This is a genomic window from Streptomyces sp. P1-3 (genome assembly GCF_050613155.1).
Taxonomy (GTDB): Bacteria; Actinomycetota; Actinomycetes; order Streptomycetales; family Streptomycetaceae; genus Streptomyces.
This window is the reverse complement of the sequence record NZ_CP192512.1, coordinates 5,065,263-5,122,933: the sequence shown is the minus strand read 5'-3', so window position 1 is coordinate 5,122,933 and position 57,671 is coordinate 5,065,263. Positions and strand designations below refer to the sequence as shown.

General features: G+C 73.8%; 5 protein-coding genes (2 of these 5 cut by a window edge). All 5 read right to left on the bottom strand.

Annotated features, from left to right (window positions below):
• Positions 1-1,811: the start of a type I polyketide synthase gene (locus ACQUSR_RS21805; RefSeq protein WP_431044274.1), read on the bottom strand. The gene continues 7,924 nt to the left of window position 1, outside the view; only the first 1,811 of its 9,735 coding nucleotides appear in the window; it begins with the start codon at positions 1,809-1,811; its stop codon lies off the left edge, out of view.
• 78 nt (positions 1,812-1,889) lie between these two features.
• Complete coding sequence (locus tag ACQUSR_RS21800) at positions 1,890-23,597, bottom strand: type I polyketide synthase (RefSeq protein ID WP_431044273.1); 21,708 nt, start codon at positions 23,595-23,597, stop codon at positions 1,890-1,892.
• A gap of 58 nt (positions 23,598-23,655) precedes the next feature.
• Complete coding sequence (locus tag ACQUSR_RS21795) at positions 23,656-39,636, bottom strand: type I polyketide synthase (RefSeq protein ID WP_431044272.1); 15,981 nt, start codon at positions 39,634-39,636, stop codon at positions 23,656-23,658.
• Positions 39,637-39,842: 206 nt separating this feature from the next.
• The gene (locus tag ACQUSR_RS21790; RefSeq protein ID WP_431044271.1) at positions 39,843-44,867 is read right to left on the bottom strand and encodes a type I polyketide synthase; all 5,025 of its coding nucleotides are present in this window, start codon (positions 44,865-44,867) and stop codon (positions 39,843-39,845) included.
• Between the two features lie 59 nt (positions 44,868-44,926).
• A protein-coding gene (locus ACQUSR_RS21785; RefSeq protein WP_431044270.1) for a type I polyketide synthase crosses the window boundary here: on the bottom strand, positions 44,927-57,671 show its final stretch. Its footprint extends 13,091 nt past the window's final position; 12,745 of the gene's 25,836 nt are visible here — the last part of the coding sequence; its start codon lies beyond the right edge, outside the window; it ends in the stop codon at positions 44,927-44,929.

Genomic DNA, 57,671 nt, shown 5'->3' with positions numbered 1-57,671 from the left:
GCAGCGCCACACTCCTCAATACGGGCGGCGAACACCGGCGAGGCATCCAGCAGCCCCACCGCCATCCCCACCCACTGCGAACCCTGACCAGGGAACACGAACGCGGTCTGACCGGCGGCGACAGCGCCCTGCACGACGCCCGCGGCCATCGCCCCGTCCGCCAGCGCGCCCAACCCCGCCAGCAGCTCACCGCGGTCCCGGCCCACGACCACCGCACGGTGGTCCAGCGCCGCCCGCGTCGTGGCGAGCGACAGGCCCACGTCCAGTGGCCGCGGCTCCGGCTCGGCCGTCACGTACGCCAACAGCCGTTCGGCCTGCGCCCGTAGCGCCGCAGCGCTCTTGCCGGACAGCGTCCACGGCAGTACGCCCAGTTCGCGCGGCGCCGCCGGAGCGGTCTCGGCCGCGTCCTCCTCAGGTTCGTCGGCAGGAGCCTGTTCGAGGATGGTGTGGGCGTTGGTACCGCTGAAGCCGAAGGAGGAGACGGCGGCGCGGCGCGGACGCCCCGTCTCCGGCCACGCCACCGCCTCCGTCAGCAGCGACACGGCGCCCGCCGACCAGTCCACGTGCGGCGTCGGCTCGTCCACGTGCAGGGTCTGCGGCAGCACGCCGTGCTCGATGGCCTTGACCATCTTGATGATCCCGGCAACACCGGCCGCGGCCTGGGTGTGCCCGATGTTGGACTTGATGGAGCCGAGCAGCAGCGGCCGGTCCTCGGGACGGTCCTGGCCGTACGCCGCCAGCAGCGCCTGCGCCTCGATCGGGTCGCCCAGCGTCGTGCCCGTGCCGTGCGCCTCGACCGCGTCCACGTCGGCGGCGGACAGGCGCCCGTTGGTGAGGGCCTGGTGGATGACGCGCTGCTGGGACGGGCCGTTGGGGGCGGTCAGGCCGTTGCTCGCGCCGTCCTGGTTGACGGCGGAGCCCCGCACGACCGCCAGCACCGGGTGCCCGTTCTTCCGCGCGTCCGACAGGCGCTCCACGAGCAGCATGCCGACGCCCTCACCCCAGCCCGTGCCGTCGGCGGCGGCCGCGAACGGCTTGCAGCGGCCGTCCGCGGCGAGGCCGCGCTGGCGGCTGAACTCGGTGAAGGTGGACGGGGTCGCCATGACGGTCACCCCGCCGGCCAGGGCCAGCGAGCACTCGCCGTTGCGCAGCGCCTGCACGGCCATGTGCAGCGTCACCAGCGACGACGAGCAGGCCGTGTCGACCGTGACCGCCGGGCCCTCCAGACCGAAGGTGTACGAGACCCGGCCGGAGGCGATGCTGCCGGAGCTGCCGGTGCCGAGGAAGCCCTCGACGCCCTCGGGTACGGAGTCCAGCCGCGAGGTGTAGTCGTGGTACATCACGCCCGCGAAGACGCCGGTCCGGTGGCCGCGCAGCGACGTGGGGTCGATGCCCGCCCGCTCGAACGCCTCCCATGAGGTCTCCAGCAGCAGCCGCTGCTGCGGATCCATCGCCAGCGCCTCACGCGGCGAGATCCCGAAGAGGGCGGGGTCGAAGGCGCCCGCGTCGTAGAGGAAGCCGCCCTCGCTGACGTAGCTGGCGCCCGCCTGGTCGGGGTCGGCGTCGTAGAGGGTCTCGATGTCCCAGCCGCGGTCGGTCGGGAAGCCGGAGATGGCGTCCCGGCCGTCGAGTACGAGCCGCCACAGGTCCTCGGGGGTACGGACGCCGCCGGGGTAGCGGCAGCTCATCGCGACGATGGCGATGGGCTCCTGGTGCCGCTCCTCGACCTCGCGCAGCCGTCGGCGGGCCTGACGCAGATCGGCGGTCGCCCGCTTGAGGTAGTCGCGCAGCTTGTCCTCGTTGTTCACCATTGCGTCGTCGGCTCCTTGCGAATTCCTGCGGAAGAGGCGGAAGGGGAGGTCGTGCTCATCTGGTCGGTGCGCTCCCGTTCAGGAGGAGCCGAGCTCGTCGTCGAGCAGGTCGAAGAGTTCGTCGTCGGTCGCCGATGCGAGGTCTTCGTCCTCGCCGGCACCATCGGCCGTCGCGTCCTGGGCGTCGTTCCACTTCGCCATGAGGGCTTGCAGGCGCATCGTGATCCGCGACCGGGTGACGCTGTCGCCGGTGGCCGCGGCCAGGGCGGCTTCGAGACGGTCGAGTTCGCCGAACACGGACGGACCGCCGCCGTGCGCGTCCTGCGGAAGCGCCGCGCGCAGGTGGTCGGCCAGGGCACCGGGAGTCGGATAGTCGAAGATCAGCGTGGCGGGCAGCCGGAGCCCGGTGGCCGCGCCCAGCCGGTTGCGGAGCTCGACCGCCGTGAGCGAGTCGAAGCCCAGTTCCTTGAAGGCCGCGCCGGGTTCGACGGCCGCCGCGCCGCTGTGTCCGAGGACGGTGGCCACCTGGGCGCAGACCAGGTTGAGCAGGTAGCGGTCGCGCTCGGCCGGGGACAGGCCCGCGAGCCGGTCCACCAGGCTCGCCGCCTCGTCGCCGCCCGTACCGCCGCCACCGGCCGCGGTGCGCCGCGCCGGGGTACGGATCAGCCCGCGCAGCAGCGGCGGCACCACGGCACCGGGCGCCCCGGCCTGGGTGCGCAGCGCGGCGATGTCCAGCGCGGCGGGGATCAGCACGGCCCGGTCGGCAAGGCCCGCGGCGTCGAACAGGGCCAGGCCCTGGGCGGCGCCGAGCGCGGCCATGCTGCCGCGGTTCATGCGGTGCCGGTCGGCGGTGCCGAGGGTGGCCGCCATGCCGCCCTCGTCGTCGTCCCACAGGCCCCAGGCCAGCGATACGGCGGGCAGGCCCTGGGCGCGGCGGTGCTGGGCGAGCGCGTCGAGGAAGGTGTTCGCCGCCGCGTAGTTGCCCTGCCCCGGGTTGCCGAAGACGCCGGCCGCGGAGGAGAACAGCACGAACGCGGACAGGTCCATGCCCTTGGTGAGCTCGTGCAGGTGCCACGCCGCGTCCACCTTCGGCCGCAGAACCCGGCTCAGCCGCTCCGGAGTCAGCGCGTCGATGACGCCGTCGTCCAGCACTCCGGCGGAGTGGATCACGGCGGTCAGCGGATGGGCTGCCGGTACGGCGGCCAGCAGCGCGGCGAGCGCGTCACGGTCGGCCGCGTCGCAGGCGGCGATGGTCACCTGGGCGCCGAGCGCGGAGAGTTCGTCGCTCAGGGCGGCGGCGCCGGGGGCATCGGCTCCCCGGCGGCTGGTCAGCAGCAGATGCCGCGCGCCGCGCTCGGTCACCAGGTGCCGGGCCAGCAGCCCGCCGAGGGTGCCGGAGGCGCCCGTGACCAGCACGGTGCCGTCGGGGTCGAACGCGGGGGCGGTCGCGCCGACGGTCGCGGTGGTCGTCTCAGCGGTCGCGTCGGCCGTCACACTGGCGGTCGCGTCGACGGTCGTCTCAACGTTCGCGTCGGCGGTCACGTCGGGGAGTGACGGCACCCGTGCCAGACGGGGCGCGTACACCGCCCCGGCGCGTACGGCCAGTTGCGGCTCCGCGTCGGAGGCCAGCGCCGCCGGGAGCGCCTGGAGGGAGCCGTGGGCCCCGTCGATGTCGACGAGCACGAAACGGCCGGGGTGTTCGGCCTGCGCCGAGCGGACCAGGCCCCAGGCGGCGGCGTGCGTCAGATCGTCCACCGTCTGGTCGGCGCCTACGGCCACCGCACCGCGCGTGAGCAGCACCAGCCTGGAGTCGGCGAACCGCTCGTCGGCGATCCACTCCCGGACGACGGCCAGCACACGGCCGGTGGCCGCGTGCACGGCGGCGGGCGTGTGGGCGAGCGCGGTCAAGTCCGGTACGCATGGCAGGAGGACCACCTCCGGCGCGACGCCGTACGTGTCCACCTCCTCGGCGAGCGCGGCCAGGTCCGCGTACGTCTCGGCCTCGACACCCGCGCCCGACAGGACGTCCGCCAGCTTGAGTTCGCTGCCGCCGCCGAGGACGGCCCACGTGCCGGAGTCGGCCGGGGGCGCCGGCTCCGTGGCGGGGGCGGGCAGGGGCAGGGCGGCCCAGTCGAGGGCGAACAGCGCCTCGTGGTGCCCGCCGCGCGCGGCGGTGAACTGGTCGGCGTCGAGCGGCCGGAGCGCGAGCGAATCGACCGAGGCGACCGGCGCACCGGCCTCGTCGGCGATCGCCAGCGACACCGCGCCGTGCCCGGCCGGGGAGACCCGCACCCGCAGCGCGGCCGCGCCGACCGCGTGCAGCCGCACCCCGTCCCACACGAACGGCAGCCGGGCCCGCCCGGCGGCCTCGTCGTCGCGCGGGAAGAAGCCTCCCCCAGCGCGGCCGCTGGGAGGTGCCCCCAGGCTGACGGCGTGCAGGGCGGCGTCCAGCAGCGCCGGGTGCAGCCCATACGCGCGGGCGTCGCCCTGCTGCTGCTCGCCGAGGGCGACCTCCGCGTACACGTCGTCGCCGTGCCGCCAGGCGGCCCGCAGGCCCTGGAACACGGGCCCGTAGCCGAGTCCGAGGGCGGCGAGGCGGTCGTAGAGACCGTCGACGTCGACCGGCTCCGCACCTGCCGGAGGCCAGACCTCCAGCCCGGTCTGAGCGGCCGCCGCACTCCCGGCGGCGGCGAGCACCCCGGCGGCGTGTCGGAGCCACGGCTCTTCGGCCGCCGCGTCCTCGGGCCGGGTGTAGACGGTGAACCCGCGTCGGCCGGACGCGTCGGGCTCTCCCCCAGCGCGGCCTCCCCCAGGAGGTGCCCCCACGACGACCCGCAGCTGCACCGCGCCCCGCTCCGGCAGGATGAGCGGCGCTTCGAGGGTCAGTTCCTCCAGCACGTCGCAGCCGACCTGGTCACCGGCGCGGATCGCCAGCTCGACCAGGGCCGTTCCGGGCAGCAGCACGGTGTCCATGACGGCGTGGTCGGCCAGCCAGGAGTGGCTCTGCAGGGACAGCCGCCCGGTGAACAGGACACCGTCCGAGTCCGGCAGGTCCACCGCCGCACCCAGCAGCGGATGGTCCGTGGCCCCGAGCCCGGCCGAGGCCACGTCCCCGACGGCTCCGGCGGGAGCCTCCAGCCAGTAGCGGCGGCGCTGGAAGGCGTACGTGGGCAAGTCGGTCAGGTCGACGCGTTGGGCGCCGGTCCCGGCGAAGTACGCCGCCCAGTCCACGGTCACGCCATGGACGTGCGCCCGGGCGAGGGCAGTGGTCGCCGTCTCCGCCTCGGGCCGGTCCTTGCGCAGGACGGGTACGAAGGCGGCGTCCTCGCCGGTGACGCATTCCTGCGCCATCGCGGACAGCACCCCGTCCGGACCCAACTCGACGAAGGTGGTGACCTTCTGGGCTTCGAGGGTCCGTACGCCGTCGAGGAAGCGGACCGCGTCCCGCACGTGCCGCACCCAGAAGTCGGCGGTCGTGATCTCCTCTGCGGAGACCACCTCGCCGGTCAGGTTCGACACGATCGGGATGCGCGGGGCCTCGTACGACAGCCCCTCCGCGACCGCACGGAACGCCTCCAACATGCCGTCCATGCGAGGTGAGTGGAACGCGTGGCTGACGGCGAGCCGCTTGGTCTTCCGGCCCTCGGCCTCGAACCGCGCCGCGACCTCCAGCGCCGCGTCCTCGTCACCGGCGACGACCACGGAGGTCGGGCCGTTGAGGGCGGCGATGCTCACCCGCTCGTCGAGGAGCGGCAGGACCTCCGCCTCCGACGCCTGGACCGCGATCATCGCGCCACCGGCCGGGAGTTCCTGCATCAGACGCCCACGGGCGGCGACCAAGGTGCACGCGTCCGCCAGGGACAGCACCCCGGCGACATGGGCGGCGGCCAGCTCACCGATCGAGTGCCCGGACAGGAAGTCCGCCTTCAGACCCCACGCCTCGACCAGCCGGAACAGCGCCACCTCAACAGCGAACAACGCAGGCTGCGTATACCCCGTCTGATCCAACAGCCCGGCATCCTCGCCGAACAGAACATCCCGCAACGGCCGCTCAAGGTGCCCGTCCAACTCCGCGCACACCGCGTCCAGCGCCTCCGCGAACACCGGATACGCGTCGTACAGCTCACGGCCCATCCCCAACCGCTGACTCCCCTGGCCGGTGAACAAGAACGCCGTCCTGCCCTCGGCCACCGAGCCCTCGACCAGGCCCGGGACGGGCTCACCAGCGGCCAGTGCCGCCAGGCCCGCCGCGAGCCCGCCCCGGTCCCCCGCGATCAGTACCGCGCGGCGGTCCAGCGACGTGCGCGTGGTCGCCAGCGAGTAGCCGAGGTCGGAGAGCGCGATGTCCGGACGGTCGTCCAGGTACGCGTGCAGTCGGGCGGCCTGGGCACGCAGTGCGTCGGCGGTCTTCGCCGACAGCGGCCACGGCGTCACGGGCGGGGCGACCGGCGCCGTATCGCGCGAGGTGGCGTCGTCCGCGTCCGAGGCCTCCGGGGCTTGTTCGATGATCGTGTGGGCGTTGGTGCCGCTGAACCCGAACGACGAGACCGCCGCGCGACGCGGACGCCCCGTCTCCGGCCACGCCACCGACTCCGTCAGCAGCTCGACATCACCCGCCGACCAGTCGACGTGCGGCGACGGCTCATCAACATGCAACGTCTTCGGCAGCACGCCATGGCGCATCGCCATGACCATCTTGATGATGCCGCCGACACCGGCCGCGGCCTGCGTGTGACCGACGTTCGACTTGAAGGAGCCCAGCCGCAGCGGCCTGCCCTCCGGCCGCTCCTGGCCGTAGGTGGCCAGGAGCGCCTGCGCCTCGATCGGGTCGCCCAACGTCGTACCCGTACCGTGCGCCTCCACCACGTCGATGTCGGCCATGGAAAGCTGTGCGTTGGCGAGGGCCTGCCGGATGACGCGCTGCTGGGAGGGACCATTCGGCGCGGTCAGCCCGTTGCTCGCACCGTCCTGGTTGATGGCACTGCCGCGCACCACCGCCAACACAGGATGGCCGTTACGCCGGGCGTCCGACAGCCGCTCCACCAGCAGCATGCCCGCACCCTCAGACCACCCCGTACCGTCCGCGTCGGCCGAGAACGCCTTGCACCGCCCATCAGCCGCCAACCCACGCTGACGACTGAACTCCACAAACGCCGCCGGAGTCGCCATCACCGTCACACCACCGGCCAACGCCAACTCACACTCGCCATTACGCAACGCCTGCACCGCCATATGCAGCGCCACCAACGACGACGAACACGCCGTATCCACCGTCACCGCCGGACCCTCAAGCCCAAACGTGTACGACAAACGACCCGAAATCACACTCGCCGCATTACCCGTACCGACGAACCCCTCGACGCCTTCCGGCAGTGTCGGCAGCGAGGAGGCGTAGTCGTGGTACATGACGCCCGCGAAGACACCGGTCCTGCTCCCCCGCAGCGCGACCGGATCGATTCCCGCGCGCTCGAACGCCTCCCACGACGTCTCCAGCAGCAACCGCTGCTGCGGATCCATGGCAAGGGCCTCACGCGGCGAAATCCCGAAGAAGGCCGCGTCGAAGAATCCCGCGCCGTCCACGAATCCGCCTTCGCGGGTGTATGAGGTGCCGGAGTGCTCCGGGTCCTCGTGGTAGAGCGCGTCCAGGTCCCAGCCACGGTCGGTCGGGAACTCCGAAATCGCGTCCCGGCCCTCCATCACGAGCCGCCACAGATCCTCCGGCGACTGGACACCACCCGGATAACGACAACCCAGACCCACGATCGCGATCGGCTCTCCCCCAGCGCTGCCGCTGGGAGGTGCCCCCACCAGAGCCCGGACCGCCATCGGCCCGGCGGCCTCCGCCACCGACCCCACGATCTCCGAGCGCAAGAACTCCGCCAGCACCACCGGCGTCGGATAGTCGAAAACCAACGTCGCGGGCAGCCGCAACTCACACGCCCCACCCACCAGATTCCGCAACTCCACCGCGGTCAGCGAGTCAAAGCCCAGCTCACGGAAGGAGTGGTGCGGCTGCACGGAGTCGGCGGAGTCATGGCCGAGGACGGCGGCGACCTGGGTACGGACCAGTTCCAGCAGGATCTCCAGCTGCCCGGCCTCGCCGAGGCCGCCCAGCCGCCGCACCAACGCACCGGTGGTGCCCGAAGTCTGCGCCGTACGCCGTCCCGGTACGCGGATCAGACCGCGCATGAGCGGCGCGACCGCGCCCGTGGCGCCTGCCTGGGCCCGTACCGCCGCGAGATCGATACGGACCGGAATCAGCAGGGCCTCGTCCGTACGGCACGAGGCGTCGAAGAGTTCCAGGCCCTCGGCGGCGGACAGCGCGGCGACACCACCCCGGCTCATCCGGGACAGATCAGCCTCGTCCAACTCACCGGCCATACCGTCGCCGTCGGCCCACAGCCCCCACGCCAGCGACGAACCCGCCAGACCCCGCGCCCTGCGGTGCTGCGCCAACGCGTCCAGGAAGGCGTTCGCCGCCGCGTAGCTGCCCTGACCCGCGTTACCGAACACACCGGCGGCAGACGAGAACAGCACAAACTCGGCAAGATCGGCATCACGCGTCAGCTCATGGAGATTCCACGCCGCGTCCACCTTCGGCCGCAGCACCGCGGCCAGCCGCTCCGGCGTCAGCGAACCGATCACGCCGTCGTCCAGCACACCGGCGGTGTGCACCACAGCCGTCAGCGGGTGCTCGACCGGGATCGCGGCCAGCACTCCGGCCAGCGCCTCCCGATCCGCCACGTCACAGGCGGCCCACGTCACCTCGGCGCCCAACGCGGCCAGTTCAGCGGAGAGTTCAGTGGTGCCGGGGGCGTTGGCGCCCCTGCGGCTGACCAGCAGCAGCCGTCGCGCGCCACGCTCCGCCACCAGGTGGCGGGCGAACAGACGGCCCAGCTGCCCGCTCGCACCCGTCACCAGCACCGTGCCCTCGGCAGCGGGCTCGGGCAGCTCCCGCCCGCTGTCCGTGGCGGCGCGCGCCAGACGCGGCGCGCGCACCGATCCGGCGCGTAGGGCGACCTGCGGCTCGTCGGCCGTCAGGGCGGCGGGCAGCGCACGCAGCGACGCCGCGTCATCGGCGTCGTCCAGATCCACCAGGACGAAACGGCCCGGGTTCTCCGCCTGCGCCGAGCGCAGCAGACCCCACACCGCCGCGTGCACCAGGTCGGTCACGGGTTCGCCCGCGCTCGCGGCCACCGCACCCGACGTCAGCACGACGAGCCGGGCATCCGCCCACCGCTCATCGGTCAACCACGCCTGCACCAGCGCCAGAGCCTCAGTCGTGGCTCGGTGCACCGCGTCCGCGCCCGTGCCCGCGTCGGTCACCGGGGCGAAGGCGACGAGGACGTCGTCCGGCACCTCACCGCTGGACTCGACCGCCTCGGCGAGCGTCGCGAGGTCCGCGTACACCGCCACATCGGAGCCGAAGCCGCCGATCGTGGCGAGCCCGAAGACGTCCGCCCCGAGGACGGCCCGGCGGGCGACGTCCTGGACCACGTTCGATGCGTCGGCAGCCACGTCGGTCCAGTCGAGGCGGAACAGGGAATCCTGCCGTCCGCCCCGCGCCCCGTCGATCTGCTCCACCGACACCGGACGCAGAACGAGCGAGTCCACCGACAGCACCGCACGACCGGCACCATCGGCAACCGCCAACGACACCGCATCCGCACCGGCCCGCGACAACCGCACCCGCAGCACCGACGCACCCACCGCATGCAGCGACACACCAGCCCACGAGAACGGCAGACGCGCACCCGCGCCACCATCCCCGACCAGACCACCCAGCCCCACCGCATGCAACGCCGAATCCAACAACGCCGGATGCAACCCGAACCGACCCGCATCGGTCCCCTCGGGCAACGCCAGCTCCGCGAACACGTCGCCATCCAGGCGCCAGGCAGACCTCAGCCCCCGGAACACCGGCCCGTAGGCGAGACCGAGCTCCGCCAGCCCCTCATACAGACCATCGGTACCAACCTGCTCCGCCCCCGCCGGAGGCCACACCCCCAGGTCGAAGGCGGCCGACGGCGCGCCGTCCACCAGGGCGCCGGTGGCGTGGCGCAGCCACATCACGTCCGCGACGGCGTCCTCGCGCCGCGAGTAGACCTCGAAAACGCGGCGCCCGGACGCATCCGGCGCGCCCAACGACAGCTGGAGCTGGACGCCGCCCGTCTCAGGAAGCACCAAGGGCGCCTCCAGGGTCAGCTCTTCCAGGTGGTCGCAGCCGACCTGGTCACCGGCGCGGATCGCCAGCTCCACGAAGGCCGTGCCCGGAAGCAGCACCGAGCCCATCACCGCGTGGTCGACCAGCCACGGGTGCGACTGCACCGACAGGCGACCGGTCAGCAGCAGCCCCTCACCACCGGCGAGCGGCACCGCCGCACCGACCAGCGGGTGGTCCACGGACGCCAGTCCCAGACCCTCGGTGCCGCCCGTGCCGAAGGAGGACACCTCCGGCCAGTAGCGGCGGCGCTGGAAGGCGTAGGTGGGCAAGTCGGTCAGGTCGACGCGCTGGGCGCCGGTCCCGGCGAAGTACGCCGCCCAGTCGACCGGCACGCCACGGACGTGCGCACGGGCGAGGGCCGTGGTCAGCGCCTCGGCCTCGGCCCGGTCCCTGCGCAGGGCGGGTACGAACGCGGCGGCCTCACCGGTCACGCACTCCTGCGCCATCGCGGACAGCACCCCGTCCGGGCCCAGTTCGACGAAGGTGGTCACGCCCTGGGCTTCGAGCGTCCGTACACCATCGAGGAAGCGGACCGCGTCCCGCACGTGCCGCACCCAGAAGTCGGCGGTGGCGATCTCCTCTGCGGAGACCACGCCACCGGTCAGGTTCGACACGATCGGGATACGCGGCGCCTCGTACGACAGCCCCTCGGCCACCGCACGGAACGCGTCCAACATGCCGTCCATACGAGGCGAATGGAACGCGTGGCTGACGGCGAGCCGCTTGGTCTTCCGGCCCTCCGCCTCGAACCGCGCCGCGACCTCCAGCGCCGCGTCCTCGTCACCGGCGATGACGACAGAGGCCGGACCATTGAGGGCGGCGATGCTCACCCGGTCGGAGAGCAGCGGGAGCACCTCCGCCTCGGACGCCTGGATCGCGATCATCGCGCCACCGGCGGGGAGTTCCTGCATCAGACGGCCACGGGCGGCGACGATCGTGCACGCGTCCGCCAGTGACAGCACCCCGGCCACGTGCGCGGCGGCCAGCTCGCCGATCGAGTGCCCGGACAGGAAGTCCGCCTTCAAGCCCCACGCCTCGACCAGACGGAACAGCGCCACCTCAACAGCGAACAACGCCGGCTGCGTATACGCCGTCTGATCCAGCAGCCCGGCATCCTCACCGAACAGCACATCGCGCAGCGGCCGTTCCAGGTGCGCGTCCAGCTCCGCACACACCGCGTCCAGCGCCTCCGCGAACACCGGATACGCCTCGTACAACTCACGGCCCATCCCCAGCCGCTGACTCCCCTGCCCCGTGAACAGGAAGGCGAGCTTCCCCGCGACAGCGACGTCCGCGACGAGACCAGCCACGCTGCGGCCCTCGACCAGCGCCTCCAGGCCCGTCAGCAGCCCGGCGCGGTCCGCCGCGACCAGCGCCGCGCGGTGTTCCAGAGCGGCGCGTGCGGTCGCGAGCGAGTAGCCGAGGTCGGGAAGGACGACATCCGTGTCCCGGCCCACGTGGGCGAGGAGCCGCGCAGCCTGGGCACGCAGCGCGTCGGCGGTCTTCGCCGACAGGAGCCACGGCGTCACGGGCGGGGCTACCGGCGCCGTATCGCGCGAGGTGGCGTCGTCCGCGTCCGAGGCCTCCGGGGCTTGTTCGATGATCGTGTGGGCGTTGGTCCCGCTGAACCCGAACGACGAGACCGCCGCGCGACGCGGACGCCCCGTCTCCGGCCACGCCACCGACTCCGTCAGCAGCTCGACATCACCCGCCGACCAGTCGACGTGCGGCGACGGCTCATCAACATGCAACGTCCTGGGCAGCACGCCATGGCGCATCGCCATGACCATCTTGATGATGCCGGCAACACCAGCAGCCGCCTGCGTATGACCCATATTCGACTTGACGGAACCCAGCCGCAGCGGCGAGCCCTCCACCCGCTCCTGGCCATAGGTGGCCAGGAGCGCCTGCGCCTCGATCGGGTCGCCCAACGTCGTACCCGTACCGTGCGCCTCCACCACATCCACATCGGCGGCGCTCAGGCCCGCGTTCGCCAACGCCTGCCGGATGACGCGCTGCTGGGAGGGACCATTCGGCGCGGTCAGCCCGTTGCTCGCACCGTCCTGGTTGATGGCACTGCCGCGCACCACCGCCAACACAGGATGGCCGTTACGCCGGGCGTCCGACAGCCGCTCCACCAGCAGCATGCCCGCACCCTCAGACCACCCCGTACCGTCCGCGTCGGCCGAGAACGCCTTGCACCGCCCATCAGCCGCCAACCCACGCTGACGACTGAACTCCACAAACGCCGCCGGAGTCGCCATCACCGTCACACCACCGGCCAACGCCAACTCACACTCGCCATTACGCAACGCCTGCACCGCCATATGCAGCGCCACCAACGACGACGAACACGCCGTGTCGACCGTCACCGCCGGACCCTCAAGCCCAAACGTGTACGACAGACGACCCGAGATCACGCTGGCCGCATTACCCGTACCCAGGAATCCTTCGACTCCCTCGGGCACCCGCTCCAGCAGCGAGGCGTAGTCGTGGTACATCACGCCCGCGAAGACACCGGTCCTACTCCCCCGCAGCGCCACCGGGTCGATTCCCGCGCGCTCGAACGCCTCCCACGACGTCTCCAGCAGCAACCGCTGCTGCGGATCCATGGCAAGCGCCTCACGCGGCGAAATCCCGAAGAAACCCGGATCGAAATGACCGGCCTCATCGACGAATCCGCCCTCACGGGCATAGGACGTGCCGGAGTGCTCCGGGTCCTCGTGGTAGAGCGCGTCCAGGTCCCAGCCACGGTCGGTCGGGAACTCCGAAATCGCGTCCCGGCCCTCCATCACCAGCCGCCACAGATCCTCCGGCGACTGGACACCACCCGGATAACGACAGCCCAGACCCACGATCGCAATCGGGTCATCGTCCAGAGCCCGGACCGCCATCGGCCCGGCGGCCTCCGCCACCGACCCCACGATCTCCGAACGCAAGAACTCCGCCAGCACCACCGGCGTCGGATAGTCGAAAACCAGCGTGGCAGGCAGCCGCAACTCACACGCCCCACCCACCAGATTCCGCAACTCCACAGCCGTCAGCGAGTCAAAGCCCAGCTCACGGAAGGAACGGTCGGCCTCGACCGTGGTCGGATCGGCGTATCCGAGCACGGTCGCGACATGCGTACGGACCAGCTCCAGCAGGACGGCGAGCTGCTCGGCCTCGCCGAGCCCGGCCAGCCGCCGCGCCAGCGCACCACCAGCGGTTGCGACACCCTCCGCCGTACGACGTGCGGGTGTCCTGACGAGCCCGCTCAGCAGCGGGGGCAGTGAGTCCGCACTCGCCTGCCCGCGCAGCGTGGCCATGTCCAGGCGCATCGGCACGAGCAGGGCCTCGTCCGTGCGGCCGGCGGCGTCGAAGAGTTCCAGGCCCTCGGCGGCGGACAGCGCCGCGACGCCACCCCGGCTCATCCGGGACGCATCGGCATCGCCCAGCTCACCCGCCATCCCGTCGCCGTCGCCATCGGCCCACAGACCCCACGCCAGCGACGAACCCGCCAGACCCCGCGCCCTGCGATGCTGCGCCAATGCGTCCAAGTAGGCATTGGCCGCCGCGTAATTGGCTTGTCCGGCATTGCCGAACACACCCGCAGCCGACGAGAACAGCACGAAGAAAGAAAGATCAGCGTCCTGTGTCAGCTCGTGCAGATGCCACGCCGCGTCCACCTTCGGACGCAGGACCGCGGCCAACCGCTCCGGCGTCAACGAACCGATCACGCCGTCGTCCAGCACACCGGCCGTGTGCACCACACCCGTCAGCGGGCACTCGGCAGGAACCCCGGACAGCACCCGGGCCAGCGCCTCACGGTCCGCGACATCACACGCCGCCCACGACACGTCCGCACCCAACGCGACCAACTCAGCCGCCAGTTCGGCCGCTCCCGGCGCGTCCACACCCCGGCGGCTGACCAGCAGCAGACGCCGTACGCCCCGCTCCGCCACCAGGTGCCGGGCGACCAGGCCACCCAGCTGCCCGCTCGCACCCGTCACCAGCACCGTACCCTCGACCGCCAGCGCAGGCGCCTCGTACCCGGAATCGGCGGCAGCGCGCGCCAGACGCGGCACACGCACCGCACCACCACGCACTGCGACCTGCGGCTCACCCGAGGACAGGACAGCGGGAAGCAACGCCAACGACGCCGCGTCATCCGCGTCCACATCCACCAGTACGAAACGGCCCGGATTCTCCGACTGCGCCGAACGCACCAGACCCCACACAGCGGCGCGGGCCAGGTCATCGACCGACTCACCCACGCTCGCGGCCACCGCACCCGACGTCAGCAGCACCAGACGACTGTCGGCGAAACGCTCATCGGCCAACCACGCCTGCACCAGCCCCAGCGCCTCGGCAGTGGCCGCGTGCACCGCATCCGCATCCGGCTCGGCCCCAGGGGCGAAGGCGACAAGGACGTCCTCCGGCGCCCCGCCGCCGGCCTCGACCGCCCCGGCCAGCGCCGCGAGGTCCGCGTACACCGCCACATCGGAACCCGAGCCCGCCGTGGTGAGCCCGAAGACGTCCGCCCCCAGGACAGCCCAGCGGCCGGCGCCCTGAACGCCATCCAATACGGAAGTGGCCACATCGGCCCAGTCCAGGCGGAACAGCGACTCCTGCCGTCCGCCCCGCGCCCCGTCGATCTGCTCGACCGACACCGGACGCAGAACGAGCGAGTCCACCGACAGCACCGCACGACCGGCACCATCAGCGACCGCCAACGCCACCGCATCCGCACCGGCCCGCGACAACCGCACCCGCAGCACCGACGCACCCACCGCGTGCAGCGACACACCAGCCCACGAGAACGGCAGACGCGCACCCGCGCCACCATCCCCGACCAGGCCGCCCAGACCCACCGCGTGCAACGCCGCGTCCAGCAACGCCGGATGCAGGCCGAACAGCCCCGCATCGGCCTCCCCGGGCAACGCCAGCTCCGCGAACACGTCGCCGCCACGCCGCCACGCGGACCTCAGCCCCCGGAACACCGGCCCGTAGACCAGCCCGGCCTCGCCCAGGCCCTCGTACAGGCCCTCGATGGGCAGCGCCTCCGCACCTGCCGGAGGCCACACGCCCAGGTCGGCGTCAGCGGCCGGGGCGCCGGTGGCCAGAAGACCCGTCGCGTGCCGCGTCCACGGCTCGTCGCCAACCGACTCCTCACGCCGCGAATAGACCTCGAACGCACGGCGCCCCGACGCCTCCGGCGCACCCACAGACAGCTGAAGCTGAACGCCACCCACCTCAGGGAGCACCAGCGGCGCCTCCAAGGTCAGTTCCTCCAGCAGATCGCAACCGACCTGGTCACCGGCCCGGACCGCCAGCTCCACGAAGGCCGTGCCCGGGAGCAGCACCGAACCCATCACCACGTGATCGCCCAGCCACGGGTGCGAGTCCAGCCCAAGCCGCCCCGTGAGCAGCAGCCCATCGGCGTCGGCCAGCGCGACGGCGGCGCCCACCAGCGGGTGGTCGACCGGTGTCTGTCCCAGCCCCGCGGTACCGCTCAGGGCGTACGCCGACACCTCCGGCCAGTAGCGCTCACGCTGGAAGGCGTACGTCGGCAGCGCGACGGCCACCGCGCCCGCGCCCGTACCGGCGAAGTAGGCGTCCCAGTCCACCGTGGCACCCCGGACATGCGCCCGCGCGAGAGCGGTGGTCAGCGTCTCCGCCTCGGCACGGCCGCCGCGCAGTACGGGCACGAAGACGCCGCCCTCACCGGTGACACACTCCTGCGCCATCGCGGACAGCACCCCGTCCGGGCCCAACTCCACGAACGTCGCCACACCCTGCGCTTCGAGGGTCCGTACGCCATCAAGGAAACGGACGGCCTCACGGACGTGCCGCACCCAGAAGTCGGCGGTCGTGATCTCCTCAGCGGAGACCACCTTGCCGGTCAGGTTCGACACGATCGGGATCCGCGGCGCCTCGTACGACAACTCCTCCGCGACCGTACGGAACGCCTCCAACATGCCGTCCATACGAGGCGAATGGAACGCGTGGCTCACGGTCAGACGCTTGGTCTTCCGGCCCTGCGCCTCGAACCGCGCCGCGACCTCCAACGCCACGTCCTCATCACCCGCGATGACGACCGACACCGGACCATTGAGGGCGGCGATGCTCACCCGGTCGGAGAGCAGCGGGAGCACCTCCGCCTCCGACGCCTGCACCGCGATCATCGCGCCACCAGACGGCAGCTCCTGCATCAGACGCCCACGAGCCGCCACCAACGCACACGCGTCCGCCAACGACAGCACACCCGCCACATGCGCGGCCGCCAGCTCACCAATCGAATGACCCGACAGGAAGTCCGCCTTCAGGCCCCACGCCTCGACCAGACGGAACAACGCCACCTCGACCGCGAACAACGCGGGCTGCGTATACCCCGTCTGATCCAGCAGCCCGGCATCCTCACCGAACAGCACGCCCTTCAGCGGACGTTCGAGATGCCGGTCCAGCTCCGCGCACACCACGTCCAGCGCCCCCGCGAACACCGGATACGCCTCGTACAACTCACGCCCCATGCCGAGCCGCTGGCTGCCCTGCCCCGTGAACAGGAACGCCACCTTGCCCGCCACGACCGTGCCCGCAACGACACCAGCCGCACCGCGACCCTCCGCCAGCGCCGCCAAGCTCGCCAGCAGACCGTCCCGGTTCCCGCCGACGACCGCCGCGCGGTGGTCGAAGCGTGCCCGGCCCGTCGCGAGTGAGTAGCCGAGGTCGCCCAGGGCGATGTCCGCGTTCTCGTCGACGTGGGCGAGGAGCCGTACGGCCTGCGCGCGCAGCGCGTCGGCGGTCTTCGCCGACAGCAGCCACGGCGTCACAGGAGCAGCCGCGTCATCCGAAGTCTCCGCCCGGACGTCATCCGGCGCCTGCTCGATGATCGTGTGGGCGTTGGTGCCGCTGATGCCGAAGGACGACACGCCCGCGCGGCGCGGGCGGCCGGTCTCCGGCCACGCCACCGACTCCGTCAGCAGCCGGACGTCACCCGCCGACCAGTCGACGTGCGGGGAGGGCTCGGCCGCGTGCAGGGTCCGCGGGAGCACACCGTGCCGCATCGACAGGACCATCTTCATGATCCCCGCGACACCGGCGGCGGCCTGCGTGTGGCCCATGTTCGACTTGACGGAGCCGAGCAGCAGCGGCCGGTCGCCGTCCCGCTCCTGGCCATACGTGGCCAGGAGTGCCTGCGCCTCGATCGGGTCGCCCAGCGTCGTCCCCGTACCGTGCGCCTCCACCGCGTCCACCTCGGCGGCCGACAGCCCGGCACTGGCCAGCGCCTGCCGGATCACCCGCTGCTGCGACGGTCCGTTCGGCGCGGTCAGACCGTTGCTCGCACCGTCCTGGTTGACCGCCGAGCCGCGCACGACCGCCAGCACCGGATGGCCGTTCCTGCGGGCGTCCGACAGCCGCTCCACCAGCAGCATGCCCGCACCCTCGGACCAGCCCGTACCGTCCGCGGCGGCCGAGAACGCCTTGCAGCGGCCGTCGGCGGACAGTCCGCCCTGGCGGCTGAAGCCGATGAACGTGCCGGGGGTGGCCATCACCGTCACGCCGCCCGCCAGGGCGAGTGTGCAGTCGCCCTGCCGCAGCGACTGGATCGCCCAGTGCAGCGCGACCAGCGACGACGAGCACGCCGTGTCCACCGTCACCGCCGGGCCTTCGAGGCCGAAGGTGTACGCCACACGGCCGGAGGCGATGCTGCCGGTGCTGCCCGAACCGAGCGCGCCTTCGCCGCCGCCGTCCGGGGACTGCTCCACGAGGGAGGCGTAGTCGTGGTACATCACGCCCGCGAAGACACCGGTCTTGCTGCCGCGCAGCGTGGCCGGGTCGATGCCCGCCCGCTCGAACGCCTCCCAGGAGATCTCCAGGAGCAGCCGCTGCTGCGGGTCGGTGGCCAGCGCCTCGCGCGGCGAGATGCCGAAGAACGTGGGGTCGAAGCCGGCGGCGTCGTGCAGGAAGCCGCCTTCGCGGGTGTACGAGGTGCCGGGGTGCTCCGGGTCCGGGTGGTACAGCGCGTCCAGGTCCCAGCCGCGGTCGTCGGGGAACCCGGAGATCGCGTCCTCGCCCCCGGCCAGGAGCCGCCACAGCTCCTCGGGGGTACGGACTCCGCCCGGGAACCGGCAGCTCATCGCGACGATGGCGATCGGCTCCTCGTCGGCCCCGGCCCCGCCGGGCCGCGGCGCGTCCGGCGCCATCGGGGCGTGGCCGCCGACGAGTTCGTCCCCGAGGTGCTCGGCGAGGACGAGGGACGTCGGGTAGTCGAAGATCAGGGTGGCGGGCAGCCGCAGCCCGGTGGCCGCGTTCACGCGGTTGCGGAGTTCGACGGCCGTGAGGGAGTCGAAGCCCAGTTCCTTGAAGGCCCGGCCCGCTTCGACGGCGTCGGTCGAGTCGTGGCCGAGGACGGCGGCGACCTGGGTACGGACCAGTTCCAGCAGGGCGTCGAGCCGTTCGGTCTCGCCGAGGCCGGCCAGCCGCCGGGCCAGCGTGCCGACGGCCTCATCAGCGCCCTCCGCCGTACGACGTCCCGATACGCGGATCAGGCCGCGCATGAGCGGGGCGACGTCCCCGGAGCGCCGCGCCTGTGCCCGCACGGTCGCCAGGTCCATACGCACCGGGACCAGCAGCGCCTCGCCGACCCGCTCGGCGGCGTCGAACAGCTCGACGCCTTCCGGGGCGGTCAGTGCCGTGACGCCGCCCCGGTTCATCCGGGTCACGTCGGCGTCGTCGAGCGCGCCGGCCATGCCGCCGGACTCGGCCCACAGGCCCCACGCCAGCGACGTACCCGCCAGACCGCGCGCCCTGCGGTGCTGGGCGAGGGCGTCGAGGAAGGTGTTGGCGGCGGCGTAGTTGCCCTGTCCGGCGCCGCCGAACACCCCGGCGGCGGAGGAGAAGAGCACGAACGCCGACAGGTCCAGGCCCTCGGTCAGCTCGTGCAAGTGCCAGGCGGCGTCCACCTTCGGACGCAGGACAGCGGCCAGCCGCTCCGGCGTCAGCGAACCGATCACGCCGTCGTCCAGCACACCGGCCGTGTGCACCACACCCGTCAGCGGATGCTCGGACGGAATCGCCGCGAGGGCCCCGGCCAGCGCGCCTCGGTCGGCCACATCGCACGCCGCCCAGGCCACCTCGGCGCCCAGCGCGGAAAGCTCAGCGGCCAGCTCCGCCGCGCCCGGCGCCTCCGCGCCCCGGCGGCTGACCAGCAGCAGCCGCCGTACGCCGCGCTCCGCGACCAGATGCCGGGCGAACAGACCGCCCAACTGCCCGCTCGCGCCCGTCACCAGCACCGTGCCGTCCGGGTCCCACGTAGCCGCGGCGGCGCTGTCGGCCACGTTCGGCACCCGCGCCAGACGCGGCGCCCGCAGCACACCGCCGCGTACGGCGATCTGGGGTTCTTCGGCCGCCAAGGCGGCAGGCAGCGCCGCAAGCGACGCCTCTTCGTCGTCGGCCACGTCGACCAGGACGAAGCGGCCCGGGTTCTCGGACTGCGCGGAACGCACCAGGCCCCAGACGGCCGCGTGCACCAGGTCCCGCACCGGCTCGTCAGTTCCAGCCGCCACCGCGCCCGAGGTCAGCAGGACCAGGCGGGCGTCGGCAAAGCGCTCATCGGCCAGCCACTGCTGGAGCAGGGCCAGCACCTCGGCAGTGGCCGCGTGCACCGCTCCTGGGCCGGCTGTCTCCGTTCCGGTCTCCGTGAGCTGGACGAGCACCTCGTCCGGCATTGCGGTGCCGGAGTCGACGGCCGTGATCAGCGCGGCCAGGTCCGGGTACGTCTCGACACGGTCCCCGGCCAGGGCCGCGGCCAGGTTCGGGCGGCCGGAGCCCACCAGGGCGGACCGCACCAGCACCGTTCCCGAGGCGGGCTCGGCTTGCAGCTCCGTCCAGTCCAGGCGGAACAGCGACTCCTGCCGTCCACCCCGCGCCCCGTCGATCTGCTCGACCGACACCGGACGCAGGACGAGCGAGTCCACCGACAGCACCGCACGGCCGGCCCCATCAGCCACCGCCAGCGCCACCGCGTCGCCCGTACCCGCCGGCGACAGCCGCACCCGCAGCACCGACGCGCCCACCGCGTGCAGTGCGACACCCGCCCACGAGAACGGCAGACGCGCGCCCTCGCCGTCCCCGGCCAGGCCGCCCAAACCCACCGCGTGCAACGCCGCGTCCAGCAACGCCGGGTGCAGACCGAAGGCCGGGGCCTGGGAACGTACCTCTTCCGGCAGTGTCAGTTCGGCGAAGACCTCGTTGTCGCGCCGCCAGGCGGAGGTGAGCCCCTGGAAGACGGGGCCGTACGCGAGTCCGGCCTCGGCCAGTCCCTCGTAGAGACCGTCGACCGGCAGCGCCTCGGCGCCCGCCGGGGGCCATACGCTCAGGTCGACGTCAGCGGCCGGGGCGCCGGAGGCCAGCACGCCCGAGGCGTGCCGCATCCACGGCTCCTCGACCTCCGCGTCCTCGTACCGCGAGTACACCGACAGCACACGCCGGCCCGACCCGTCCGGCGCGCCCACCGACAGCTGGAGCTGGACCCCGCCCACCTCGGGGAGGACCAGCGGGGCCTCCAGCGTCAGCTCCTCCAGCAGATCGCAGCCGACCTGGTCACCGGCCCGGACCGCCAGTTCCACGAAGGCCGTACCGGGCAGCAGCACCGAACCCGCGACCGTGTGATCGGCCAGCCACGGGTGGGTGTCGAGGGCCAGTCGGCCGGTGTAGAGGAAGCCGTCGGTGTCGGCGAGGGCCACGGCGGCGCCCAGCAGCGGGTGGTCCGCGGCGCCGAGCCCGGCGGAGGCGACATCGCCCGTCAGATATCCGGCGTCGAGCCAGTAGGTCGCGCGCTGGAAGGGGTAGAGCGGAAGGTCCGTACGGGTCGTGTCCGTCCCGGCGAACACCGCGTTCCAGTCCGGGGAGACACCGTGGACATGGGCCCCGGCCACGGCGGTGGCCAGGCTCCGTATCTCCGGCCGTCCGGCCCGCAGGAGGGACACGAACGTCGCGTCGCTCTCGGGCAGGCAGTCCTGCGCCATGGCGGTGAGGACGCCGTCGGGGCCCAGCTCCACGTAGGTCGTGACGTTCTTCGCGGCGAGCGTCCGCACGCCGTCGAGGAAGCGGACCGCGTCCCGCACGTGCCGCACCCAGAAGTCGGCGGTCGTGATCTCCTCTGCGGAGACCACCTCGCCGGTCAGGTTCGACACGATCGGGATGCGCGGGGCCTCGTACGACAGCCCCTCCGCGACCGCACGGAACGCCTCCAACATGCCGTCCATGCGAGGTGAGTGGAACGCGTGGCTGACGGCGAGCCGCTTGGTCTTCCGGCCCTCGGCCTCGAACCGCGCCGCGACCTCCAGCGCCGCGTCCTCGTCACCGGCGACGACCACGGAGGTCGGGCCGTTGAGGGCGGCGATGCTCACCCGCTCGTCGAGGAGCGGCAGGACCTCCGCCTCCGACGCCTGGACCGCGATCATCGCGCCACCGGCCGGGAGTTCCTGCATCAGACGCCCACGGGCGGCGACCAAGGTGCACGCGTCCGCCAGGGACAGCACCCCGGCGACATGGGCGGCGGCCAGCTCACCGATCGAGTGCCCGGACAGGAAGTCCGCCTTCAGACCCCACGCCTCGACCAGACGGAACAGCGCCACCTCAACAGCGAACAACGCCGGCTGCGTATACCCCGTCTGATCCAGCAGAGCCGCGTCCTCGCCGAACAGCACGCCCTTCAGCGGACGTTCGAGATGGGGGTCCAGCTCGGCGCAGACCGCGTCCAGCGCCTCAGCGAACACCGGATACGCCTCATACAGCCCACGGCCCATCCCCAGCCGCTGACTCCCCTGCCCCGTGAACAGGAAGGCGACCTTGCCGCCGGTCACCGTGCCCTGGACCAGGCCGGTCGCGGGCTCCTCCCGGCTCAGCGCGTCCAGGCCCCGCAGCAGGCCGTCGCGGTCGTCGGTGACCAGGGCCGCACGGTGTTCGAAGGTCGCGCGGCCGGTGGCCAGGGAGTAGCCGAGGTCGGCCAGGGGCAGGTCGGGGTGGGTCTCCACGTGCGCGCGGAGGCGTTCGGCCTGGGCGCGCAGCGCCGCGGGGGTCTTGGCGGAGAGCGTCCACAGGGGCAGCGCGGCGGCGGGCGCCGGGCCGGGGGTGTCCGCCTCCTCGGCCGCCGGGGCCGGTGCCCCGGCGGCCGAGGACGGCGCCTCGTCCGGGGCCTGCTCGATGATGGTGTGGGCGTTGGTGCCGCTGATGCCGAACGAGGAGACGGCGGCGCGGCGCGGCTGGCCGGTCTCGGGCCACGGCCGGGCCTCGGTCAGCAGCTCGACGGCGCCCGCCGTCCAGTCGACGGCCGTAGTGGGCGCGTCGACGTGCAGGGTCTGGGGCAGCACGCCGTGCCGCATCGCCATGACCATCTTGATGATCCCGGCGACGCCCGCGGCGGCCTGCGTGTGGCCGAGGTTGGACTTGACGGAGCCGAGCCACAGCGGCTGCTGCTCGGGCGTGCGGTTGCGTCCGTAGGTGGCGAGCAGGGCCTGGGCCTCGATCGGGTCGCCGAGCGTGGTGCCGGTGCCGTGCGCCTCGACGGCGTCGATCTGGCCGGCGGAGAGGCGGGCTCCGGCCAGGGCCTGGCGGATGACCCGCTGCTGGGACGGGCCGTTGGGGGCCGTGAGGCCGCTGCTGGCGCCGTCCTGGTTGATGGCGCTGCCGCGTACGAGGGCGAGTACCCGGTGGCCGTTGGCGCGGGCGTCGGACAGCCGCTCCAGCAGGAGCATGCCCGCGCCCTCGCCCCAGCCGGTGCCGTCGGCGGCGGCCGCGAAGGACTTGCAGCGGCCGTCGATGGCGAGTCCGCGCTGGCGGCTGAACTCGGTGAACGTGCCGGGGGTGGACATGACGGTGACGCCGCCCGCCAGGGCGAGCGTGCACTCCTGACGGCGCAGGGCCTGGGCGGCGAGGTGCAGGGCGACCAGCGACGACGAGCATGCCGTGTCGATGGTGACGGCCGGGCCTTCGAGGCCGAAGGTGTAGGCGACGCGGCCGGAGGCGATGCTGCCGGAGTTGCCGTTGCCGAGGAAGCCCTCGACGTCTTCGGGTACGGAGAACAGGCGGGCGGCGTAGTCGTGGTACATCACCCCGGCGAAGACACCGGTCTTGCTGCCGCGCAGCGTGTCCGGGTCGATGCCCGCGCGTTCGAACGCCTCCCAGGTGGTCTCCAGGAGCAGCCGCTGCTGCGGGTCCATGGCGAGGGCCTCGCGCGGCGAGATGCCGAAGAACGCCGGGTCGAAGTCGGCGGCGTCGTGCAGGAAGCCGCCTTCGCGGAGGTAGGCGTCGTGTCCGCTCTCCGGGTCGGGCTCGAAGAGGACGTCGGTGCCCCAGCCGCGGTTCGCGGGGTAGGGCGTGGCGGCGTCGCCGCCGCGGGCGACGAGGTCCCACAGCTCCTCGGGGGTGCTGACGCCGCCCGGGTAGCGGCAGCTCATCGCGACGATGGCGATGGGCTCCTGCTCGCGCTCCTCGACCTCGCGCAGCCGCCGCCGCGCCTCGCGCAGGTCGGCCGTGGCCCGCTTGAGGTAGTCGAGGTACTTCTCCTCGTTCGCCATTTACGCCATCCCCCGGGGGTGAAGAGTCGAGAAGCTCATGTGGATCGGGTGCAGCGGGTCAGGAGAGCCCGAGCTCGTCGTCGAGAAGGCTGAAGATCTCGTCTGCTGTCGCGTCCTGGATCTCGCGGTCGTCGGCGGCGCTGTCCGTTGCACTGTGCGTTTCATTCCACTTCGACAGGAGGTCCCGCAGGCGGGTGGTGATTCCGGGGCGTCCGGCGTCGTCGGGGGCGATCGCGGCGAGGATCGCTTCGAGCTTGTCGAGTTCCGCGTGGACGGGCGGGTGGGCGGCGGCGGTGTCCGTGACGAGTTCTTCGCGCAGGTACCCGGCCAGTGCGGTGGGGGTCGGGTAGTCGAAGATCAGCGTGACGGGCAGCCGCAGCCCGGCGGCGGCACCGAGCCGGTTGCGCAGGTCCACGGCGGTGAGGGAGTCGAAGCCGAGGTCGAGGAAGCCGCGGGTGACGTCGACGTCGTCCGGCGTGCCGTGGCCGAGGACGGCCGCGACGTGGGTACGGACCAGGTCCAGCAGTTCCCGGTCGCGTTCGGCGTCCGGCAGCGCGGCCAGCCGCTCGGTGAGGCTGGTGCCGGAGCCCGCGGCCGTGCCGGTGGCCGTTCCGGTGCTCGGGCCGCCCCGCTCGGCGGCGCGCCGGACCGGGGTGCGGACCAGGCCGCGCAGCAGGGGCGGCAGCAGTCCGGCGGCGGCCTGGCCGCGCAGCGCGTTCGTGTCGAGCGCGATGGGGACCAGTACGGCGTCGTCGAGGGTTCCGGACAGGTCGAACAGGGCCAGGCCCTCGTCCTGCGGCAGGGCCGCGTAACCGCCCCGGGAGATCCGGGTCAGATCGGACGCGTCGAGGGCGCCCGCCATGCCGCCGTCCGCCGCCCACAGGCCCCAGGCCAGTGAGGTGGCCGGGAGGCCGTGCGCGGCGCGGTGCTGGGCGAGGGCGTCGAGGAAGGTGTTGGCGGCGGCGTAGTTGCCCTGTCCGGCGCTGCCGAAGACCCCAGCGGCGGAGGAGAAGAGCACGAACGCGGACAGGTCGAGATCGCGGGTCAGCTCGTGGAGGTGCCAGGCGGCGTCGACCTTGGGGCGCAGCACCGCGTCCATGCGCTCCGGGGTGAGGGAGCCGATGACGCCGTCGTCCAGGACGCCCGCGATGTGCACCACGGCGGTGAGCGGGTGCGCGGCGGGGACGGCGGCCAGGGTGGCGGCCAGGGCGTCGCGGTCGGCGGCGTCGCAGGCCGCCCAGGTGACCTCGGCGCCCAGGGCGCGCAGTTCGGCGGCGAGTTCGGCGGCCCCGGGGGCCTGGTCGCCGCGTCGGCCGGCCAGCAGCAGGTGCCGGGCGCCGCGTTCGGTGACCAGGTGGCGGGCGAACAGGCCGCCCAGGGTGCCGCTCGCGCCGGTGACCAGGACGGTGCCGTCGGCGGCGAAGACGCCGCGCGGCGCGGCGATGGCGGCGGCGGCGTCCGCCCCGGCGGTCGTGGGCGCCGCCGTGCCGGTGGCGCCCGCGGCGGCATCCGGCTCTGCCCTGCCTGGCCGGGCGTCCGTGCCGGTGGCGGCAGTGCCCGGTGCGTCGGCCGAGACGGTGACCCGTGCCAAGCGGAGGGCGTGCACGGCCCCGGCGCGAAGGGCGAGTTGCGGCTCCTCGGTGGCCAGCGCGGCGGGCAGGGCGCGGTCGGAGGCCTCGCTCCCGTCGGTGTCGATCAGGACGAACCGCCCGGGGTTCTCCGACTGCGCCGACCGGACCAGTCCCCACACGGTGGTGTGGATCAGGTCGGTGACGTCCTCTCCGGGCCGGGCCGCGACCGCGCCCCGGGTGACGAAGGCCAGCGGCGTGTCGGCCAACCGGCTGTCGTCCAGCCAGCGGTGCACCAGGTCGAGGGCCTGCCGGGCGGCCGCCCTGGCGGCGTCGGCCGTCCGGTCCGTGACGGCCGGGGCGGTGAGGGGCACGCACACCAGCTCAGGGGCGGTGCCGTCGGCGTCCACGGCGGCGGCGAGCGCGGCCAGGTCCGGGTAGGCGTCAAGGGGCTCGCCCGCGACGGTGAAGGTCCCGTCGCCGCCGAGGGCCACCCAGCGCTCGCCCACCGGCATGCCGTCGGCGGCGGGCACCGGCAGCGCGGTCCACTCGGGACGGAACAGCGACTCCTGGCGCGTGCCCCGGGACGCGTCGAGCTGCTCGGCGGCGAGCGGGCGCAGCACCAGGCCGCCAATGGTGGCGACCGCGGCGCCGGTGCCGTCGGCGAGGTGCAGCGTGACGGCGCCGGTTCCGGCGGGCCGGACCCGTACGCGCAGCGCGGCGGCGCCCCGCGCGTACAGCCGGACGCCGGTCCAGGCGAACGGCAGCCGCGCGCCGGTGCGACCGGTTTCGGCGTACGCACCGGAGCGGGCGGCGGCCCCGCCGGTGCCCGCGTCCGCACCGTTGGCCGCGTCAGGGGCCTGCGTGCCCGTACCGAGGCCGATCGTGTGCAGCGCGGCGTCCAGGAGGGCCGGGTGTACGCCGAACGCGGCGGCCTGGGTCTCGTAGCCCTCGGGCAGCCGGACGTCCGCGTACAGGTCGTCGCCGTGCCGCCAGGCGGCCGTCAGCCCCTGGAAGACGGGGCCGTAGCCGAGTCCGGCGGTGGCCGCGTGCTCGTAGAAGGCGTCGATGTCGAGGGGTTCGGCGTCGGCCGGGGGCCATTCGGCCGGGCCGGACGCCTCCGGTGCCTCGGCCGTGTGCTCCGCGGGCGCCAGGAACCCGGTGGCGTGCCGGGTCCACGGCCCGTCGGCACCCACGTCCTCCCGGCGGGAGTGCAGGCTCAGGGCGCGCCGTCCGGTCTCATCGGCGGCGGCGAGCCCGAGTCGCAGCTGGACGGCGCCGGTCGCGGGCAGCACCAGCGGGGCCTGGAGGGTCAGTTCCTCCACGGTGCCGCAGCCGACCTCGGTGCCCGCGCGCAGCGCCAGGTCGACGAAGGCCGTGCCGGGCAGCAGGACGGTGTCCATGACGGCGTGGTCGGCCAGCCAGGGGTGGCTCTGGAGGGACAGCCGACCGGTGAAGACGAAGCCGCCGGTGTCGGGGAGTTCGACGGCCGCGCCGAGCAGCGGGTGGCCGGCCGGCTCAAGGCCCGCGGAGGCGACGTCTTCGGCGGAAACCCCCACGTCCAGCCAGTAGCGGCGGCGCTGGAACGGGTACGTCGGCAGCTCCACGCGGCGGGCGCCGCGCCCGGCGTAGAAGGCGGTCCAGTCCACGGCCACGCCGCGGACGTGCGCCTGCGCCAGGGCCGTGGCCAGCGTCCGGCTCTCGGGCCGGCCGCCGCGCAGGACGGGGACGAACACCGCGTCGGCCTCGCCGGAGGAATCAGCGGAACCAGGGGAGCCGGCGATGTCGGCGGAACCGGTGGAGCCGGCGGTCAGGCAGTCCTCGCCCAGCGCGGACAGCACGCCGTCCGGGCCGAGTTCGACGAAGGTGGTCACGCCGTTGTCGCGCAGGGTGCGGACGCCGTCGAGGAAGCGGACGGCCTCCCGGACGTGCCGCACCCAGAACTCGGGCATCCCGATCTCCTCGGCGGAGACGACGGTTCCGGTCAGGTTCGACACGAGCGGGATCCGCGGGGCCTGGTACGTCAGCGTCTCGGCGAGCTTCCGGAAGTCCGCGAGCATGGGGTCCATGTGCGGGGAGTGGAAGGCGTGGCTGACGGTGAGCCGCTTGGTCTTCCGGCCCTCCGCCTCGAACCGCGCCGCGATCTCCAGCGCCACGTCCTCGTCACCGGCGATCACGACGGACGCCGGGCCGTTGACGGCGGCGATGCTCACCCGGTCGGTGAGCCGCGGCAGCACCTCCTCCTCCGGCGCCTGGACGGCGACCATCGCGCCGCCCACGGGCAGTCGCTGCATCAGACGCCCACGGGCGGCGACCAGCGCGCAGGCGTCGTCCAGGGACAGCACCCCGGCGACGTGCGCGGCGGTCAGCTCGCCGATCGAGTGCCCGGCGACGTAGTCCGGGGCCAGGCCCCAGGCCGTCAGCAGGCGGAACAGCGCCACCTCGGTCGCGAACAGCGCGGGCTGGGTGTACTCGGTACGGTCCAGCAGCGCGGCGTCCCCGCCGAACAGGACCTCCCCCAGCGGCCGTTCGAGGTGCCGGTCCAAGGCCGCGCACACCGTGTCCAGCGCCTCGGCGAACACCGGGAAGGTCTCGTACAGTTCGCGGCCCGCGCCCAGCCGCTGGCTGCCCTGGCCGGTGAACAGGAACGCCGTCTTCCCTTCGGCGGCGGTGCCGCGCAGCAGGTGTGCGGGGCTCTCCCCCCGGGCCAGCGCGTCGAGGGCGCGCAGCAGTTCCGCACGGTCGCCGGTGATGAGCGCGGCCCGCTGTTCGAGCGCGGCGCGGGTGGTGGCGAGTGCGTATCCGAGGTCGGTCGGGTCGAGGGCCGGCTCGGCGGCGACACGAGCGCGCAGGCGCTGGGCCTGGGCGCGCAGCCCGTCCTCGCCGCGCGCGGACAGCAGGACCGGTACGGCGGGCAGCGCGGCGGGCTCGGCGTCCTGTCCGGGCTCGGCGGCCTGTCCGGTGCCGGGGGCGGTCACAGGGTCGGCGGCGGGCGGCTCCTCGATGATGGCGTGCGCGTTGGTGCCGCTGATGCCGAAGGAGGAGACGCCGGCGCGCCGGGCCCGGCCGGACTCCGGCCACGGCCGGTCCTCGGTCAGCAGCGACACCGCGCCCGCGGACCACTCCACGTGCGGGGAGGGCGCGTCGACGTGCAGGGTCTTGGGCAGCACGCCGTGCCGCATCGCCAGCACCATCTTGATGACGCCCGCGACCCCGGAGGCGGCCTGGGTGTGGCCGAGGTTGGACTTGACCGAGCCGAGCCACAGCGGCTGGTCCGCCGGGCGGTCCTGCCCGTAGGTGGCCAGCAGCGCCTGCGCCTCGATGGGATCGCCGAGGACGGTGCCGGTGCCGTGCGCCTCGACGACGTCCACCTGGTCGCCGGTCAGCCGGGCGTTGGCCAGTGCCTGGCGGATGACGCGCTGCTGGGACGGGCCGTTGGGGGCCGTCAGTCCGTTGCTGGCGCCGTCCTGGTTGACGGCGGAGCCGCGGACGAGGGCCAGCACCTGGTGCCCGTTCCTGCGGGCGTCGGACAGCCGCTCCAGCAGCAGCACGCCCGCGCCCTCGCCCCAGCCGGTGCCGTCGGCGGCGGCCGCGAACGACTTGCAGCGCCCGTCGCGGGCCAGCCCGCGCTGGCGGCTGAACTCGATGAACGTACCCGGGGTGAACATCACGGTGACGCCGCCGGCCAGCGCCAGCGAGCACTCGCCGTTGCGCAGTGCCTGCGCCGCCAGGTGCAGCGCGACCAGCGACGACGAACAGGCGGTGTCGACGGTGACGGCCGGGCCCTCGAGCCCGAAGGTGTAGGCGACACGGCCGGAGACGACGCTGCTGGAGCTGCCGGTGCCGAGGTAGCCCTCGACCTCCTCCGGCACGGCGCGGAGCCGCGACCCGTAGTCGTGGTACATGACGCCCGCGAAGACACCGGTCTGCGTGCCGCGTACGGACAGCGGGTCGATGCCCGCCCGCTCGAACGCCTCCCACGACGTCTCCAGCAGCAGCCGCTGCTGCGGGTCCATGGCGAGGGCCTCGCGCGGCGAGATCCCGAAGAACGCCGGGTCGAAGTCGGCGGCGTCGTGCACGAAGCCGCCCTCACGGGCGTACGAGGTGCCCTGGGTCTCCGGGTCCGGGTCGTACAGCGCGTCCAGGTCCCAGCCGCGGTTGTCCGGGAACAGGGAGATGCCGTCCTCGCCCGCGGCGAGCATCCGCCACAGGTCCTCGGGGGTACGGACGCCGCCGGGGTAGCGGCAGCTCATCGCCACGATGGCGATCGGCTCGTCGTCGTGGGCGACGGCGGCGGCCGGGGCCGCCGGGGCGAGCTCGGCGGAGTGCTCCCCCACGAGCTCGGTGCGCAGATGGCGGGCGAGGACGGCCGGGTCCGGATAGTCGAAGACCAGGGTGGCGGGCAGCCGGAGCCCGGTCACCGCGTTGAGGTGGTTGCGCAGTTCGACGGCGGTGAGGGAGTCGAAGCCCAGCTCCTTGAACGCCCGCCCGGAACCGATGGTCTCCGGGCCCGCGTACCCGAGCACGGCCGCCACCTGCGCACGCACCAGCTCCAGCAGCGTCCGCTCCTGCTCGGCCTCACCCAGCCCCAGGAGCCGCCGCACCAGCCCGGATTCACCCGCGCCCGCCGCCACGGCATCCACCGCGCGCCGCGCCGGGACCCGCACCAGACCACGCAGCACCGGGGCGATCCCGCCGGTGGCCGCCTGCGTACCCAGCGCCGCGACGTCCACCCGCATCGGGACCAGCGACGGGTCCCCGACGCGCAACGCGGTGTCGAGCAGGGCGAGCCCTTCGGTCACCGGGATCGGGGGCAGCCCGGCGCGCCGCATGCGGGCGATGTCGGCCTCGTCGAGAGTGCCGCCCATGCCGCCGCCGGCCCACAGGCCCCACGCGAGCGCGGTGGCGGCCAGGCCGCGGGCGGCGCGGTGGGCGGCCAGCGCGTCCAGGAAGACGTTGGCGGCGGCGTAGTTGCCCTGCCCCGGGCCACCGAAGACGCCCGAGGAGGAGGAGAACAGGACGAAGGCGGAGAGGTCCAGGTCCTGGGTCAGCTCGTGCAGATGCCACGCCGCGTCCACCTTCGGACGCATCACGTGCGCGAGACGCTCGGGCGTCAGCGAACCGATGACGCCGTCGTCCAGCACACCGGCGGTATGGAACACGGCGGTCAGCGGGCGGTCGGCGGGGATCGCCGCCAGCAGCTCCGCGAGCGCGCCGCGATCGGCCACGTCGCAGGCGGCCCAACGGACCTCGGCGCCCGACTCGGCGAGTTCGGCGGCCAGTTCGGTCGCGCCAGGAGCCTGTTCGCCGCGCCGGCTGACCAGCAGCAGACGCCGTACGCCGTGCTCGGCCACGACATGCCGGGCCACCAGGCCACCCAGCGAACCCGACGCGCCGGTGATCAGCACCGTGCCGCCGGCATCCGGCCGCCAGGCGCGCTCGGTGGCCGACCCGGCGACGGGCACCCGTGCCAGCCGTGGCGTACGCACCGCACCCGCGCGCACCGCGAGCTGCGGTTCTCCGGAGGCCAGCGCGGTGGGCAGCGCGCGCGGCGAGTCCTCATGGCCGTCGACATCGACCAGGACGAACCGGCCGGGGTTCTCCGACTGCGCGGAACGCAGCAGCCCCCACACCGCGGCGGCCGCCGGATCGACCACCGGCTCCCCTGCCTCTGTGGCAACGGCCCCCGAGGTCAGCACGGCCAGGGTCGCATCCGCGAACCGCTCGTCGGACAGCCAGTCCTGCACCAGCGCGAGCGCGTCAGCGGCGAGACGGTGCGCGGCGGCGGCCACGTCCTCGCCGCTCTCCGCCACCGGCGATACGAAGACGACCTCGGGCGCCGGGGCACCCGACGCGACCGCCTCGGCCAGCGCCGCCAGGTCCGCGTACACCGCCACCTCGGCACCGGCACCCGCCAGCCCGAAGGCGTCGGCTCCCAGAACGGCCCAACGACCGCCCCGCGCGCCCAGCTCGGCCGTACCGGCGGAGAGTTCCGGCCACTCCATGTGGAACAGCGACTCGTGGTACGCGGTACGGGCGGTCCGCAGCTGATCGGCGGAGACCGGGCGCAGCCCGAGCGACTCCACGGTCGCGACCGGCGCACCGGTGGTGTCCGCGATCTCCAGCCGCACCGCGTCCGCACCCGCCGGCGACAGCCGGACGCGCAGCGCCGACGCGCCGCTCGCGTGCAGCGACACCCCGGACCAGGCGAACGGCAGCCGCCCCGCGTCATCGCTGGTGCCGAGGCCTCCGAGGCCGATGGCGTGCAGTGCGGCGTCCAGCAGCGCCGGGTGCAGCCCGAACCGGCCCGCCTCCTCTTCGGCGTCCTGCGGCAGGGACACCTCGGCGAAGATCTCTCCGTCCCGCCGCCATGCCGTGCGCAGGCCCTGGAAGGCGGGCCCGTAAGCGAAACCGATGTCCAGCAGGCCCGCGTAGCGGTCGCCGAGGTCCACCTCGACCGCGTCGGCCGGAGGCCACGCGCTGAGGTCGAACGACGCTTGCGGCGCCGCGTCAGGGGCCAGCACACCGCTGGCGTGCCGGGTCCACGGCTCCTCGGCGGGGAGGTTCTCCAGCCGGGAGTGCAGCGTCAGCGGCCGGCGACCCGACTCGTCAGCCGCACCCACGGCCAGCCGCAGCTGCACGCCGCCCTGCTCGGGCAGCACCAGCGGCGCCTCCAGCGTCAACTCCTCCAGCAGGTCGCAACCCACCTGGTCCCCGGCCCGGACCGCCAGCTCCACGAACGCCGTACCCGGCAGCAACACCGTGTCCAGGATCGTGTGGTCGGCCAGCCACGGGTGGGTCGACAGCGCGAGGCGGCCGGTGAAGAGCACGATGTCCGCGTCGGGCAGTTCGGCGCTGGCCCCCAGCAGCGGGTGCCCGGCCTCACCCAGACCCACGGCGGCGACATCGCCGAGGAAGAGGGAGGACACCTTGGGCCAGTAGCGCTCACGCTGGAACGCGTAGGTCGGCAGCTCGGCCTGCCGGGCACCGGTGCCCGCGAAGCGCGCGGCCCAGTCCACGGCCACACCACGTACATGGGCTCGGGCGACGGCGGCCGTAAGCGCTTCGGCCTCCGGCCTGCCCTTGCGCAGGACGGGGACGGAGACGGCGGCCTCGCCGGTGACGCACTCCTGCGCCATCGCGGAGAGCACCCCGTCCGGGCCCAACTCGACGTACGTCGTGACGCCCTGGGCTTCGAGGGTCCGTACGGCATCGACGAAGCGGACGGACTCGCGGACGTGCCGCACCCAGAAGTCGGCGGTCGCGATCTCATCAGCGGAGACCACGGCACCCGTCAGACCGGACACGATCGGAATACGCGGCGCCTCATACGACAACCCCTCGGCCACCGCACGGAACGCGTCCAACATGCCGTCCATACGGGGCGAGTGGAACGCGTGGCTGACAGCGAGCCGCTTGGTCTTCCGGCCCTCCGCCTCGAACCGCGCCGCGACCTCCAGCGCCACGTCCTCATCACCGGCGATGACCACAGAGGTCGGGCCGTTGAGGGCGGCGATGCTCACCCGGTCGGAGAGCAGCGGGAGCACCTCCGCCTCCGACGCCTGGACCGCGATCATCGCGCCACCGGCCGGGAGTTCCTGCATCAGACGGCCACGGGCGGCGACGAGCGTGCACGCGTCCGCCAGAGACAGCACCCCGGCCACATGCGCGGCCGCCAGCTCACCGATCGAGTGCCCGGAGAGGAAGTCCGCCTTCAGGCCCCACGCCTCGACCAGACGGAACAACGCCACCTCGACCGCGAACAACGCCGGCTGCGTATACCCCGTCTGATCCAGCAGCCCGGCGTCCTCGCCGAACAGCACATCCTTCAACGGCCGTTCCAGGTGCGCGTCCAGCTCCGCGCAGACCGCGTCCAGCGCCTCCGCGAACACCGGATACGCCTCGTACAGCTCACGGCCCATGCCGAGCCGCTGGCTCCCCTGCCCCGTGAACAGGAACGCCACCTTGCCCGCGACAGCCGTGTCCGTGACCAGACCGGCCGCACTGCGGCCCTCCGCCAGCGCCGCCAACCCCGCCAGCAGCCCCTCCCGGTCCCCGCCGATGACCGCCGCGCGCTCCTCGAAGGACGTACGACGGGTGGCGAGCGAGAACGCGGCGTCCAGGGGCGCGATGTCGGGGCGTTCGGTGAGGTGCGTGTGCAGTCGGTGTGCCTGGTCGCGCAGGGCCTGGTCCGTCTTGCCGGACAGGAGCCAGGCGAGCGCTCCGGCTGCCGGTGCGGTGACCGGCGTTCCGGTGGCGACGGCCGGGTCGGGCTCGGGTGCCTGCTCGATGATGGTGTGCGCGTTGGTGCCGCTGATGCCGAACGACGAGACGGCGGCCCGGCGCGGGCGGCCGGTCTCCGGCCACTCCACCGGCTCCGTAAGCAGCGCGATGTCGCCCGCCGACCAGTCGACGTGCGGCGTCGGCTCGTCCACGTGCAAGGTCCGCGGCAGCAGCCCGTGCCTGATCGCCAGCACCATCTTCATCACGCCCGCGACGCCGGCGGCGGCCTGCGTGTGGCCGAAGTTGGACTTGATGGAGCCCAGCCACAGCGGCCGGTCCTCGGCCCGGCCCTGGCCGTACGTGGCCAGGAGCGCCTGCGCCTCGATGGGGTCGCCGAGCTTCGTTCCCGTGCCGTGCGCCTCGACCGCGTCCACCTCGGCGGCCGACAGCCCGGCACTCGCCAAGGCCTGGCGGATCACGCGCTGCTGCGACGGACCGTTGGGGGCCGTCAGGCCGTTGCTGGCACCGTCCTGGTTGACGGCCGAGCCACGCACGACCGCCAGCACCGGATGGCCGTTGCGCCGGGCGTCCGACAGCCGCTCCACGAGCAGCATGCCGACCCCCTCACCCCAGCCCGTACCGTCCGCACCCGCCGCGAACGCCTTGACCCGGCCGTCGGCGGCCAGCCCGCGCTGACGGCTGAAGTCGATGAACGACGACGGGGTGGACATGACGGTGACGCCACCGGCCAGCGCCAGCGTGCACTCGCCTTGCCGCAGCGCCTGGATCGCCCAGTGCAGCGCGACCAGCGACGACGAGCACGCCGTGTCGACGGTGACCGCCGGGCCCTCAAGACCGAGTGCGTACGCGACACGGCCGGACAGCACGCTGGCCGCGTTGCCGGTGCCGAGGAAGCCTTCCGCGCCATCCGGGGCGGCGAGGATGACCGGCAGGTAGTCCTGGCCGTTGGTGCCCGCGAAGACGCCGACCTGTTGGCCGCGCAGCGTTACGGGGTCGATGCCCGCCCGCTCGAACGCCTCCCACGACGTCTCCAGCAGCAACCGCTGCTGCGGATCCATGGCGAGGGCCTCGCGCGGCGAGATCCCGAAGAAGGCCGGGTCGAAGTCGGCGGCGTCGGCGACGAAGCCGCCCTCGCGGACGTACGTCGTGTTCTCGGCGGCCGACTCCGGGTCGTACAGGCTCTCGATGTCCCAGCCGCGGTCGGCGGGGAAGCCGGTCACCGCGTCCTGCCCGGACGCCAGCAGCCGCCACAGCTCCTCGGGAGTACGGACCCCACCGGGGAAACGGCAGCTCATCGCCACGATCGCGATCGGGTCCGCGTCGACGGCGGCAAGCGGCGCGACGGGCGCGGCCTCGGCCGGCCGGGAGCCGACCAGTTCTGCCTGGAGGAAGTCGGCCAGGGCGAGCGGGGTCGGGTAGTCGAAGACGAGGGTGGCGGGGAGCTTCAGCCCGGTGAGCGAGCCCAGCAGGTTGCGGATCTCCACCGCGGTGAGGGAGTCGAAGCCGAGGTCCCGGAAGGCGCGGGCGGGCTCGACGGAGTCGGGTCCGGGGTAGCCGAGGACGACGGCGACCTGGGTGCGGACGAAGTCCAGGGCGAGCTGGTCGCGCTCCTCCGCGGTGGCGGCGACGGTCAGCCGGTGGGCGAGCGAGCCGTCGTCGGAGTCCGTGCCCGTACCCGCGCTGCCGCTTGGAGCCACCGACCGCTCCAGGGCACGCCGGGCCTCGGGGAGATCGGCAATGAGCGGGTTGGGGCGGATGGCGGTGAGGCCGGGCGCGAACCGGTCCCAGTCGATGTCGACGACGAGCGAGAACGTCTCTCCCCCAGCGCTGCCGCTGGGAGGTGCCCCCAGCCGAAGTGCGGTGTGCAGGGCGGCGGTGGCCAGGTCGGGGGCGAGCGCGGGCAGCCCGGAGTGCCGGAGCCGTTCGGCGACGAGTCCGTCGGCGGCCATGCCGCCTTCGGCCCAGGCGCCCCAGGCGATGGACGTGGCGGGCAGGCCCTCCGCGCGGCGCGCCTCCGCGAGCGCGTCGAGATAGGCGTTGGCGGCCGTGTAGTTGGCCTGGCCCGCGGCGCCGAACGTGCCCGCCATGGAGGAGAAGAGCACGAAGGCGGTCAGGTCGAGGTCGCGGGTCAGCTCGTGCAGATGGCGTGCCGCTTCGGCCTTGGCGCGCAGTACGGCGGCGAACCGCCGCGGGGTCTGGGCGTCGAGGACGCCGTCGTCCAGCACCCCGGCCGCGTGGACGACCGTGGTGAGCGGGTGGCGCGCGGGGATGGTGGCCAGCAGCTGCGCGAGCGCGGCGCGGTCGGCGGTGTCGCAGGCGGCGATGGTCACCTGGGCGCCCAGCGCGGTGAGTTCGTCGCGCAGCTCCGCCGCGCCCGGCGCGTCCGGGCCCCGGCGGCTGGTCAGCAGCAGGTGCTCGGCGCCGTTGCGGACGAGCCAGCGGGCCACGTGGGCGCCGAGGGCGCCGGTGCCGCCGGTCACGAGCGCGGTGCCGTGCGTCGTCCATGGCGTGTCGGCGGCGGGGTCGGTCTGCGGGGCGCGGCTGAGGCGCCGTACGAAGGTGCCGTTCGGGCGGATGGCGAAGTGGTCCTCGTCGCCGGGGCCCGCGAGGGCGTCGGCGAGCCGGCCGAGGGCGCGGTCGTCGACGGTGGCGGGCAGGTCGATCAGCCCGCCCCAGCGGTCGGGGTGTTCGTGGGCGGCGGTCCGGCCCAGGCCCCACAGCTGTGCCTGGGCGGGGCTGGTGAGCCGGTCGGAGCGGCCGGTGGAGACAGCGCCGCGGGTGGCGGCCCACAGCCGCGCGTCCACGCCCATGTCGCCGAGTGCCTGGATGAGGGCGAGGGTGGCGGCGACGCCGGCGGGCAGCTCGGGGTGGCCGGGGTGGGGTTGCTCTCCCCCAGCACTGCTTTCCCCGTCTTCTCCCAGCGCGGCTGCTGGGGGTGCCCCCAGGCCCAGGAGCGACAGGACGCCGTCGACCCGGATTGCCTCCGCCTGGTCGTCGTTGGGCGGGGTGTCGTCGCGTAGGGCGGCCCGCAGCTGCGCGGCTATGGAGGCGCGGTCGGCGGTGGCCGTGTCCACGGTGATCTGCCGGACCTGGACGCCGCGTTCGGTCAGCATGCGGACGGCAGCCGCCGCCCAGGGGCTGCCGTCCCCGTCCGGGGTGACCACCAGCCAGGTACCGGAGAGCCGGGACCGTGTCCCCCCGGTGAGCGGCTTCCATGTGACGCGGTAGCGCCAGCCGTCGACGGTGCTCCGGTCGTGGCTCTGCCTGCGCCAGGCGGACAGGGCGGGCAGGACGGCGCTGAGCGGCTGGTCGCCGTCGAGGCCGAGGGTGTCGACCAGGGCCGCGAGGTCCTCGCTGTGGACGACCTCCCAGAAGCGGGCGTCGGCGGTGTCGAGCGCGGTGACGGGCGCGGTGGCCTCGTCGTCCCCGTAGGTGAAGGGGTTCGAGGGCCAGTAGCGCTGCCGCTGGAAGGCGTACGTGGGCAGGGCGACGCGGCGGGCCCCGGTGCCGGAGTAGTACGTGTGCCAGTCGACGGCGGCACCGCGTACGTGAGCTTGGGCGAGCACCTGGGTCAGGGCGCGGGCCTCGGGGCGGTCGGCGCGCAGGGCCGGTACGAAGGCGTGGGTCCGGGCCTTGGTGCTGGTCAGGCAGTCCTGGGCCATGGCGGACAGGACTCCGGCGGGGCCCAGTTCGACATAGGTCGTCACGCCGTGGTCGTCGAGCCACCGGATGCCGTCGAGGAACCGGACGGCCTGGCGGACGTGCCGCACCCAGAAGTCGGGGGTGGTGATCTCGTCGGCGGAGACCAGCGTCCCGGTGAGGTTGGAGACGATCGGGATCTTCGGCGGCTGGTAGGTCAGCTTCTCCGCGACCTGGCGGAAGGCGCCGAGCATGCCGTCCATGCGCGGGGAGTGGAACGCGTGGCTCACCGTCAGCCGCTTGGTCTTGCGGCCGTCCGCCTCGAACCGCTTCGCGATCTCCAGTGCCGCGTCCTCGTCGCCCGCGACGACGACCGACGCCGGACCGTTGATCGCGGCGATGCCCACCCCGTCGGTGAGCAGCGGCAGCACCTCCGCCTCCGACGCCTGGATCGCGATCATCGCGCCACCGGCGGGGAGTTGCTGCATCAGCTGGCTGCGGGCCGCGACCAGGGCGCAGGCGTGGGTGAGCGACAGCACTCCGGCGACGTGCGCGGCGGCCAGTTCGCCGATGGAGTGCCCGGACAGGAAGTCGGGCTTGAGGCCCCAGGACTCCACCAGCCGGAACAGCGCCACCTCGACGGCGAACAGCGCGGGCTGGGTGTACCCCGTCTGGTCCAGTTGTTCGGCGTCCTCGCCGAACAACACGTCCTTGAGGGGCTGGTCCAGGAAGCGGTCGAGTTGGGCGCAGACGTCGTCCAGCGCCTTGGTGAACACCGGGTACGTCTCGTACAGTTCGCGGCCCATGCCGAGCCGCTGGCTGCCCTGGCCGGTGAAGAGGAACGCGACCTTGCCCTCGGCGGCCAGGCCCTCGATCAGTGCGGGGTGCCGCTCTCCGGCGGCCAGCGCGGCCAGACCCGCCAGGAGCTCGTCGCGGTCGCTCGCGGCCACGACGGCGCGCCGGTCCAGCGCGGCACGGGTGACGGCCTGCGCGTAGCCGACGTCGGTCAGGCGCAGGTCCGGGTGGGCGGCGAGGTGCGCGCGCAGCCGCCCGGCCTGGGCGCGCAGCGCGTCCGGGTTCTTGCCGGAGAGGACGACGGGCGTCAGCGGCGGCGCGGCCGGGGTGCCGTCCGTTCCGGTGGCCGCGGCCTCGCCCGTGCCCGGTTCGCCGTCCGTCCCGGGTACAGGGGCGTCCGTCCCGGGGACGGGGGCCTGCTCGATGATGGTGTGCGCGTTGGTGCCGCTCATGCCGAACGACGAGACGGCGGCGCGGCGCGGGGAGTCGGTCCGGGGCCATGCCCGCGACTCCGTGAGGAGTTCGACGTGGCCCGCCGTCCAGTCGACGTGCGGGGTGGGCTCGGTGAGGTGGAGGGTCTTGGGCAGCACCCCGTGCCGCAGTGCCATGACCATCTTGATGACGCCGCCGACACCGGCGCCCGCCTGGGCGTGGCCGAGGTTGGACTTGACCGAGCCGATCAGCAGCGGCCGGTCCGCCGGGCGGTCCTGGCCGTACGTGGCCAGCAGTGCCTGCGCCTCGATCGGGTCGCCCAGGGCGGTGCCGGTGCCGTGCGCCTCGATGGCGTCGACCTGGTCCGGGGTGAGCCGGGCGTTGGCCAGCGCCTGGAGGATGACGCGCTGCTGGGAGGGGCCGTTGGGGGAGGTGAGGCCGTTGCTGGCGCCGTCCTGGTTGACGGCGGAGCCGCGGATGACGGCGAGCACCGGGTGGCCCATGCGCTGGGCGTCCGAGAGCCGCTCGACCAGCAGCATGCCGACGCCCTCGCCCAGGCAGAAGCCGTCGGCCTCGGGCGCGAAGGGCTTGGAGCGGCCGTCGCGGGCCAGTCCACGCATCTTGCTGTAGTCGACGAAGACCCCGGGGGCGCACATCAGGGTCGCGCCGCCGGCCAGCGCCTGCGTGCACTCGCCGTTCCGCAGCGCCTGGACGGCGAGGTGGAGCGCCACCAGCGAGGAGGAGCAGGCGGTGTCGACGGAGACGGCGGGGCCTTCGAGGCCGAAGGTGTACGACAGCCGTCCGGAGGCGACGCTGGCGGCGTTGCCGGTGCCGAAGTAGCCCTCGAAGTTCTCCGTGGAGCTGAGGATGGCGGTCAGGTAGTCGTGGTTGCTGGTGCCGACGAAGACACCGATCTGCTTGCCGCGCACCGAGGTCGGGTCGACTCCGGCCCGTTCGAACGCCTCCCAGGAGGTCTCCAGCAGCATGCGCTGCTGCGGGTCCATGCCGAGCGCTTCGCGGGGACTGATGCCGAAGACCGAGGGGTCGAAGTCGGCGATGCCGTCGACGAAGCCGCCCTCGTGCACATAGCTGGTGCCGGGGTGGTCCGGGTCCGGGTGGTACATCGTCTCGACGTCCCACCCGCGGTCGACGGGGAAGTCGCCGACGGCGTCGACACCCTCGCTGACGATCCGCCACAGGTCCTCCGGGGAACGCACCCCGCCGGGATAGCGGCAGCCGATTCCCACGATGGCGATGGGGTCGTGGTTCTTCGCCTCCGCCTCGCGCAGGCGGCGGCGTGTTTGATGCAGATCCGCCGTTACCAGCTTGAGGTAGTCCCGCAGCGTCTCTTCATTCGCCATTTAAACGCAACCCATTTACGGCAGACCGGCATCGAAAAATAACCAAAATCAGTCGAGTTCTCGGCGAGAGGCTATGGCCGGGCTAACCGTCCCGACAACCCCTGACTGCCCCCTACCACCCCCTGCGTGAATTCGGGGGCGATAAGGGGCAGTCGAATTTCAGCATCCCGTCAGGGGGTGCAGGAAATCCTGTAAAGGAATTCCTGTCAAGCCCTGCCGAGCCCCTTGTTGATAAACGCGAACAGCTCTTCGTCGCCGGCCGACCCCAACGGGTCGGCGTCTTCGCCCGCGGCTGTCGGCGCCGGCAGCGGGCCGTCCGCGTCGTTCGCGTCGTTCGCGTCGTCCGCCTGGTTCCACTTCGCCAGCAGGGACTGGAGACGCATGGTGATGCGGGCCCGGGCGACGCCGTCCGGGGCGCTCGCCGCCAGCGCGGACTCCAGCCTGTCGAGTTCTTCGAGCACCGGGGCGCCGGTGGCCGCCGCGTCGGGCACCACCTCGGCCCGCAGGTACGCGGCCACCGCGGCCGGCGTCGGGTGGTCGAAGATCAGGGTGGGCGGCAGCTTCAGCCCGCTGGCGGCGCCCAGCCGGTTGCGGAGTTCCACCGCCGTGAGCGAGTCGAACCCCAGCTCCTTGAAGGCCCGGCCCGCCTCGACCGCCTCGGCACCGGAGTGCCCCAGCACCGCCGCGACCGCGCCGCGCACCAGGTCCAGCAGCACCCGTTCCCGCTCGGTGTCCGGCAGGCCCGCGAGCTGCTGGGCCAGCGCCACGCCGCCCGCGGCCTCCTCGGCCGCGGCCGCCCGTGCCTCCTCGACCACCCGGCGGGCCTCGGGCAGCCCGCCCAGCAGCGGACGCGGCCGGTCGGCGGTGTAGGCGAGGGTGAACCGCCGCCAGTCCATGTCGATGACGGTCAGCGCCGTCTCGTCCCGGTCCAGTGCGTGCTGGAGCGCGGTGACGGCCGACTCGGGCGCCATCTCGTTGATGCCGTGGCGGCGCATACGGTCCCCCACCGCCCCGTCAACCGTGCCGCCGTCGCCCCACGGGCCCCAGCTGAGGGTGGTGGCGGGCAGCCCGTCGGCGCGCCGCTGCTCGGCGAAAGCGTGCAGGAAGGCGTTGCCGGGCGCCTGGTTGCCCTGCCCCGGCGCGCCGAAGACCGCCGAGAAGTGGGAGAACATCACGAACGCGGACAGGTCCAGGTCCTTGGTGAGCTCGTGCAGATGGCGGGTGGCGTCGACCTTCAGCCGCAGCACCCGGTCCATCTGGTCCGGCGTCAGCCCCTCGATCACGCCGTCCTCGGCCACCGCTGCGGTGTGCACCACGGCTGTCAGCGGGTGCTCGGCGGGAATGCCGGCCAGCAGCCCGCCCACCGCGTCCCGGTCGCCCAGGTCGCAGGCGGCGACGGTGACCTCCGCGCCCAGCCCGGTCAGCTCGGCGGTCAGCTCGGCCGCGCCGGGTGCCTCCCCGCCCCGGCGGCCCGCCAGCAGCAGGTGCCGGGCACCGGCTCGGGCCAGCCGACGGGCGACCTGGGCGCCCAGCGTGCCCGTACCACCGGTGACCAGCACGGTGCCGTCCGGCTGCCAGGGCCGTACGGCGGGGGTCTCGGCCAGCGGGGCGCGCACCAGCCGCGGGACGAACAGCCCGGTGGCGCGGACCGCCACCTGGTCGTCGTCGCCGCCCGAGGCGAGCACCCCGGCCAGCCGGGTCAGGGCCGGCCCGTCCAGCGTCCCGGGCAGGTCCACCAGTCCGCCCCAGCGCTCCAGGTGCTCCAGCGCTGCCACCCGGCCCAGCCCCCACACCAGCGCCTGGACGGGCGAGTCCGGCCGGTCCGACCGGCCGGTGGAGACGGCGCCCTGGGTCACGCACCACAGCGGCGCGTCGACCTCGGCGTCGCCCAGCGCCTGGATCAGCGCGAGCTGCGCGGCGACGCCGGAGGGTACGGAGGAGTGCACCGGGTGCGGCCGCTCGGCCGGCGCCAGCAGGGACAGGACGCCGGTCACGGCCTCGTCGGCGCCGGCTTCCGCCAGCTCGGCGCGGAGTCGGCCGGTCAGCGCCGTACGGTCCGGGGCCTCGGCGTCCACGACGATCCGCCGTACGGTGGCGCCGTGTTCGGCGAGCGCGTCCGCCACGGCGGTCGCCTGCTCTCCCCCAGCGCGGCTGCTGGGAGGTGCCCCCACGGCGCCGGGGACCACGACCAGCCAGGTGCCGGACAGTCGGGCGGTGGGCCCGTCGGGCAGCGGCTGCCACGTCAGGCGGTAGCGCCAGCCGTCGACGGTCGACTCCTCACGGGCCTGCCTGCGCCACGAGGACAGCGCGGGCAGCACGGCGCTGAACGGCTGGTCGGCGTCGACGTCCAGCTCACTGGCCAGCGCCTGCCAGTCCTCCCGCTCGACGGCCGCCCAGAAGCGGGCGTCGACCGGGTCGGCACGGTCGGGTCCCGCGGCGCGCGCGGGCGCGGCCTCGGGCCAGTAGCGCTGGTGCTGGAAGGCGTAGGTGGGCAGGTCGACGCGGTCGGCGTCGCCGTAGACGGCGCTCCAGTCCACGGCCACACCACGGGCCCACGCCTCGCCCAAGGAGAGCCAGAAGCGCTCCAGCCCACCCTCGTCGCGGCGCAGCGAGCCGAGTACGGCGGCCTCGCGGCCCGCGTCCTCGGCCGTCTCCTGCACGCCCATGGTCAGCACGGGGTGCGCGCTGGACTCGATGAAGATCCCGAAGCCCTCATCCAGCAACTTCCGTACAGAGCCTTCGAGTTCGACGGTGCGACGCAGGTTGGTGAACCAGTACTCGGCGTCCAGCTCCGGGCCCTCGACCCACTCGCCTGTGACGGTGGACAGGAACGGCACCCGGGCGGCCCGGGGCCGTACGGGAGCGAGGAGGCCCAGCAGTTCGTCGCGGAGCAGCTCCACCTGGGCGGAGTGCGAGGCGTAGTCCACGGGGACGCGACGGGCCCGCACCTCATCCGCCTCGCACGAGGCCAGCAGCTCATCCAGTGCGGCGGGTTCGCCGGAGACGACCACCGAGGACGGGCCGTTCACGGCCGCCACGGATATCCGCTCTTCACCCCACGCCGCGATCCGCTCGCGGACCTGCGCGACCGGCAGGGCGATGGAGACCATGCCGCCCTTGCCCGCCAGCACCCGGCCGATCGCCTGGCTGCGCAGCGCCACGACGCGGGCCGCGTCCTGAAGGGACAGAATCCCCGCCACGCAGGCGGCGGCGATCTCTCCCTGTGAGTGACCCACCACCGCGTCCGCGCGCACGCCCAGCGAACGCCACAACTCGGCAAGGGAGACCATCACCGCGAACAGCACCGGCTGGACGACGTCGACGCGGTCCAGCGACGGCGCACCCTCCACACCCCGCAGCACATCCACCAACGACCAGTCGGTGAACTCCGCCAGCGCGGCGGCGCACTCCTCGATGCGGGCGGCGAACACCGGCGAGGCGTCCAGCAGCCCGATCGCCATCCCCACCCACTGCGAACCCTGGCCGGGGAAGACGAGGGCGACCTGGCCGCCGACGGCCGAGCCCTGCACCACACTCGGCGCCATGGCCCCGTCGGCCACCGCTTGGAGGCCGTCCAGCAGCGCGTCCCGGCCCCCGCCGACCACCACCGCGCGACGCTCCAGGGCGGACCGGGTGACGGCGAGGGAGTAGGCCACGTCCACCGGGCGGGCCCCGGCGTCGGCCCGCAGCCGGTCCAGCAGCTTCGCGGCCTGGGCGCGCAGCGCCGCCTCGCCCTTGCCGGAGAGCACCCACGGCAGCACGCCCGGCTGCCGCCGCTCCGGCTCCGCGGCGGGCGTGCCACGCGGCGGCAGCCGCATATCGTCTGCCGCCTCAGCCAGGTGCTCCGCCGGGGCCTGCTCGATGATGGCGTGCGCGTTGGTGCCGCTGAACCCGAAGGAGGACACGCCCGCGCGCCGCGCGCGGCCCGTCTCCGGCCAGGCCGTGGTGTCCCGTACGAGCGCGACGGAACCGGCCGCCCAGTCGATGTGCGGGGACGGTTCGGCGATGTGCAGGGACGGCGGCAGTACGCCGTGCCGCATGGCGAGCACCATCTTCATCACGCCCGCGATGCCCGCGGCGCCCTGGGTGTGGCCGATGTTGGACTTGACCGAACCGAGCAGCAGCGGCCGGTCCGCCGGGCGGTCCTGGCCGTAGGTCGCCAGCAGCGCCTGCGCCTCGATCGGGTCGCCCAGCGCGGTACCGGTGCCGTGCGCCTCGACGACGTCCACATCGGCGGCGGAGAGGCGGGCGTTGGCCAGGGCGCCGCGGATGACGCGCTGCTGGGAGGGGCCGTTGGGGGCGGTGAGCCCGTTGCTGGCGCCGTCCTGGTTGATGGCGCTGCCCCGGACGACGGCCAGGACCTGGTGGCCGTTCCTGCGCGCGTCCGACAGCCGTTCCAGCAGCAGGACGCCGATGCCCTCGGCGGGGCCGAACCCGTCGGCGTCCGACGAGAACGCCTTGCAGCGGCCGTCCTTCGACAGGCCGCGCTGGCGGCTGAACTCGATGAACAGGCCGGGGGTCGACATCACGTGGACGCCGCCCGCCAGGGCCAGCGAGCACTCGCCGAGCCGCAGCGCCTGGACGGCCAGGTGCAGGGCGACCAGGGACGCCGAGCAGGCCGTGTCGACGGTGACCGCCGGGCCTTCGAGGCCGAAGGCGTACGACACCCGGCCGGACAGCACGCTGGCGGCGTTGCCGGTGCTCAGGTGCCCACCGAAGTCCTCCTCGGCCTCCAGCGCCACCGACAGGTAGTCGGAGGCGTTGATGCCCGCGAAGACACCGGTGCGGCTGCCGCGGAGCGTGTGCGGGGCGATGCCGGCGCGCTCGAACGCCTCCCAGGAGGTCTCCAGCAGCAGCCGCTGCTGCGGGTCCATGGCCATCGCCTCGCGCGGGGAGATCCCGAAGAACGCCGGATCGAACTCGGTGGCGCCGCTGAGGAATCCGCCCTGGCGGGTGTAGGTGGTGTTCGGGGTGTCGGGGTCCGGGTCGAACAGGTTCCGCAGATCCCATCCCCGGTCGGCCGGGAAATCCGTCAGGGCGTCGCCACCGGCGGTGAGCAGCCGCCACAGCTCCTCTGGGGTGCGGATACCGCCGGGGAAGCGGCAGCTCATCGCCACGATGGCGATCGGCTCGCGGGCCTGGTCCTCGATTTCTTCCAGGCGCCGGTAAGCCTCGTCGAGATCTGTGGTGACCTTCTTCAGATATTCGCGGAGCTTTGCTTCGTTCGCCATTGGCGTTTTCCTATCGGAATGTTCGTGGTTCGTCGGGGTGGTCGTCGGCCGGAGATGGGCTAGCCCTTGCCGAACCTCTTGTCGATGAAGTCGAAGAGTTCGTCGTCGCTGGCTTCTTCGAGCGCGGGTCCTTCCGCGCCGTCCGTCCCGTGCCTGGCGTCGTTCCACTTCGTCAGCAGCGACTGCAGGCGTACGGCGATCCGGGCGTGGGCCGCGTCGTCCTCCGCCACCGCCGCGAGGTCCTCGGGCGCCAGCGCGGACAGGGTGTCCTCCAGCCGCTCCAGCTCTGCCAGTACCGAGCTCCCGGTGTCCGCCGTCTCCGGCGCCACCTCCAGCCGCAGGTGCCGCGCGAGCGCCACCGGCGTCGGGTAGTCGTAGACGAGGGTGGCGGAGAGCCGCAGACCGGTGGACGCGCCCAGCCGGTTCCGCAGTTCCACGGCGGTGAGGGAGTCGAAGCCCAGCTCCTTGAACGCCTGCTCGGCGCCCACCTGGTCCTTCGACGCGTAGCCGAGGACGGCGGCCACCTGCCGGCGCACCAGGTCCAGGACGGTCCGCTCCTGCTCGGCCTCCGGCAGCCGTGCCAGCCGCTGGGCCAGCGACTCGGCGCCGGTGCCGGTCTCGGTGCCGGTCCCGGTGCCGCCGGTGCGGCCGCGCTCGGCGGCCCGGCGGACGGGGGTTCGTACGAGGCCGCGGAAGAGCGGCAGCAGGTCACCGGCCGCGGCGGCGGAGCGCAGCGTCGGCAGGTCCAGCCGTACGGGTACGAACACGGCCTCGCCGGTGTCGGCGGCGGTGCCGCCCGCGCCGGACAGCGCCGCGTCGAACAGGGCCAGGCCCTCCGCGGCGGACAGCGGCAGCACGCCGCCGCGGGCCACCCGGTCCAGGTCGGCCTCGCCGAGCCGGCCCGCCATGCCCCGTTCCTCGGCCCACATGCCCCAGACCAGGGAGGTGGCGGGGAGCCCGTGGGCGCGGCGGTGCCGGGCGAGGGCGTCGAGGAAGACGTTGGCCGCCGAGTAGCCGCCCTGGCCGGGGCTGCCCAGGGTGCCCGCCGCCGCCGAGAAGAGCACGAAGGCGCTCAGGTCGAGGTCGCGGGTCAACTCGTGCAGGGCGAGCGCGGCGTCGACCTTGGGCCGCAGCACGCGGTCCATCCGCTCCGGGGTCAGCAGGTCGATGACTCCGTCGTCCAGGACGCCCGCGGTGTGCACCACGGCCGTCAGCGGGCGCGTCGCCGCTACGCCCTTGAGCAGCGCGGCGAGCGCCGCGCGGTCGGCGGCGTCACACGCGACGACGGTCACCTGGGCACCCAGGTCGCCCAGTTCGGCGGTGAGTTCGGCCATGCCGTCGGCGGCGGGGCCGCGCCTGCTGACGAGCAGCAGATGGCGGGCGCCGTACGCGGTGACCAGGTGCCGGGCGAGCAGCCTGCCCAGACCGCCGGTGGCTCCGGTGACCAGGACGGTGCCCTCGGGGTCGAACGCGGCCGGGGCCGTACCGATCGTGGCCGGGGCCGAACCGTTCGAAGCCGAGGCGTTCGATGCCCTGACCCGCGCCAGGCGCGGTGCGTACACTTCTCCGTCCCGCAGCGCCAGTTCCGGTTCTCCGGTCGCCAGAGCGGCCGGGAGGTACGGGACGGACGCCTCGCCGTCGACGTCGAGGAGCAGGAACTGCCCGGGGTTCTCGGCCTGCGCCGAGCGGAGCAGGCCCCACAGCGGCGCGTGCACGAGGTCGTCGGCCTCGGCGTCCCCGGCCGCGGCGACCGCGCCCCGGGTGACGAGGACGAGCCGGGCGTCGCCCGTGCGGCCGCCGCTCAGCCAGTCCTGGAGCACGCCCAGGAGGCGGTGTGTGGCACGGTGCACGTCCTCGGCGAGGTCGCCGGTGCCGCCGTCCTCGGGGAAGAACGGCACCAGTACGGTCCGCGCGGCCGCGCGGCCAACGCCCTCGCCTTCGGCCTCGGCCAGCGATGCGAGGTCGTCGTACGACTCGGCGCGGAACCCGGCCGTCTCCAGCGTGACGCCCAGCTTGAGTTCCCCGCCGCCGATGACGGCGAAGCCGCCCGCGTCCTCCGGTCCGGTCGCGGACACCGGCAGCCGCGTCCACTCGACGCGGTACAGCGACTCGTGGCTCTGGGCGTCCGGGGCGGAGAACCGCTCGGGGTCGAGCGGCTGGGTGACCAGGGAGTCGACCGACGCGACGAGCGCGCCCGTCTCGTCGGCGACGGTCACGGACACGGCGCCGCCGTCCGCGCCCGTCGCCGCCGGTGCCAGCCGTACGCGCAGGGCGTCGGCGCCGACCGCGTGCAACGCCACTCCGCGCCACGCGAGCGGCACACGGCCGGGCTCCGCACCGTCGGCCAGGGCCAGCGGGTGCAACGCGGCGTCCAGCAGCGCCGGGTGCAGCGCGTAGCGCGCGGCCTCCGGCTGCCGCTCCTCGGGCAGCCGCACCTCGGCATAGATCTCGTCACCGAGGGACCAGGCCCGCCGCACGCCCTGGAAGGCGGGCCCGTACAGCAGTCCGGCCCCCGCCATGCGGGCGTAGAGGTCCTCGACCGCGACGGGCTGGGCGCCGGTGGGCGGCCACACCGCCAGATCGGGGAGCCCGGCGGGCACGGTGGCGGGACCGGCGGCCAGGACGCCGATGGCGTGCCGGGTCCACGGCCGGTCAGGCGTTCCGCCGCCGTCTCCGGCGTCCTGCGCGGTCCGCTCGGGACGCGAGTACACGGTCAGGGCGCGGCGGGCGGAGTCGTCCGGCTCTCCCCCGGCGCGGCGGCTGGGAGGTGCCCCCACCGAGACCCGCAGCTGGACTCCGCCGCGCTCCGGCAGGACCAGCGGCTCTTCCAGCGTCAGCTCCTCCAGCAGGCCGCAACCGGCCTGGTCGCCGGCGCGGACCGCCAGTTCCACGAAGGCGGTCGCGGGCAGCGGCACCGTCTCGGCCACCGCGTGGTCCGCCAGCCAGCCGTGCGACGGGAGCGAGATGCGGCCGGTGAAGAGCAGGCCGTCGGAGTCCGGCAGGTCCACCGCCGCGCCGAGCAGCGGGTGCCCGGCCGCGCCGAGGCCCATCGAGGCGACCTCGTCCAGGTGCAGTTGGGCGTCGACCCAGTACCGCCGGTGCTGGAAGGCGTACGTCGGCAGGGCCACGCGCCGCGCGCCGGTGCCGGCGAAGAACGCCTCCCAGTCCGCTGCCAGGCCCCGGACGTGGCCCCGGGCGAGGGCGCCGGTCAGCGTCTCCGCCTCCGGCCTGCCCTTGCGCAGCGCGGCCACGAACTCCGCGGCGCCGGGCTCGGTCAGGCAGTCCTGCCCGGCGGCCGTGAGGATGCCGTCGGGGCCCAGCTCCAGGTAGGTGGTGACGCCCTGGGCTTCGAGGGCACGGATGCCGTCCAGGAAACGGACCGCCTCCCGGACGTGTCGGACCCAGAAGCCGGCGGAGGTGATCTCCTCGGCGGAGACCACATCACCGGTCAGGTTCGACACGATCGGGATGCGCGGCGCCTTGTACGACAGCCCCTCCGCCACCTCGCGGAACGCGTCCAACATGCCGTCCATACGCGGCGAGTGGAACGCGTGGCTCACCGTGAGCCGCTTGGTCTTCCGGCCCTCGGCCTCGAACCGCGCCGCGACCTCCAACGCCACGTCCTCGTCACCCGCGATGACGACCGACACCGGACCGTTCAGGGCGGCGATGCTCACGCGCTCGTTCAGCAGCGGCAGCACCTCCTCCTCCGACGCCTGCACCGCGATCATCGCGCCACCGGCCGGGAGTTCCTGCATCAGACGACCACGGGCGGCGACCAGCGCGCAGGCGTCGGTCAGGGACAGCACCCCGGCGACGTGCGCGGCGGCAAGCTCACCGATCGAGTGCCCGGAGAGGAAATCGGCCTTCAGACCCCACGCCTCGACCAGACGGAACAGCGCCACCTCGACCGCGAACAGCGCGGGCTGCGTGTACGCCGTCTGGTCCAGCAGCTCGGCATCATCACCGAACAGCACGTCGTGCAGTGGCCGTTCGAGGTGCCGGTCCAGCTCCGCGCAGACCTCGTCCAGCGCGTCGGCGAACACCGGGTAGGCGTCGTACAGCTCACGGCCCATGCCGAGCCGCTGACTGCCCTGCCCCGTGAACAGGAACGCCACCTTGCCCTTGGTCACCGTGCCCTCGACCAGGCCCGGAGCCCCAGAAGGTGCCCCCAGCGCCAGCGCCTCCAGGCCGCGCAGCAGCCCTTCGCGGTCCGCCGCCGCCAGTACGGCCCGGTGGTCCAGGGACGTACGGGTCGTCGCCAACGAGTACGCCACGTCCGTGGCGCCCAGGGCGGTGCCGGTGGCCACGTGGGCCCGGAGCCGCTCGGCCTGGCCGCGCAGGGCAGCCGCGGTCTTGCCCGACAGCACCCACGGCACGACGGGCAGTTCCGCCGCGGGGGCGGTGGCGGCGCCCGGCTCCGGCTCTGCCGGGGCCGGTGCCTGCTCCAGCACGGTGTGCGCGTTCGTACCGCTGATGCCGAAGGCCGACACCGCGGCCCGGCGCGGGCGGCCGGTCTCCGGCCACTCCCGCGCCTCCGTCAGCAGCGCGATCTCGCCCGCCGACCAGTCGACGTGCGGCGTCGGCTCGTCCACGTGCAGCGTCCGCGGCAGCAGCCCGTGCTCCAGCGCCAGCACCATCTTCATCACACCGGCGACACCGGCGGCGGCCTGCGTGTGGCCGATGTTGGACTTGACGGAGCCGAGCAGCAGCGGCTGCCCCTCGGGGCGGTCCTGACCGTAGGTGGCGAGCAGGGCCTGCGCCTCGATGGGGTCGCCGAGCGTGGTGCCGGTGCCGTGCGCCTCGACCGCGTCCACGTCCGCCGTCGACAGCCCCGCGCTCGCCAGGGCCTGGCGGATCACCCGCTGCTGCGACGGACCGTTGGGGGCCGTCAGACCGTTGCTGGCACCGTCCTGGTTGATGGCGGAGCCGCGTACGAGGGCGAGCACCGGATGGCCGTTCCGGCGGGCGTCCGACAGCCGCTCCACCAGCAGCATGCCGACCCCCTCACCCCAGCCCGTACCGTCCGCACCCGCCGCGAAGGCCTTGATGCGGCCGTCGGCGGCCAGCCCGCGCTGGCGGCTGAAGTCCACGAACGAACCGGGGGTGGACATGACCGTCACACCACCGGCCAGCGCCAGCGAGCACTCGCCGTTGCGCAGCGCCTGGACGGCCATGTGCAGGGTGACCAGCGAGGAGGAGCAGGCCGTGTCGACCGTGACGGCCGGGCCTTCCAGACCCAGCGCGTACGAGACACGTCCCGACATCACGCTGGCCGCGTTGCCGACGCCCATGAAGCCGTCGGCACCGTCCTGCGAGTGGAGGACCAGGGACATGTAGTCCTGGCCGTTGGTGCCTGCGAAGACGCCGACGCGCCGGCCGCGCAGGGTGGCCGGGTCGATGCCGGCCCGCTCGATGGCCTCCCAGGAGGTCTCCAGCAGCAACCGCTGCTGCGGATCCATGGCGAGGGCCTCGCGCGGCGAGATGCCGAAGAAGGCGGCGTCGAAGTCGGCGGCGTCGTGCAGGAAGCCGCCCTCACGGACGTACGTGGTGTTCTCGCCCTCGGACTCCGGGTCGTACAGCGCCTCGGTGTCCCAGCCACGGTCGGCGGGGAAGCCGGTCACCGCGTCCTGCCCGGACGCCAGCAGCCGCCACAGCTCCTCGGGAGTACGGACCCCACCAGGGAAACGGCAGCTCATCGCCACGATCGCGATCGGGTCCGCGTCGACGGCGGCAAGCGGCGCGACGGGCGCGGCCTCGGCCACGTCCTCCGCCGCTTCCTGACCCAGGAGTTCTGTCCGGAGGTACGCGGCGAGCGCCGACGACGTCGGGTAGTCGTAGACGAGGGTGGGCGGCAGCCGCAGACCGGTGAGGGTGTTCAGCCGATTGCGCAGTTCCACGGCGGTCAGCGAGTCGAAGCCCAGCTCCTTGAACGCCCGGCTCTCCTCGACGGCCGCCGCGTCGGCGTGCCCCAGCACGTCCGCCACGGCGGACCGCACCAGTTCCAGCAGCGTCCGCTCGCGCTCCGCCGCCGACTGTCCGGCGAGTCGCTCGGCCAGCGAGGTCCCGTCCGCGCCGCCGTCGGCTGCCACCGCCGTACCGGAGACGGCGTCCGCGCCGCTCTCCAGCGCCTTACGGGCCTCCGGCAGCTCGGCGAGCAGCGGGCTCGGGCGCGACGCCGTGAAGCCCGGGGCGAGTCGTCCCCAGTCGATGTCCGCCACCGTCACCGCGGTCTCGTCCAGGTCCAGGGCCCGCTGCAGCGCGGCGATCGCCGACTCCGCCGCCATCGGCGGGACTCCGGCGCGTCGCATGCGCTGCTCAAGGGCCTCGTCGGCGGCCATCCCGCCCTCGGCCCACGGGCCCCAGGCGATCGATGTCGCCACGAGCCCGTCGGCACGGCGCCGCTCGGCCAACGCGTCCAGATAGGCGTTGGCGGCGGCGTAGTTGGCCTGACCCGCCGCGCCCATGGACCCGGCGATCGACGAGAAGAGGACGAACGCGGACAGGTCCACGTCCAGGTCACGGGTCAGCTCGTCGAGGTTGGCGGCGGCGTCGGCCTTCGCCCGCAGGACCGTGTCGAACCGCTCAGGAGTCAGCGCCTCCAGCACACCGTCGGCCAACACACCAGCCGCATGGAACACCGCCGTCAGCGGCGCCTCCACGGGCAACTTGGCCACGAGCCCGGCCAACGCATCGCGGTCCGCCACATCACACGCCGCGACCGTCACCCGCGCACCCGACGCCGCCAACTCGTCCCGCAGCTCCACCGCACCCGGTGCGTCCAGACCACGACGACTGGTCAGGACGACGTGCTCGGCGCCGTTGCCGACCAGCCAACGCGCGACCTGCGCGCCCAGCGCGCCCGTACCACCGGTCACCAACACCGAACCGGCACCCGGCTGCCACGTACGCCCACCGGTCGACAGCGCGGAGGCCCGCGTCAGACGGCGTCCGAAGACCCCTGTCGCACGGACCGCCACCTGGTCCTCGTCGCCGTCGCCCGCCAGCACGGTCGCCAGCCGGGACAGCGCCCGGTCGTCCGCCGCCCCGGGCAGGTCGACCAGACCGCCCCAGCGCTCGGGGAGTTCGAGGGCCGCGACCCGGCCCAGACCCCACACCCGCGCCTGCGCCGGATCCACAGCCGCGTCCGAACGGCCCACCGACACCGCACCCCGCGTAGCCACCCACAACGGGGCATCCACACCGGCATCACCCAGCGCCTGCACCAAGGCGACCGTACGCAGCAACCCGGCAGCCCCGTCGACAGCGAGCAGTGAGAACACACCCGCCACCGCCCTGTCGGCGACCGCCGCACGCAGCAGCTCGGCCACGCCGGACCGGTCCTCGGCACCGATCTCGACCCGCAGCACCTCGGCACCCCGCGCGGACAGCGCCCGCTCCGCCCCGGCGGCCCATGTGTCGGCGGCCCCCTCGGCGGGAACGACGACCAGCCACGTGCCGTGCGGCGCCCCCTCGGTGCGATCGGTCAGCGGCTTCCACGTCACCTGGTAGCGCCAGGCGTCGACCGTGGACCGCTCGGCCCGCTGGCGCCGCCACGACGACAGCATGGGCAGCACCGCGCTCAGCGAGGAGAGCGCGTCGGCGCCTTCGGACTCCAGCGTCCCGGCGAGGGCCTCCAGGTCCTCGCGCTCCACGGCCTCCCAGAAGCGGGCGTCGACCGCGTCCGTGTCCAGGGCCGTGGCGCCGTCCCGGAGTTCGTCCTCGGTGATCTCCACCCAGTAGCGCTGCCGCTGGAACGCGTACGTCGGCAACTCGACGCGGCGCGCGCCGGTCCCGGCGAAGAACGCGGCCCAGTCCAGGGCGAGGCCCCGGGTGTGCAGGCGGGCGAGCGCGCCGGTCAGCGCCTCGGCCTCGGGGCGCCCCTTGCGCAGCACGGGCGTGAAGGCCGCGCCCTCGCCGGTCACGCACTCCTGCGCCATCGCGGACAGCACCCCGTCCGGGCCCAACTCGACGTACGTCGTGACGCCCTGGCCTTCGAGGGTCCGTACGGCATCGACGAAGCGGACGGACTCGCGGACGTGCCGCACCCAGAAGTCGGCAGTCGCGATCTCATCAGCGGAGACCACGGCACCCGTCAGACCGGACACGATCGGAATACGCGGCGCCTCATACGACAACCCCTCGGCCACCGCACGGAACGCGTCCAACATGCCGTCCATACGGGGCGAGTGGAACGCGTGGCTGACAGCGAGCCGCTTGGTCTTCCGGCCCTCCGCCTCGAACCGCGCCGCGACCTCCAGCGCCACGTCCTCATCACCGGCGATGACCACAGAGGTCGGGCCGTTGAGGGCGGCGATGCTCACCCGATCGGAGAGCAGCGGCAGCACCTCCGCCTCCGACGCCTGGACCGCGATCATCGCGCCACCAGCCGGGAGTTCCTGCATCAAACGACCACGGGCCGCCACCAGCGCACACGCATCCGCCAGAGACAGCACACCCGCCACATGCGCGGCCGCCAGCTCACCAATCGAATGACCCGACAGGAAGTCCGCCCGCAAACCCCAGGCTTCCACCAGACGGAACAACGCCACCTCGACCGCGAACAACGCCGGCTGCGTATACCCCGTCTGATCCAACAGCGCCGCGTCCTCACCGAACAGAACATCCCGCAACGGCCGCTCAAGGTGCGCGTCCAGCTCCGCGCAGACCGCGTCCAGCACGTCCGCGAACACCGGATACGCCTCGTACAGCTCGCGGCCCATGCCCAGCCGCTGACTGCCCTGCCCCGTGAACAGGAACGCCGTCTTGCCTTCGGCGGTCGCGCCTTCGATCAGGCCGGGGGCGGATTCGCCCCGTACCAGGGCATCCAGGCCGCGCAGGAGTCCGTCGCGGCCGTCGGCGACCACCGCGGCCCGGCGCTCCAGCGCTGCCCTGCCGGTCGCCAGCGAGTACGCCACGTCCGTGGCGTCCAGGTCGGTGCCGGTGCCGAGGTGGGCCCGGAGCCGCTCGGCCTGGCCGCGCAGGGCGGCCGCGGTCTTGCCCGACAGCACCCACGGCACGACGGGCAGTTCCGCGACCGGACCGGCGGCGGGGGTCGGCTCCGGCGTCAGCGCGTCCGGTGTCAGCGCGTACGGCGTCGGAGGCTGCTCCAGGATGGTGTGCGCGTTGGTGCCGCTCACGCCGAACGAGGAGACACCGGCCCGGCGCGGACGGCCGGTCTCCGGCCACTCCCGCGCCTGCGTCAGAAGCTCGATGTCGCCCGCCGTCCACTCGACGTGCGGGGTCGGCTCGTCCACGTGCAGCGTCTGCGGCAGCACCCCGTACCGCATCGCCATCACCATCTTGATGATGCCCGCGACACCGGCCGCGGCCTGCGTGTGGCCGATGTTGGACTTGAGCGAGCCGAGCCACAGCGGCCGTCCCTCGGGGCGGTCCTGGCCGTAGGTGGCCAGCAGCGCCTGCGCCTCGATCGGGTCGCCGAGCGTGGTGCCGGTGCCGTGCGCCTCGACCGCGTCCACATCCGCCGTCGACAGTCCGGCGCTCGCCAGCGCCTGGCGGATCACCCGCTGCTGCGACGGACCGTTGGGAGCGGTGAGCCCGTTGCTCGCACCGTCCTGGTTGACGGCCGAGCCCCGCACGATCGCCAGCACCGGGTGCCCGTTCCTGCGCGCGTCGGACAGCCGCTCCACGAGCAGCATGCCCGCGCCCTCGGACCAGCCCGTGCCGTCGGCGGCGGCCGCGAACGACTTGCAGCGGCCGTCGCCGGACAGGCCGCCCTGGCGGCTGAAGTCCACGAAGGTGTCCGGGGTGGCCATCACCGTCACACCACCGGCCAGCGCCATGGAGCACTCGCCGTTGCGCAGCGCCTGCGCGGCCAGGTGCAGCGCGACCAGCGACGACGAGCACGCCGTGTCGATGGTGACGGCCGGGCCCTCCAGGCCGAAGGTGTAGGCGATACGGCCGGAGGCCACACTGCCCGCCGTACCGGTGCCCAGGTAGCCCTCCAGTCCCTCGGGGACGGCGGGCAGCCGCGTGATGTAGTCGTGGTACATCACACCGGCGAAGACACCCGTCTTGCTGCCGCGCACGGTCGCCGGGTCGATCCCGGCCCGCTCGAACGCCTCCCACGAGGTCTCCAGCAGCAGCCGCTGCTGCGGGTCCATGGCAAGGGCCTCGCGCGGGTTGATGCCGAAGAAGTCCGGGTCGAACTCGCCCGCGTCGTAGAGGAAGCCGCCCTCGATGGTGGAGCTGGTGCCGGACTGCCCGGCACCGTCGCTGTGCAGCGCGGCCAGGTCCCAGCCGCGGTCGGTCGGGAAGCCGGAGACGGCGTCGACCGCGCCCGTGACGAGCTGCCACAGCTCCTCGGGGCTGGTGACCCCGCCGGGGTAGCGGCAGCTCATGCCGACGATGGCGATCGGCTCGTCGTCATGGGCGACCGCGGCCACCGGAACGAGGTCCGCCGACCGCGCCCCCACGAGCTCGGTGCGCAGGTGGCGGGCGAGGACGGTCGGGTCCGGGTAGTCGAAGATCAGCGTGGCGGGCAGCCGCAGCCCGGTCACCGAGTTGAGGTGGTTACGGAGTTCGACCGCCGTGAGCGAGTCGAAGCCCAGCTCCTTGAACGCCCGCCCGGATCCGATCGTCTCCGGGCCCGCGTAACCGAGCACGGTCGCCACCTGGCCACGGACGAGGTCCAGCAGCACCCGCTCCTGCTCGGGCTCGCTCAGCCCCAGGAGCCGCTGCACCAGACCGGATTCGCCGGCACCGGCGGACACGGCGTTCACCGCACGCCGCGCCGGGACGCGGACCAGGCCGCGCAGCAGCGGCGAGACGGCGCCCGCCGCCTGCGTCCGCAGCACCGCGAGGTCCAGCCGCATCGGCACCAGCGTCGCGGCGCCGATCGGGAGCGCGGTGTCGAAGAGCCGCAGCCCTTCCGCCACGGACAGCGGGGGCACTCCGGCGCGCCGCATCCGTGCGACATCGGCGTCGTCGAGGCTGTCGCCCATGCCGCCTCCGGCCCACAGGCCCCACGCGAGCGCGCTCGCGGGCAGGCCGCGGGCGGCGCGGTGGGCGGCCAGCGCATCCAGGAAGACGTTGGCGGCCGCGTAGTTGCCCTGCCCCGGGCCGCCGAAGACACCGGCGGCCGACGAGAACAGCACGAAGGCGGTCAGGTCCAGGTCCTGGGTCAGCTCGTGCAGGTTCCACGCCGCGTCCACCTTCGGACGCATCACGTGCGCGAGACGCTCAGGCGTCAGCGAACCGATGACGCCGTCGTCCAGCACACCGGCGGTGTGCACGACGCCCGTCAGCGGGTGGGCGGTGGGGATCGCCGCGAGCGCGGCGGCCAGTGCCTCGCGGTCCGCCACGTCGCAGGCGGCCCAGCGCACCTCGGCACCCGACTCGGCGAGTTCGGCGGCCAGTTCGGTGGCACCGGGAGCCTGGTCGCCGCGCCGGCTGACCAGCAGCAGGTGCCGTACGCCGTGCTCGGCCACCAGATGGCGGGCGAACAGCCCGCCCAGCGAGCCGCTGGCACCCGTGACCAGCACCGTGCCCTCGGGGTTCCAGACCGGGGCGGCAGCGTCCACGTCGCCAGTGCCGGCGTCGGACAGGGCACGGGCACGGACGAGGCGCGGCGTCCTCAGGACACCCTCCCGTACCGCGAACTCCCGCTCTCCGGAGGCCAGCGCGGCGGGCAGCGCGCGCAACGAGTCCTCGTGGCCGTCGACATCGACCAGGACGAAGCGGTCCGGGTTCTCCGACTGCGCCGAGCGCAGCAGACCCCAAGCCGCGGCACCCGCCAGATCCTCCACCGGCTCACCGCCCCCGGCAGCCGCCACGGCCCCCGAGGTCAGCACCACCAGCGGCACATCGGCGAAGTGCTCGTCGGACAGCCAGTCCTGCACCAGCGCGAGCGCGTCAGCGGAGACCCGGTGCGCGGCGGCGGCCACGTCCTCGCCGCTCTCCGCCACCGTCGGGGACACGAAGACGGCCTCGGGCGCCGGGGCACCCGACGCGACCGCCTCGGCCAGCGCCGCCAGGTCCGCGTACACCGCCACCTCGGCACCGGCACCCGCCGCCAGTCCGAAGGCGTCGGCTCCCAGGACGGCCCAACGGCCGCCCTGCACGCCCACCTCGGCCGCGCCCGCCGACTCCGTCCACTCCACGTGGAAGAGCGACTCGTGGTACGCGGTACGGGCGGTCCGCAACTGCTCCGCCGAAACGGGACGCAGGACCAGCGACTCCACGGCCGCGACCGGCGCGCCGGTGGTGTCCGCGATCTCCAGCCGCACTCCGTCGGTGCCCTGCGGCGCCAACCGGACGCGCAGGGCGGCGGCGCCGCTCGCGTGCAGCGACACCCCGGTCCAGGCGAACGGCAGCCGCCCCTGGTCCTCCGTGCCGCCCAGGCCTCCCAGGCCGAGCGCGTGCAGCGCGGAGTCCAGCAGCGCCGGGTGCAGACCGAACAGGCCCGCCTCCTCCGCGGCCGTCTCCGGCAGCAGCACCTCGGCGAAGATCTCCCCGCCGCGCCGCCATGCCTTGCGCAGGCCCTGGAACACGGGACCGTAGGCGAAGCCGATGTCCAGCAGGTGGTCGTACCGTTCGTGGACCTCCACCTCGGCCGCGTCGGCCGGTGGCCACACGCTGAGGTCGAAGGACGCCTCCGGCTGCCCGCCCGAGGCCAGCACACCGCTGGCGTGCCGGGTCCACGGTCCCCCAGCGCGGCCGCTGGGAGGTGCCCCCACCTCGGCGGAGAGGCTCTCCGCACGGGAGTGCAGGGTCAGGGGGCGGCGGCCGGACTCGTCGGCCGTGCCGACCGCCAGCCGCAGCTGGACACCGCCCTGCTCGGGC

Excerpts from the sequence above, each read along its gene's own strand:
- ACQUSR_RS21800 (WP_431044273.1), bottom strand. The coding sequence starts at position 23,597 with ATGGCGAACGAGGAGAAGTACCTCGACTACCTCAAGCGGGCCACGGCC.
- ACQUSR_RS21795 (WP_431044272.1), bottom strand. The coding sequence starts at position 39,636 with ATGGCGAATGAAGAGACGCTGCGGGACTACCTCAAGCTGGTAACGGCG.
- ACQUSR_RS21790 (WP_431044271.1), bottom strand. The coding sequence starts at position 44,867 with ATGGCGAACGAAGCAAAGCTCCGCGAATATCTGAAGAAGGTCACCACA.